Source organism: Devosia nitrariae (genome assembly GCF_030160115.1).
In the GTDB taxonomy this organism is placed as follows: Bacteria; Pseudomonadota; Alphaproteobacteria; order Rhizobiales; family Devosiaceae; genus Devosia; species Devosia nitrariae.
In genome coordinates this window covers 1-55,448 of the sequence record NZ_BSNS01000007.1, presented here as the reverse complement: position 1 = coordinate 55,448, position 55,448 = coordinate 1, and the positions used below count along the sequence as shown (strand labels likewise).

Annotated in this window: 56 protein-coding genes and 1 pseudogene (1 of these 57 running past the window's edge); 32 read left to right on the top strand and 25 right to left on the bottom strand. The window is 63.8% G+C overall.

Annotation, left to right across the window (positions count from 1 at the left end):
- From QQK18_RS05475 to QQK18_RS05455, 5 genes are all read left to right on the top strand, one after another.
- A protein-coding gene (locus QQK18_RS05475) for a carbohydrate ABC transporter permease (RefSeq protein ID WP_284339294.1) crosses the window boundary here: on the top strand, positions 1 to 867 show its 3' portion. 12 nt of this gene lie to the left of the window's left edge; only the last 867 of its 879 coding nucleotides appear in the window; its start codon lies off the left edge, out of view; it ends in the stop codon at positions 865 to 867.
- Positions 860 to 1,696, top strand: a complete 837-nt coding sequence (locus tag QQK18_RS05470) for a carbohydrate ABC transporter permease (protein WP_284339293.1) — start codon at positions 860 to 862, stop codon at positions 1,694 to 1,696. The genes QQK18_RS05475 and QQK18_RS05470 overlap by 8 nt, the downstream gene beginning before the upstream one ends.
- Before the next feature lie 4 nt (positions 1,697 to 1,700).
- Entirely contained in the window at positions 1,701 to 2,849 is a 1,149-nt protein-coding gene (locus tag QQK18_RS05465; RefSeq protein WP_284339292.1) for an ABC transporter ATP-binding protein, read from the top strand.
- 117 nt (positions 2,850 to 2,966) lie between these two features.
- On the top strand, positions 2,967 to 4,349 hold the full coding sequence (locus QQK18_RS05460; RefSeq protein WP_284339291.1) for a NosD domain-containing protein: 1,383 nt from the start codon (positions 2,967 to 2,969) through the stop codon (positions 4,347 to 4,349).
- A 54-nt stretch (positions 4,350 to 4,403) separates the two neighbouring features.
- Entirely contained in the window at positions 4,404 to 6,083 is a 1,680-nt protein-coding gene (locus tag QQK18_RS05455) for a glycoside hydrolase family 32 protein (RefSeq protein WP_284339290.1), read from the top strand.
- A gap of 163 nt (positions 6,084 to 6,246) precedes the next feature.
- Here the strand turns inward: QQK18_RS05455 and QQK18_RS05450 are convergent, their stop codons facing one another.
- From QQK18_RS05450 to QQK18_RS05430, 5 genes are read right to left on the bottom strand one after another with little or no spacing between them, the layout of a single operon-like run.
- A complete protein-coding gene (locus QQK18_RS05450) occupies positions 6,247 to 6,699 on the bottom strand; it encodes a cyclophilin-like fold protein (protein ID WP_284339289.1) in 453 nt (150 codons plus the stop codon).
- A 37-nt stretch (positions 6,700 to 6,736) separates the two neighbouring features.
- Positions 6,737 to 7,480, bottom strand: coding sequence for an SDR family oxidoreductase (locus QQK18_RS05445; protein WP_284339288.1), 744 nt, complete (start codon positions 7,478 to 7,480; stop codon positions 6,737 to 6,739).
- Positions 7,481 to 7,506: 26 nt separating this feature from the next.
- A complete protein-coding gene (locus QQK18_RS05440) occupies positions 7,507 to 7,902 on the bottom strand; it encodes a (R)-mandelonitrile lyase (protein WP_284339287.1) in 396 nt (131 codons plus the stop codon).
- 9 nt (positions 7,903 to 7,911) lie between these two features.
- On the bottom strand, positions 7,912 to 8,262 hold the full coding sequence (locus tag QQK18_RS05435) for a cyclophilin-like fold protein (protein ID WP_284339285.1): 351 nt from the start codon (positions 8,260 to 8,262) through the stop codon (positions 7,912 to 7,914).
- Positions 8,259 to 9,452, bottom strand: coding sequence for an MFS transporter (locus QQK18_RS05430; protein ID WP_284339284.1), 1,194 nt, complete (start codon positions 9,450 to 9,452; stop codon positions 8,259 to 8,261). The genes QQK18_RS05435 and QQK18_RS05430 overlap by 4 nt, the downstream gene beginning before the upstream one ends.
- Before the next feature lie 133 nt (positions 9,453 to 9,585).
- Here QQK18_RS05430 and QQK18_RS05425 point away from each other — a divergent pair, with 133 nt between their 5' ends.
- From QQK18_RS05425 to QQK18_RS05415, 3 genes are all read left to right on the top strand, one after another.
- Positions 9,586 to 10,473, top strand: a complete 888-nt coding sequence (locus QQK18_RS05425; RefSeq protein ID WP_284339283.1) for a LysR family transcriptional regulator — start codon at positions 9,586 to 9,588, stop codon at positions 10,471 to 10,473.
- A gap of 223 nt (positions 10,474 to 10,696) precedes the next feature.
- Positions 10,697 to 11,698, top strand: a complete 1,002-nt coding sequence (locus QQK18_RS05420) for a phosphotransferase family protein (protein WP_284339282.1) — start codon at positions 10,697 to 10,699, stop codon at positions 11,696 to 11,698.
- Positions 11,699 to 12,154: 456 nt separating this feature from the next.
- Positions 12,155 to 12,559, top strand: coding sequence for a VOC family protein (locus QQK18_RS05415; RefSeq protein ID WP_284339281.1), 405 nt, complete (start codon positions 12,155 to 12,157; stop codon positions 12,557 to 12,559).
- A 143-nt stretch (positions 12,560 to 12,702) separates the two neighbouring features.
- Here the strand turns inward: QQK18_RS05415 and QQK18_RS05410 are convergent, their stop codons facing one another.
- The 3 genes from QQK18_RS05410 to QQK18_RS05400 are packed head-to-tail and all read right to left on the bottom strand — an operon-like array spanning position 12,703 to position 16,654.
- Positions 12,703 to 13,755 (bottom strand): amidohydrolase family protein, encoded by a 1,053-nt coding sequence (locus QQK18_RS05410; RefSeq protein ID WP_284339280.1) that lies wholly within the window; start codon positions 13,753 to 13,755, stop codon positions 12,703 to 12,705.
- The gene (locus QQK18_RS05405) at positions 13,752 to 15,638 is read right to left on the bottom strand and encodes a TRAP transporter permease (RefSeq protein WP_284339279.1); all 1,887 of its coding nucleotides are present in this window, start codon (positions 15,636 to 15,638) and stop codon (positions 13,752 to 13,754) included. The genes QQK18_RS05410 and QQK18_RS05405 overlap by 4 nt, the downstream gene beginning before the upstream one ends.
- 26 nt (positions 15,639 to 15,664) lie before the next feature.
- Positions 15,665 to 16,654, bottom strand: a complete 990-nt coding sequence (locus QQK18_RS05400) for a TAXI family TRAP transporter solute-binding subunit (protein ID WP_284339278.1) — start codon at positions 16,652 to 16,654, stop codon at positions 15,665 to 15,667.
- Positions 16,655 to 16,779: 125 nt separating this feature from the next.
- Here QQK18_RS05400 and QQK18_RS05395 point away from each other — a divergent pair, with 125 nt between their 5' ends.
- Complete coding sequence (locus QQK18_RS05395; RefSeq protein ID WP_284339277.1) at positions 16,780 to 17,703, top strand: LysR family transcriptional regulator; 924 nt, start codon at positions 16,780 to 16,782, stop codon at positions 17,701 to 17,703.
- 314 nt (positions 17,704 to 18,017) lie between these two features.
- Here QQK18_RS05395 and QQK18_RS05390 read toward each other — a convergent pair whose 3' ends face one another.
- Positions 18,018 to 18,914, bottom strand: coding sequence for an AraC family transcriptional regulator (locus QQK18_RS05390; RefSeq protein WP_284339276.1), 897 nt, complete (start codon positions 18,912 to 18,914; stop codon positions 18,018 to 18,020).
- Between the two features lie 96 nt (positions 18,915 to 19,010).
- Here QQK18_RS05390 and QQK18_RS05385 point away from each other — a divergent pair, with 96 nt between their 5' ends.
- On the top strand, positions 19,011 to 19,760 hold the full coding sequence (locus QQK18_RS05385; protein ID WP_284339275.1) for an SDR family oxidoreductase: 750 nt from the start codon (positions 19,011 to 19,013) through the stop codon (positions 19,758 to 19,760).
- Between the two features lie 373 nt (positions 19,761 to 20,133).
- Here the strand turns inward: QQK18_RS05385 and QQK18_RS05380 are convergent, their stop codons facing one another.
- Both QQK18_RS05380 and QQK18_RS05375 read right to left on the bottom strand, forming a co-directional pair.
- The gene (locus QQK18_RS05380; protein ID WP_284339274.1) at positions 20,134 to 21,264 is read right to left on the bottom strand and encodes a GMC oxidoreductase; all 1,131 of its coding nucleotides are present in this window, start codon (positions 21,262 to 21,264) and stop codon (positions 20,134 to 20,136) included.
- A 415-nt stretch (positions 21,265 to 21,679) separates the two neighbouring features.
- Positions 21,680 to 22,225, bottom strand: a pseudogene (locus QQK18_RS05375) (gluconate 2-dehydrogenase subunit 3 family protein); the annotation flags it as partial.
- 288 nt (positions 22,226 to 22,513) lie between these two features.
- Here QQK18_RS05375 and mepA point away from each other — a divergent pair.
- The 3 genes from mepA (at position 22,514) to QQK18_RS05360 (ending at position 24,996) form a co-directional block, all read left to right on the top strand.
- On the top strand, positions 22,514 to 23,365 hold the full coding sequence (gene mepA / locus QQK18_RS05370) for a penicillin-insensitive murein endopeptidase (protein ID WP_284339273.1): 852 nt from the start codon (positions 22,514 to 22,516) through the stop codon (positions 23,363 to 23,365).
- Between the two features lie 108 nt (positions 23,366 to 23,473).
- Positions 23,474 to 24,433 (top strand): nucleoside hydrolase, encoded by a 960-nt coding sequence (locus QQK18_RS05365; RefSeq protein ID WP_284339272.1) that lies wholly within the window; start codon positions 23,474 to 23,476, stop codon positions 24,431 to 24,433.
- A gap of 122 nt (positions 24,434 to 24,555) precedes the next feature.
- A complete protein-coding gene (locus QQK18_RS05360; RefSeq protein WP_284339271.1) occupies positions 24,556 to 24,996 on the top strand; it encodes an NUDIX hydrolase in 441 nt (146 codons plus the stop codon).
- 137 nt (positions 24,997 to 25,133) lie between these two features.
- Here QQK18_RS05360 and QQK18_RS05355 read toward each other — a convergent pair whose 3' ends face one another.
- The gene (locus QQK18_RS05355; RefSeq protein ID WP_379994079.1) at positions 25,134 to 25,838 is read right to left on the bottom strand and encodes a DUF2270 domain-containing protein; all 705 of its coding nucleotides are present in this window, start codon (positions 25,836 to 25,838) and stop codon (positions 25,134 to 25,136) included.
- Between the two features lie 390 nt (positions 25,839 to 26,228).
- Here QQK18_RS05355 and QQK18_RS05350 point away from each other — a divergent pair, with 390 nt between their 5' ends.
- The 3 genes from QQK18_RS05350 (at position 26,229) to QQK18_RS05340 (ending at position 28,399) form a co-directional block, all read left to right on the top strand.
- The gene (locus QQK18_RS05350) at positions 26,229 to 26,858 is read left to right on the top strand and encodes an MBL fold metallo-hydrolase (protein WP_284339270.1); all 630 of its coding nucleotides are present in this window, start codon (positions 26,229 to 26,231) and stop codon (positions 26,856 to 26,858) included.
- Between the two features lie 135 nt (positions 26,859 to 26,993).
- A complete protein-coding gene (locus tag QQK18_RS05345) occupies positions 26,994 to 27,524 on the top strand; it encodes a dihydrofolate reductase family protein (RefSeq protein ID WP_284339269.1) in 531 nt (176 codons plus the stop codon).
- Between the two features lie 116 nt (positions 27,525 to 27,640).
- Entirely contained in the window at positions 27,641 to 28,399 is a 759-nt protein-coding gene (locus tag QQK18_RS05340) for a phosphodiester glycosidase family protein (protein WP_284339268.1), read from the top strand.
- Positions 28,400 to 28,470: 71 nt separating this feature from the next.
- On the opposite strand, the gene QQK18_RS05335 is transcribed toward QQK18_RS05340, so the two are convergent.
- Complete coding sequence (locus QQK18_RS05335; RefSeq protein ID WP_284339267.1) at positions 28,471 to 29,226, bottom strand: aminoacyl--tRNA ligase-related protein; 756 nt, start codon at positions 29,224 to 29,226, stop codon at positions 28,471 to 28,473.
- Positions 29,227 to 29,615: 389 nt separating this feature from the next.
- Here QQK18_RS05335 and QQK18_RS05330 point away from each other — a divergent pair, with 389 nt between their 5' ends.
- The 4 genes from QQK18_RS05330 to QQK18_RS05315 all read left to right on the top strand — a co-directional run bounded on the left by QQK18_RS05330 (position 29,616) and on the right by QQK18_RS05315 (position 32,453).
- Positions 29,616 to 30,023: a c-type cytochrome gene (locus QQK18_RS05330; RefSeq protein ID WP_284339266.1), complete on the top strand. Its 408-nt coding sequence runs from the start codon at positions 29,616 to 29,618 to the stop codon at positions 30,021 to 30,023.
- A 107-nt stretch (positions 30,024 to 30,130) separates the two neighbouring features.
- Positions 30,131 to 31,063, top strand: coding sequence for an aminoglycoside phosphotransferase family protein (locus QQK18_RS05325; RefSeq protein WP_284339265.1), 933 nt, complete (start codon positions 30,131 to 30,133; stop codon positions 31,061 to 31,063).
- A gap of 214 nt (positions 31,064 to 31,277) precedes the next feature.
- Entirely contained in the window at positions 31,278 to 32,009 is a 732-nt protein-coding gene (locus tag QQK18_RS05320) for a phosphotransferase enzyme family protein (RefSeq protein ID WP_284339264.1), read from the top strand.
- Positions 32,010 to 32,453 carry a hypothetical protein gene (locus QQK18_RS05315; protein ID WP_284339263.1) on the top strand — a complete coding sequence of 148 codons (444 nt, stop codon included), beginning with the start codon at positions 32,010 to 32,012 and terminating at the stop codon, positions 32,451 to 32,453. It abuts the gene before it with no gap.
- Positions 32,454 to 32,715: 262 nt separating this feature from the next.
- Here QQK18_RS05315 and QQK18_RS05310 read toward each other — a convergent pair whose 3' ends face one another.
- Complete coding sequence (locus QQK18_RS05310; RefSeq protein WP_284339262.1) at positions 32,716 to 33,738, bottom strand: Tle-like phospholipase domain-containing protein; 1,023 nt, start codon at positions 33,736 to 33,738, stop codon at positions 32,716 to 32,718.
- 104 nt (positions 33,739 to 33,842) lie between these two features.
- Here QQK18_RS05310 and QQK18_RS05305 point away from each other — a divergent pair, with 104 nt between their 5' ends.
- From QQK18_RS05305 to QQK18_RS05295, 3 genes are read left to right on the top strand one after another with little or no spacing between them, the layout of a single operon-like run.
- Positions 33,843 to 34,550, top strand: coding sequence for a hypothetical protein (locus QQK18_RS05305; RefSeq protein ID WP_284339261.1), 708 nt, complete (start codon positions 33,843 to 33,845; stop codon positions 34,548 to 34,550).
- 5 nt (positions 34,551 to 34,555) lie between these two features.
- Positions 34,556 to 35,602 (top strand): hypothetical protein, encoded by a 1,047-nt coding sequence (locus QQK18_RS05300; protein ID WP_284339260.1) that lies wholly within the window; start codon positions 34,556 to 34,558, stop codon positions 35,600 to 35,602.
- On the top strand, positions 35,599 to 36,744 hold the full coding sequence (locus QQK18_RS05295) for a hypothetical protein (protein WP_284339259.1): 1,146 nt from the start codon (positions 35,599 to 35,601) through the stop codon (positions 36,742 to 36,744). Before QQK18_RS05300 ends, QQK18_RS05295 begins: the two co-directional genes overlap by 4 nt.
- Here QQK18_RS05295 and QQK18_RS05290 read toward each other — a convergent pair whose 3' ends face one another.
- Together QQK18_RS05290 and QQK18_RS05285 are read right to left on the bottom strand one after the other, a co-directional pair.
- A complete protein-coding gene (locus QQK18_RS05290; protein ID WP_284339258.1) occupies positions 36,745 to 37,380 on the bottom strand; it encodes a hypothetical protein in 636 nt (211 codons plus the stop codon).
- Positions 37,381 to 37,622: 242 nt separating this feature from the next.
- A complete protein-coding gene (locus tag QQK18_RS05285) occupies positions 37,623 to 38,195 on the bottom strand; it encodes a TetR/AcrR family transcriptional regulator (RefSeq protein WP_284339257.1) in 573 nt (190 codons plus the stop codon).
- A 129-nt stretch (positions 38,196 to 38,324) separates the two neighbouring features.
- On the opposite strand from QQK18_RS05285, the gene QQK18_RS05280 reads away from it, so the two are divergent.
- The 3 genes from QQK18_RS05280 to QQK18_RS05270 are packed head-to-tail and all read left to right on the top strand — an operon-like array spanning position 38,325 to position 41,752.
- The gene (locus QQK18_RS05280) at positions 38,325 to 38,531 is read left to right on the top strand and encodes a hypothetical protein (RefSeq protein WP_284339256.1); all 207 of its coding nucleotides are present in this window, start codon (positions 38,325 to 38,327) and stop codon (positions 38,529 to 38,531) included.
- A gap of 24 nt (positions 38,532 to 38,555) precedes the next feature.
- Complete coding sequence (locus tag QQK18_RS05275; protein ID WP_284339255.1) at positions 38,556 to 39,296, top strand: ABC transporter ATP-binding protein; 741 nt, start codon at positions 38,556 to 38,558, stop codon at positions 39,294 to 39,296.
- Positions 39,293 to 41,752: an ABC transporter permease gene (locus tag QQK18_RS05270; RefSeq protein ID WP_284339254.1), complete on the top strand. Its 2,460-nt coding sequence runs from the start codon at positions 39,293 to 39,295 to the stop codon at positions 41,750 to 41,752. The genes QQK18_RS05275 and QQK18_RS05270 overlap by 4 nt, the downstream gene beginning before the upstream one ends.
- A 91-nt stretch (positions 41,753 to 41,843) precedes the next feature.
- Here the strand turns inward: QQK18_RS05270 and QQK18_RS05265 are convergent, their stop codons facing one another.
- The 7 genes from QQK18_RS05265 to QQK18_RS27650 form a co-directional block, all read right to left on the bottom strand.
- A complete protein-coding gene (locus QQK18_RS05265; RefSeq protein WP_284339253.1) occupies positions 41,844 to 43,154 on the bottom strand; it encodes a TRAP transporter large permease in 1,311 nt (436 codons plus the stop codon).
- Positions 43,151 to 43,678, bottom strand: a complete 528-nt coding sequence (locus QQK18_RS05260) for a TRAP transporter small permease (RefSeq protein WP_284339252.1) — start codon at positions 43,676 to 43,678, stop codon at positions 43,151 to 43,153. The genes QQK18_RS05265 and QQK18_RS05260 overlap by 4 nt, the downstream gene beginning before the upstream one ends.
- Positions 43,679 to 43,746: 68 nt before the next feature.
- Positions 43,747 to 44,754, bottom strand: coding sequence for a TRAP transporter substrate-binding protein (locus QQK18_RS05255; RefSeq protein WP_284339251.1), 1,008 nt, complete (start codon positions 44,752 to 44,754; stop codon positions 43,747 to 43,749).
- Between the two features lie 283 nt (positions 44,755 to 45,037).
- Entirely contained in the window at positions 45,038 to 45,673 is a 636-nt protein-coding gene (locus QQK18_RS05250) for a hypothetical protein (protein WP_284339250.1), read from the bottom strand.
- Positions 45,674 to 45,800: 127 nt separating this feature from the next.
- Positions 45,801 to 47,849, bottom strand: coding sequence for a hybrid sensor histidine kinase/response regulator (locus QQK18_RS05245; protein WP_284339249.1), 2,049 nt, complete (start codon positions 47,847 to 47,849; stop codon positions 45,801 to 45,803).
- Positions 47,846 to 49,345 carry an ATPase domain-containing protein gene (locus QQK18_RS05240; RefSeq protein WP_284339248.1) on the bottom strand — a complete coding sequence of 500 codons (1,500 nt, stop codon included), beginning with the start codon at positions 49,343 to 49,345 and terminating at the stop codon, positions 47,846 to 47,848. Before QQK18_RS05240 ends, QQK18_RS05245 begins: the two co-directional genes overlap by 4 nt.
- A gap of 217 nt (positions 49,346 to 49,562) precedes the next feature.
- Positions 49,563 to 49,766 carry a YMGG-like glycine zipper-containing protein gene (locus tag QQK18_RS27650; protein WP_488798413.1) on the bottom strand — a complete coding sequence of 68 codons (204 nt, stop codon included), beginning with the start codon at positions 49,764 to 49,766 and terminating at the stop codon, positions 49,563 to 49,565.
- Between the two features lie 209 nt (positions 49,767 to 49,975).
- Between QQK18_RS27650 and QQK18_RS05230 the strand changes: the two genes are divergently transcribed.
- The 3 genes from QQK18_RS05230 (at position 49,976) to QQK18_RS05220 (ending at position 52,314) form a co-directional block, all read left to right on the top strand.
- On the top strand, positions 49,976 to 50,107 hold the full coding sequence (locus tag QQK18_RS05230) for a hypothetical protein (RefSeq protein WP_284339246.1): 132 nt from the start codon (positions 49,976 to 49,978) through the stop codon (positions 50,105 to 50,107).
- Positions 50,108 to 50,434: 327 nt separating this feature from the next.
- Positions 50,435 to 50,989 carry an AAA family ATPase gene (locus QQK18_RS05225; protein ID WP_284339245.1) on the top strand — a complete coding sequence of 185 codons (555 nt, stop codon included), beginning with the start codon at positions 50,435 to 50,437 and terminating at the stop codon, positions 50,987 to 50,989.
- Positions 50,990 to 51,153: 164 nt separating this feature from the next.
- Positions 51,154 to 52,314, top strand: a complete 1,161-nt coding sequence (locus QQK18_RS05220) for a heparan-alpha-glucosaminide N-acetyltransferase domain-containing protein (protein WP_284339244.1) — start codon at positions 51,154 to 51,156, stop codon at positions 52,312 to 52,314.
- Positions 52,315 to 52,416: 102 nt separating this feature from the next.
- On the opposite strand, the gene QQK18_RS05215 is transcribed toward QQK18_RS05220, so the two are convergent.
- A complete protein-coding gene (locus QQK18_RS05215) occupies positions 52,417 to 53,316 on the bottom strand; it encodes a LysR family transcriptional regulator (RefSeq protein ID WP_284339243.1) in 900 nt (299 codons plus the stop codon).
- A 120-nt stretch (positions 53,317 to 53,436) separates the two neighbouring features.
- Between QQK18_RS05215 and QQK18_RS05210 the strand changes: the two genes are divergently transcribed.
- The 3 genes from QQK18_RS05210 (at position 53,437) to QQK18_RS05200 (ending at position 55,143) form a co-directional block, all read left to right on the top strand.
- Positions 53,437 to 53,988 (top strand): carboxymuconolactone decarboxylase family protein, encoded by a 552-nt coding sequence (locus QQK18_RS05210; protein ID WP_284339242.1) that lies wholly within the window; start codon positions 53,437 to 53,439, stop codon positions 53,986 to 53,988.
- Between the two features lie 73 nt (positions 53,989 to 54,061).
- A complete protein-coding gene (locus QQK18_RS05205; RefSeq protein ID WP_284339241.1) occupies positions 54,062 to 54,682 on the top strand; it encodes a pyridoxamine 5'-phosphate oxidase family protein in 621 nt (206 codons plus the stop codon).
- Positions 54,679 to 55,143 carry a nuclear transport factor 2 family protein gene (locus QQK18_RS05200; RefSeq protein WP_284339240.1) on the top strand — a complete coding sequence of 155 codons (465 nt, stop codon included), beginning with the start codon at positions 54,679 to 54,681 and terminating at the stop codon, positions 55,141 to 55,143. The genes QQK18_RS05205 and QQK18_RS05200 overlap by 4 nt, the downstream gene beginning before the upstream one ends.
- Positions 55,144 to 55,209: 66 nt before the next feature.
- On the opposite strand, the gene QQK18_RS05195 is transcribed toward QQK18_RS05200, so the two are convergent.
- The coding region (locus QQK18_RS05195; protein WP_284339239.1) for a GGDEF domain-containing protein at positions 55,210 to 55,448 on the bottom strand (239 nt) is incomplete at its 5' end.

The following is a 55,448-nucleotide window of genomic DNA, read 5'->3' as shown; positions in this document are numbered from 1 at the left end:
AGGTTCGTGCTTCTTATGCTGGCGCCTGCAGTGCTGTTTTTGGGATTTCTCGTCGCTTACCCGGTCGCGCTGCTCGTCTATAATTCATTCTTCGAGGTCGAGCTGATCAACCCTTCGGGGCGCATTTGGGTCGGGCTTGCCAACTATGTTGACGCACTGACCTCAAAGCGGATTTTAGAAACCGCCCAGCGGACGCTCCGCTATTCGGTGTTTGCCCTTTGCTTCGAGTTTATCTTTGGCTTCGGTGCAGCGCTTCTCTTCTCGGCGATCGCCGACCGGTCTCATTGGCACCGCACTATCTTTGCCCTGCCTCTGATGATCTCGCCAATCGTCGCGGGCCTGCTCTGGAGATTTCTCCTCGTCGGCGACATCGGGATCCTCAACTACGGATTGACCGCGCTCGGTATCATCCCGGACCCCAGGGGCATAAACTGGCTATCCGACACGGATATCGTGATCTATTCAGTGGCCTTCGCCGACATCTGGCTGACGACCTCGTTTGTCGCCCTTGTCAGCTATGCCGGGCTCACGAACATACCAAGAGACCTGCTTGAAGCAGCGCGGATCGATGGTGCCAATGCCATCAAGCGGTTCTGGCACGTCACCCTGCCGCTGATGCGCCCGGTCATCGCGGTCGTCGTGATCGTTCGAGGCATCGACGCACTCAAGACCTTTGACCTGATCTGGATCCAGACGCAGGGCGGACCCCGCCAAGCCAGCGAAGTGTTTTCCATGAACATCTACCAGCGGATGGTCCGATATGGGGACCTTGGCGAAGCTTCGGCATCGGCAACGCTGTTCCTGGTATTCATGATCGTTCTTGCCGGCCTCGCCTACTGGAAGATCTGGAGGACCGACAATGGCTGATCGTGCACCCCATGACTTCGGCAAGACCGTCATCAACGCTGCTGCTCTGCTCCTGGTGCTGTCGTATGCCCTGCCTTACGTCTACCTTGTCTCGACGTCGCTGAAGCCTGCAGCCGACGTCCAGCAGATCCCGCCGTCCTTCTTTCCCGATGGCGTATCGCTGGAGAATTTCGCAACCGTCATCGGTACGGCGGGGCTGCCGAACGCATTCCTCAATTCGGCAATCGTGGCGATCCTGACGACGCTACTCTCGCTGTTGATCGCGGTTCCGGCCGCCTATGTCTCGGCACTCTATCGCCGCCGGATCACCGTTCTCTTCCTCCTGTTCGCCCTTGTCACCCGCATGGTGCCGGCGGTGTCGCTCGGCGTGCCTCTGTTCCAGATCATGAAGACGCTGGGATTGCTGGACACCACAATCGGACTCGTCCTCGCCCATACGTCGACGGCGGTGCCTCTTGCCCTGTTGCTGATGTCGGCCTTCTTTGAAGGTGTGCCAAAGGAACTCGAGGAAGCGGCGCGCATGGACGGCTGCACCCGCTTCGGCGCCTTCCTGCACATCATCCTTCCCCTGATGCCCAGCGGCCTGGCGATCAGCGCGCTGTTCAGCTTCATTGCGAGTTGGAACGAGTTCCTGTTCGCGCTCCTGCTGACATCGCAGAACAGCAAGACGGCACCGATCGTCATTGCGGAGTTCAACTCGGTCTATGGCCTTGCCTGGGGGCCCATGACCGCCGCCGCTGTTCTCTATTCGCTCCCCGTCATCCTGGTCACCCTTCTCCTGCAAAAGCAGATCGTCGGCGGGCTGACCTTCGGCGCCGTGAAAGGCTAGTCCAATGGCAAGTATACAACTCGACAGGATCAACAAGGTCTATGGCGACCGTTATCCCGCCATCCACGATCTGAGTTTCGAAATCGAGGATGGGGAGTTCATGGTCTTTGTCGGACCGTCCGGCTGCGGAAAGTCGACGGCTCTTCGGATGGTGGCCGGCCTGGAAACCATCAGTTCGGGCGAGCTCAAGATTGGCGACAAGGTCGTCAACAACGTCGACCCGAAAGACCGGGATATCGCCATGGTGTTCCAGTCCTATGCGCTCTATCCGCACAAGACCGTGCGCGAAAACATCGCGTTTCCGCTTCGTATGGCGGGCGTACCGAAAGACGAAATCAACGAGCGCGTGAACGAGGCGGCGCGTATTCTCGAACTCACCAGGCACCTCGACCGCAAGCCCGCCAAGCTCTCCGGCGGGCAACGGCAGCGGGTTGCCATGGGTCGTGCAATCGTGCGCAGGCCTCAGGCCTTCCTGATGGATGAACCCCTTTCAAATCTCGACGCGAAACTGCGTGTCCAGATGCGCGCCGAGATCGTCAAGTTGCAGCGTTCGCTGGGCGTCACGACCATCTACGTCACGCACGATCAAGTCGAGGCAATGACGATGGGCGACAGGGTGACCGTGCTCAAAGCCGGGCGCCTGCAACAGATCGACACTCCCCAGAACCTCTATACTCGTCCCGCCAACGTCTTTGTCGCGGCCTTTATCGGCTCTCCGTCCATGAACCTCTACGAAGCCAGCCTCGACGGTGTCGATCTGCGGCTCGGAAGCCAGGTCATCACCCTTCCGGACGCCATTTTCGCATCGCGACCAAGCCTGCGGGCCTATTCCGGGCGAAAGCTGATCGTCGGCATACGCCCGGAAGACATCGACGATGCGGACGTCACCGACAAACGTGGATATGCCGAAATTGCGGCGCCGGTGACACTGGTGGAAGCGCTGGGCGCCGAAACCATGGTGCACCTCGCGGTAGACGCGCCCTGGGTGGACGCGGAAGACCCCGATGCGGTCGTCGAAGGCGGAGCACAGAGGACGGCGGTCGGCCGGTTCTCACCCCGCACCCAACTGCGTGCGGGTGACCGGGCGCGGCTGGCCGTCAGCGCCGAGAACCTCCACTTCTTCGACCCGAACACCCGCAACAGCATCTGGTGATGAGGTGAGCAGCCAAATGCCAGAAGCCGCAACCCGCCGCCAGGCCCTGGAAGCGAGCCGGACAGCCCCATCAATGGATCCGCGCGCCAGACACACATATCCGAGGATAAATCTGGAATGACCAGTGCAAATGCCTACGACGTCACCAAATGGCCGGTCGGCAATCCGCACGAGGACATCGGCGCGGTCATCAACAGCATCATCGCGGACGTCAAGATCAGGCAGGCGAGCCGCGATGTGAACGATGGCGGCAAGCCAGGTGCGGTGATCTATATTCCTCCGGGTGATTTCCGCCTCGTCACTCAGGTCCTCATCGACATCAGCTACCTTAAGATTGTCGGTTCCGGGCACGGCTTCACGTCCTCGAGCATCCGCTTCAACACCCCGGCGCAGGAGTTGGAGCAGTGGCACGAGGTCTGGCCGGGCGGCAGCCGCGTGCTTGTGGATTTGGCGCCCAGCGGCGCCGAGGACGATGCCTCCAAGGCTGCGTTTCTCGTTGAGCGCGCAGGAAATCCCCGCATCAGCTCGGTCGAGTTCGCAGACTTCTGCATTGACGGCTTGCATTTCACAGACGCCGCATCGAATGGCGATGCGGAGAATTCGTACCGGAACGGCAAGACGGGGATCCATCTCGCCAGCGCCAATGACTCATTCCGGATAAAGGGCATGGGCCTGATCTATCTCGAACACGGTATTGTCGCGTACCATTCGGACGCGCTGACGGTGGACGACAACTTCGTCGCGGAATGCGGAAACTGCATCGAATTGAGAGGCATGGGACAGGCCTCGCGGGTTTCAAACAACTTGGTTGGAGCGGGTTATGACGGCCATTCCATCTATGCCGAAAACTTCGGTGGGCTTCTGGTCTCCGGAAATAACGTCTTCCCCCGGGGGCGCAGCAGCATAGAATTTTCTGGCGTGGTCAGGTCGTCCATAACCGGAAATAGATTTCACTCTTTTTATCCGGGAATGCTCGTCTTCTCCGAACACTGTTCGGAGAACCTGATTTCTTCAAATCATTTTCTGCGCGATCGCGAGCCATGGGCTCCGATGACGAAATACGACAACGGCCTGGATGACCAATTCGGCCTGTTGCATCTCAATGGCGACAACAACTCGGTGATCGCCAACCACATCTCGGAGTCGATCGACACTCAGTTCCTGGAGCCCTCTTATGAAAAGCCCGTAATCATTCGGATCGTCTCTGGCCGGGGAAACTATGTCGCGAACAATCATATCGTCGCAACAACGGAGGCGTCGCAGACCAACGATGCGCCGAACAGCGCCTGTTTCTCGACGCAGGTCGAAGCGATCCTGTCCACGAGAAACCTGACGACCCTCGATGTCATCGCGGTCAAAGTCGAGCCAGGGTCCATCCAGAACACGATCCTGGATTCCGGCAGTGATGCGCAGGTCGTGATCGATCGAGCGGTGAATGCCTTTCGAGGCACACCGATGCCTGGGCAACAACTGGGGAGTGCTCAGCTTGAGCCCACTTGAGCATATGCGGTTTGCGCCACAGGCCCCGACTGACAGCGGCGCGAAGGGCTGAAATTGAAATCGTGCGTCAACCTTTCCGCCGGCTACCAGCTCGAATTCTGGGCGCAAGGGCCGGGGTTCGTCCGCATCACCCACGGTGAGGCCTTGCTCTGGCGGGTGCCAGCGTTTCCGGACTATCCGGACTTCTTCAGCTACCACCACCGCGAAGCCTGCATCGCCAGCATTGAATGGGACAGGTCCGAAGCCATCCTTTGGGCATATGGCTACGATCCCGCCACTGTTGCCGAGACAGGCATTACGGTCTGGGAGTTTGACGCTGACGGGCTTACGCTGCGTACAGGGCCGGAAATCGACACCTGGATGGGGTCCGACCCTGCACGGCCGGCAATGCACTTTTCGCCGATCCGCCAGTGGATGAACGACCCGAACGGACTCAGCAAGATCGGCGACACCTGGCACCTGTTCTACCAATTCCACCCGGCCAGCACGGAGTGGGGCCCAATGCATTGGGGACATGCGATCAGCAGGGACCTGTTCAACTGGACCCATCTGCCTGTTTTCCTGCACCCCGAGCAGAATTGCTGGCGCCTTGGGGCCACCGGTGGTGCCTTTTCGGGCAATGCCTTCGAGGACCGGGACGGCAGCCGGATGTATTTCTACACCGAGCGTTTGCCGGCCTATGATCTCTACAGGGGCTATCAGGAAATCCAGAAGCTGGCCCGTCCGGAACCGGGCTTGCTTCATGCCGCCAGCGCGGAAACGGTGCTCGAAAGGCGCCCCACCCAGGATGGCATCGAGCACGATTTCCGTGATCCTAAGGTCTGGTGGGATGAGACCGCTGGGGCCTACCGCATGGTGCTGGGGGCAGCGCTGCACGGGGATCCCGCAGTGCTGCTTCATGGTTCGGACGATCTCATGGATTGGACCTATCTCGGCCCAATTTATCGGGCGCCGGCGCACTACCGCGAACACGGCGCCCGCGCCGTTGAATGCCCCGATTTCTTCCCACTGGGTGGCAAGTGGGTCATGGTCATGGGATTTGTCGGCTATACCGAGCCCACGACCGGTCGCCATAACCTGCTGTTCGCCCTGGTCGGCGACTTCAAGGACGATAGGTTCGTGCCGGATACAGACGAGCTGCAAATCCTCGACTTTGGAACGGACTACTACGCCATGCAGAGTTTCGAAGCGGAGGGGCGCCAGATCGCCTTTGCCTGGCTCTTCAACTGGGAATACCGCAAGCCTGCCGGCTCGCCTTATTCCGGTGAAATGTCGCTGCCGCGTGAGCTCAGCCTCGGCAAGTCAGGGCGGCTCCTGATGCGGCCCGTTGCCGAACTTGATGATACCTGGCCCGCCTATCCCCTGGCCCGCGGGCAGGACGGAAGTTTTGTCTTGAGAGACGCGCCATCCGACCTCTGTCTGGTCGGGCCTCTCGAAGGCACCAGGATCGTCGCCACGCAGGGACGCGCGCTCTCCTTCGAAATTTCAGTGTCGGACGGCTGTCTTTCGGTCCAACTGCCACAGGATGATGGACAGATCTGCTACCAAGCGGCGTTCGCGTCAGCCACAGACCTGCGCGTCATCTACGACCGGGGGATCCTCGAGGTTTTCGGCGACAACGGTGCCATTTGCGGCACAAGGCGTAGCTATACGAATATCACCCCGAACAGAATTGAAGTCACGTCTGCCGCGCAAGTGATACTGTCTGAGCGGCGAGCGGTTCAGCGCACCTAAACCATACGTCGGCCGATGCCAACCAGCGGTGTTAGTGCCTGCCCATGACGCCACTCTCGCCAAAGCGGACTGAGATGCGGCTGGGGTCAGTGCGGCTGGACCGGGGTTCGGTAGCCTGATCGGCCGTCACCATCCTGATCGTCATTCGCGCCGCGATTCTCGGCTACTGAACGACTTCGACCGTGACTTCGCCCTCGAGCTGCTCCAGCTGGTCGAGATCTGCATCGTACGTTCCGAGATGGATGGTCAGGTCGGAATAGCCGATGCCGGAGGCGTTGTAATAGAAGCCGATATTCCCCCATGGAACGAAGTAGATGAGGTCTCCGTCCTTGGGATCGGAGCCCGGGGAGCCCTGAACATCGAGTTCTGGATCGAAGTAGCCGATCTTCTCGCGTCCAGCGTATTCCTCCAGGATCATGGTGAGCGGCAGCCGCGAGAGAAGGTCCCGGACCGTAGGGTTGTCCTCACCGATGGTCACGTCGACCGACGTCGAGGCTGAAGTGAAACGGACCACAGTCCCTACGACCTGGTCACCGGTTTGCGCGAAGGCGGCAAAAGCGCTGAACGAGGTCAGCAACCCGGCAAGGACGAGCGTGATCAGACGATGATTTCTCATTTCGGCATTCCTGATGTTGCAGCTTAAACGGCTGCGCCTACCAGGGCTGGCCGGTTGGGCCGACCGTGAACTCGTTGATGGTCGTGTCCTCGGGCGCATCGATGGCGAACGCCACCACATCTGCAATGCGCTCCGGAGAGATGCCGTGCTTTGCGTAAAGGCTCTGCATCCGCTCGGACGTGGCCTCGTCGCTGATCGTGTTGAGCAGTTCCGTATTGATCGCTGCCGGATAGATCGTCGCCGTGCGGATGTTGGTGCCTTCCATGCCTGCTTCCATGCGGAGCACTTCCATGAAGTCGCGCACGAACCACTTGGTACCGCCATAGACCGCACCGCCCGGATAGGCTTTGAGCCCGGCAACCGAAGAATTGGCGATCACCTGGCCACGCTTCTGGGCCGTGAATGTCGGGAGCACGGCAGCCACGCCGTTGAGCACACCCTTGACGTTGACGTCCACCATCTGGTGCCACTCGTCTGTCTTGAGCGCCGAAAGCATGGAATTGGGCATCAGCCCGGCATTGAGGAAAATCACGTCGACGCCACCGAAGCGGTCCTGCGCCAGCTTGACGATCGCATCGTTGTCGGCCTGCTTGGTAACGTCGAGCTCGGCATAAGCCGCCTGGCCGCCAGCGTCTTCGATCTCGCGGGCGATCTGCTCGAGTTTGTCGGTGCGCCGGGCCCCGAGCACCACCTTGGCGCCCTTGCCGGCAAGCAGTCGAGCGGTGGCCTCGCCAATGCCGGAAGAAGCACCGGTGACGATGACAACCTTGTCCTTGATCATTTGAATCTCTCTTTCATCGGGTACGTTCAGGCGCCGTATTGCTCGTCGGTGACGTGTTCCATCCAGTTCACGACCTTGCCGTCCTGGACCTCCTGCAGCGCGATATGGGTCATGGCGGTCGTTGGCGCGGCGCCATGCCAATGCCGTTCGCCCGGCTCAAACCAGACGACATCGCCTGGGCGCACCTCCTCGACCGGTCCGCCTTCGCGCTGCACGCGGCCGAGACCTGACGTCACGATCAGCGATTGCCCGAGCGGATGGGTGTGCCAGGCGGTACGTGCGCCCGGTTCAAAGGTGACATGGGCGCCCTGGACGCGATCAGGAGCTTCGGAGTTGAGAAGCGGGTCGATCCGCACCGCGCCGGTGAACCAGTCAGCCGGGCCTTTGGCGGAAGGACGCGACCCTACACGAATGATGTGCATGGCTCTCTCCTATTCTATGCGCTCAAGATGGACGGGATATCTTCCGGGTCTGCGCAGCATGTCGAAGCTGCCGTCGCATCGACCGAGGCGGATCAGCCCGGGATCGTAGCGGTACCCGTCGTAGTAGAAGACGAGGTTGCCCCACGGGGACCAATAGGCGATGTCACCGGGCCGCTCATCGCCGAATGGTCCTTTGCCCTCGGTGGTCAGCTTGCGCGGCAGATGCACGATCTTTTCGTTGGTGCTGTAGTCCTCGATCTCAAGGTCGAGCGGAAGCATGGCGTAGAAGTCGCGCGAGGACGGGTTGTCGTGGAGCGTCCCGGTGATGCTCTGTCCGTTGAATGTCATCCTGATTTTCAATTCGTCAGCTCCCGGCGCGTCGTCAGAAGGGCGAGAAGCGAGGCGACGCCAAGGAGTCCGGCCGCGAAGAGGAAGGTGCTCGACCAGCCGGCAGTGTCGAAGAGGAGGCCGCCGGTGAAAGCGCCGGCAGTGATGGCGCCCTGTATAAGTGCAACCTGCAACCCGCCGCCGGCCTCAAGCTCGCCGGGAATGACTCGGGTCATCCATGTGCCCCAGGCGACCGGAGTGGGCGCGGTGAACAGGCCCCAGAGGATGAGCAGCGCCGCCACACCCGGGCCCACATGCCCGAACAGCACCAGCGAAACCGCCAGGACGGCGAGAACCACCGGCAGGCCGATCAGCACGCTGTTGAGATGCGTGCGCGCCACGAAGCCGATAACCGCAGTCCCGGCAAGGCCCCCGAGCCCCAGTCCAAGCAAGGCAAGCGACAAGACGTTGACATCAAGACCGGTAACGCCTTCGAGGAACGGGCGGAGATAGGTTGTGAGCGCAAACTGCCCCATGAAGGCGAGCGTCGTTGCCGCCATCCCGAGCGCCACGACCGGTCGGCGAAACAGCCCGATCATCGCCCCGACCGAAACCTGCCGCTCTGGTGGCATTTTCGGCAAGACGGCAAGCTGCCACACAAAGCCGACAATGCCGGCCGGAACCACGATGAGGAACGCACCGCGCCAGCCGATCAGACCGCCGAGATAGCTGCCGAGCGGCGCCGCGATCACCGCGGCAAAGGCGGTTCCGCCTTGCAGCATCGCCAGGGCCTTCGGCAGGTCGGCGCTGGTGGTCAGGCGGGCGAGAATGGCGGTGGAGAGCGACCAGAAGCCGCCGATTGCGACGCCGAGCAGGGCACGGCCGACCATGAAGATGGCATAGTTCGGCGCCAGCGCGACGGTCAGACCGGAGATGACGATGAGGCCGCTATAGGAGAGAACCACGGTTCGGCGGTCGAAGTGCGACAACAGCGAATTGCCGAAAAGGCTAGTGACGATGGCGAAGAGGCCCGAAATCGCGATCGCCTGTCCGGCCTGACCTTCGGTGGTGCCGAGTTCCTGCGCAATGGGAGTCAGCAAGCTCACCGGCATGAATTCCGAGGCGATCAGCACGAAGGTCAGCAGCGACATGCAGATCACCGCGCCCCACGTCGTGCCGGAGCGATATCTCTCGACGTCGCCCGATGCGGTCAGGGCCGACATGGCTGGTTCTTCGTGTTGTTGCGGGTGGGGTCTTGCATGACCAGCAAGTTAGGCCAGGTCAGCTGCGAGGATTAGTAGGGGAAATCGGCATGGACTTATCGGCGTGTGATATAAGTCGCCTCGGAGGTGCTCCATGCGGCGCGAAGACCTGAACGACATGCTCTGGTTTCTGGCCGTGGCCGAGGAACGCAGCTTCACCAAAGCGGCGGCACGGCTCGGCACATCGCAATCCACGCTCAGCCACACGATCAAGCAGCTGGAGATGCGCCTCGGCCTCAGACTCCTCACGCGCACGACCCGGAGCGTGGCGCCCACGGAAGCCGGCGAGCGGCTCCTGCGGTCGCTGGCCCCGCATATCCGCGAACTCGAGGCCGATATCGATGCCCTGATGGCCATTCGGGACAAGCCTTCGGGGACCATCCGGATTTCGTTGTCCGACCATGCGCTTGAAAGCCTCGTCTGGCCGAAGCTCAAGCCGGTCCTGCGCAACTACCCGGACATCAGGGTTGAACTCTTCTCCGACAACGGGTTTCGGAACATCGTCGAGGATCGTTTCGACGCCGGCGTTCGTCTTGGTGAGAGCCTCGACAAGGACATGATCGCGGTGCCGATTGGTCCCGACTGGCGCCTCGTTGCCGTTGCCTCGCCCGAGTATTTCGCCAGCCATTCCGTCCCGCAGCACCCTCAGGAGTTGGTCGAGCACATCTGCATCAACCAGCGTCACCTGCGATCAGGTGGGCTTTATGTCTGGGAGTTCGAAAAGGACGGCCGTGACCTGCGGGTTCGTGTCGAGGGACAGCTCATCTTCAACTCCTCCTATGCAGAGGTGGATGCAGCCTTATCCGGGTACGGGATCGCCTATCTGCCTGAGAGCATCGTGCGGGATCACATTGATGCCGGGCGCCTCATCCAGGTGCTCGATGACTGGTCGCCGATGTTCTCCGGCTATTACCTGTACTACCCAAACAGGCGCCAGAACTCGCCAGCCTTCTCGGTCATTGTCGAAGCACTCCGTCGCTAGCCACCAGTCCGACGGCAGCTTTCGGGATCTGTCGAACTGGCCGCGAACGGCCGATATGGGGTCGGACGCCGACCGGCATTTCTGGGGTGGGAAGCGGAAGGGCCGCTTCTCATCGGCTGGCCAGAAAGCTACCCTTAGGTGTCGCAAAAGTTCTCACAATGCCACCGAGTTTTTGCGCACGACTTGTACGGCAGAAATTCCCCTTGTGTGCGAGGCTTGGTACGTGTGCGACCAATCAACACCGTTCGTTGACGACCCGGCTACCGATCCGGCACTGCTGAGGACGTTGGCGGCCGCTGGTCTGCCAGCAACCGGCCGCTTTCGTCCAAAGTCCGGCTGGGTCAGTCGCGCGTGGGTCGGCGACGAATACGTCGTACGACTGAACACCAACGAACAGTTCCGCGACGCCTATCGCCACGAAGCTAGAGTCGTCAACCTGCTCACCGGCAGCGAGGTCCCACACGCCCGGCACATCGCCCACGGCGACGGCCCTGACGGGCCGTGGTACGTCTCCGAACGCCTGCCCGGCACAAGCCTGTGCGACGCATGGCCGGTGGCGGACTCGCACACGCGCCAAGCAATCATCGAAAGCCTCGGTATTGCGTTGCGCGCACTTCACCGCGTTCCTGTCACGGCCGACCTGCTGCCACCTTGGCTGGCCGACGCCCTTGTCGGCAAGCCGTGGCCTGCGTACCACCCACCCGTCGTGAGTGCGACGCCCCAGCAGGTCGAGGCTGCCCGACAACGGCCTGGTCATGACTCGCGCCTGCTCGCGGACGTCGCCGATTGGATCCAAGAGCGGCTGACGTTGTTCGCCACCGACAAACCCGTCCTCGTCCATGGTGATCTACATGGATCCAACGTCATCGTCGACCAAGGACGCGTCACCGGCCTGATCGACTTCGCGGAGGCGTTGGCTCAGCCAGCGGATGCCGAGCTCGATACCATCCTACGCTGGTGCGCGAGAGCGCGAGAGTACCCACCCACACCCGACGAGCAAGGGCTCGACGAAACCACACTCACCGAGGTCCCCGGATGGCTGCACGGCGCGTATCCGGAGCTGTTCGAGCGCGAGCATCTACGTGAACGTTTGAACTTCTACGACATGCACATGGAGCTTGCGCTCTACGCACACCACCCCCAACCTCACATACGCGAAGCGGCGCAGGACCGCATCGCTCGCCTGCTCTCCGGCCATAACCATCTTGATGAAGTCATCTGGTAGGTCGTCGTCTTCGCGCCTGCACGGAACATCGTGACCTGCGCCCGAGTCCGGGCGCGTGAGCTGGCTCAAGCCCGTCGCGGCCAACACCGTCGTCGTACATATGCGGGACGGGCGGTCGATCCGAGCGTCCTCGTTGATGCGCACCGCACCGAGGCCGTGCTTGCGCACGCGTCGCTTCTGCACGCCGGTGTCGCGCATCGCCTGGCACAAGACAACAGCACGTACCTCTGCGTTGCGGAATCCGGCTCTACGGGATCAAGGCGCCGTTGAGCCGGCTTTTGCGGTATTCCGAAGCGGACGTTCAATCAACCGGCGAAAGCGGGGCGTTTGCGCCACAAGCAGTCGTTCAATACAACGCTCATGGATGGTGAACAGTCCCGCTCCCTTTGATTGCCCGTGACCGGGAGTGGACGCCGCAAGGATCTTGAAGTTTGGTGGCCGCGGGAGCGATGAACGATGTTGGACCACTTTGGCGTTAAGTGTCACAGACCGGAAGTTACGGTGCCGTTTTATGAGCAATGCCTTGCGCCGCTCGGCATCGTGGTGATCAAGCGCCAGCCGCAACTCCAGGCAGTGACCCTACAGCATCCAGACATGCCCATCCGCTTCTGGATCGGCGAGGGTGACCCTGAATGGAAGGCAAATGCCGGGATGTTGCGCCTTCACCTGGCGTTTCGAGCTGACAGCACAGTGGCGGTGGACGCCTTTTATGAAATCGGAATGAGATTGGGAGCCAAGGACAACGGACCGCCCGGCTTTCGGCGGCCCACCAGCTACGAGGCGTTCATGTTTGACCCCGAAGGGAACAACATCGAGGCTATCTGGCAAACTGAGCGCCCGTTCCCGAGCGGCTCCGTCTGACCCCACACCCTCACATCAAACGTGAGGTGGGAGAATCTCTGCTTCTGGGCCAGTTCAAGACCTGCGCCTTGTCGGATTGAGCGACCGCTATTTCCTCCGCGGACGCCAAAAGCTGCCTGTCCGTAAGCGGTCCCCTAGAGGGGCTACGCGGGCGGCAGCCGGAACACGCGCCTCGCATTGTCTTCGAAGAACTGCCTCAGCCCCGCTTCGTCGAGACCCATGGCTTCGAGGATACCCACCTCGTCGGGCACGAACTGCCATGGGTAGTCCATCGCATACATCATCCGGTCGGGCCCGATGACCTCGCGCACGAAGCGGACCGGCGGTCCCCAGCCGACGCCGGAATTGGTGTAGATGAAGTTCTCCCGCAGGTAGTCGCGGGCGCGGCGCTTGAGCGGCTTCACGTCGGGATACCGGCCGGTGACCGAGATATGCCCGTGCATGTAGTCGATGCGATAGAGCCAGTAGGGCAGGGCCTCGCCGCAATGGCCGAGGATGATCTGCAGCCTCGGGAAGCGGTCGAACAGCCCCGCCACCATGAGCCGCAAGGCGTGGAGTCCGGTCTCGCAGGCGAAGCCATAGACAGCGGCGTCGAGCCCGCGTTTTAGGAACGGTTCGATCATCTGCGGCGAGGGTGTGTTGGGATGCAGGTAGATCGGCACGTCGAGAGCCTCTGCCGCCTCGAAAATCTCCCAGTACTGCTCGTCGTCGAGATAGGTGCCGAGCGTGTGTGAGTTGAGGATGCCGCCCTTGAGGCCGAGCTTCTTCACGCCGCGCTCGAGCTCTTTCGCCGCCGCCGAGGGATCGAGCGGGCTGAAGGCTGCGAGTCCGGCGAACCGGCCGGGATGGCGTGCGATGCCCTCCGCGAGCTCGTCGTTGAAACGAACCGCCATGGCGCTCGCGTCCTTCGGATCGAAGATCTGGACGCCCGGCGAGGTCAGCGACACGATTTGCATGTCGATGCCGCTGTCGTCCATGTCCTTGAGGCGGATCTCGCCGAGGTCCTGGATGCGCCGGTTGTGGGCCTGCGCCTTTTCAGATGTGCCCGAGAAGAAACCCCACAGGCTGTGGAAGCCCGGTTCGCCAATCGCCTTGGTTTCGATTTCCTCGTGGTAGAGCCGGATCAGTTCGGCGGGCGCCCAGGCCTCTTCAGTGGCGATGCGCTTGTAGGGCGGGTTCGGGTTCTTGTCGTTCATGAGGATTTCACCTGGTCGGATAACGAGGAGGGAGATGTTCGGCCGGGCAGCCGCAGCAGGAAGAAGGCGGCAGGAACGGAGGCGATTGCAATGGCGATCGCGGGCGCGCCGGCGGGCGGGAATACGGCGGTGGTTGCACCAATCGCGAGTCCGAGGGCTGCGACGGCCGACCGCATGACGGGATTGCCGAAGGCTTTTCTGTTGGCGAGCACCTCGGCCAGCAGCAGCCCGGCAGTGAGGACGCTGAGGCAAGATACGCCGATTTCGAGCCACGTGCCGTCCATCAACAGCGCCGGGTTGAACGCGAAGACGAAGGGGATGAGATAGGCGACGATGGCGAGTTGAACGCCGGTCACGCCCGTGCGCCACATATCCGAACCAGCCAGGGAGGCCGCAGCGTAGGAGGCGATGGCGACGGGCGGGGTGAGCATCGAGAGCAGCCCAAAATAGAAGATGAACAGGTGTGCCGACATCTCGCCGATCCCAGCGCGCACTAGCGCCGGCGCCAGCAGGACGGAAACGACGACATAGACGCCCGTCGTCGGCATGCCGACGCCGAGGACGATGGCGATGGCGGCGGCGACGGCCAAGAGGGCCGGCGCGCCACCGGATTCCGCGACGTGGCCGAGCGTCAGCGTGAGCGCGAAGCCCAGTCCGGTCAGGTTAATGGTGCCGATGATGATGCCGGCGACCGCGCAGACCAGCAGGATCGGTATCAGTGTCTTGCCCGCGTCGAAGGCGATGTCGCCGAGGAGGGCGAAGCGCTTCGCCCCCCGGGGCGCGAAGACGAGGTGGCTTGCATAGGCGACGATCGCCGAATAGAGCGCGGCCTTGCCCGCCGAGTAGCCGAGCCCGAACAGGAAATACATGAGGACGCCGATGGGCAGGATCAGGGGCCAGACTTTGATGAGGCTCGGGCGGAGCCGCGGCAGGGTTTCGCGCGGCTCCCCGACTAGCCCGTGCGCGGCCGCGTAGCGGTCCACCTGCAAATAGAGCATGACGTAGTAGGCGGCCGCGGGCAGCAGGGCAGCGAGAACCACGCTGGCGTAGGAAACCTGCAGGAACTCGGCGATGACGAAGGCCGTCGCGCCCATCACCGGCGGCGCGATCTGCCCCCCGTTCGAGGAAACCGCCTCGATTGCTGCAGCGTAGCGTGCGGGAAAGCCCGAGCGCTTCATCATGGGGATGGTGACGACGCCGGTCGACATCACGTTTGCGACGGTCGAGCCCGACAGGGTGCCAAAGAGGGACGAGGCAAGGATGGCGACCTTTGCCGGCCCACCCCGGCGATGGCCCATCGCTGCCATCGCGAGATCGGTCAGTATGGCGCTGCCGCCGACCGCATTGAGGACGGCGCCGAAGACGATGAAGCCCAGGATCTGCGTGGCGCCGACATTGAGCACGAGGCCGGGAATGCCGTTGGTGTCGTTGTAGAGGTAAAGTGCATAGCGTGCCGGGGCGACTTCGGCGGCCGAGAACACGCCGGGCAGTGCCGACCCGAAAAGCCCGTAGGCGATGAACAGCCCAGCCAGAATGGCGAGCACCAGGCCGCAGTGCCGGCGGGTGCCCTCGATCACCCCCGCTATGGCGATGACCGCGGGCACCCACTTTTCAGGCCCGCGATTGGCGGCGTCGAGGAGCCAGGCTTCATAGTTCCAGCTCAGCCACAGCCATGCGACGAGGCAGAGGAGTCCGAAAGTCCAATCGAGCAGACGGGTGCGGGAGCTCAGCGGGGCAATGACGAGCCCCGCCAGCGTCGCGAGGCCGATCATCAGCGCGAGATACTGCTCGGTGAGCACAACGAGGCCCAGATGCCGTGGGGCGTCCAAGAGCCATAGTATTCCCGTTGCGGTGAGCATCACCGCCAGAACGCGCGCTGCCATTTCCCGTCCGCCGATTCAGGCGGGGCTCAGAGCCCCGCGTCCCGTGCCGCGTTCTCTTCCGTCCAGAGCCCCTTGGACGTGAAGAATTCGACTGCCGCCGGGTGGTAGGGCACCGTGTTCGACGGCAGCGCCAGCTTCTCCTGGCTGGCCGGACCGAGAGCGGGATAGTCGGCCTTCAACTGCGGCAGTCCGTCATGGAGCGCGGCAAGGATCGCGGTCGCGTCCTCGTCGCTCATGTCGGCACTCACCGAGAGGAACACGTCGAAGGCGGCGACCGTGACCGGTTCGGTGACCTCGGGCAGGCGCGGGCTGGGCTGGATCTCGGCCAGATAGAGGCCGGGCAGCTTCGCATCCGCGTTCTGTGAGGTCGCGTCCGGCCCCTCGACGCTGAGGTAGCGGATGCCGCCCGGGATCGTCGCCTGCGCCTGCTGGGTCAGCGGAATTTCGACGGCCACCAGGGTCGCATCGAGCGCGTTCTCGGTGAGCCCCTCCATGCCGGGCGCGAGGCCGGCCACGGTGACGCTTTCGACGTCGCTCGCAGAGAGCCCTGAGAGTTCCAGCATCAGTTTGGACACGTCGCTCATTGCTTTGAGCGCGCTGAGGTCGGTGACGACGCGCTTGCCCGCGAGTTCGGAAACCTCGGTGAGGCCGAGGTCGGCGCGCGCAACAAGTGCGACGTTGAGCGGCCACAGGCGCGCAAGCACCCTGAGATTGTCCATCGGCTCGCCGAATTCGCCGGCCCTGGCGCCCGCCAGATCCAGGCTGGAATTGAGCCCGAGCGTGACCTCGCCGGCACTGATCAGCGGCAGGTAGGCCGATGACCCGGTATAGGGCTGGACGGTCGCCGGTACGCCGAGCGCGTCCTGCAGGGTGGCCGCGATGCCACCCCCGATGGTGAAGTAGATCGTCCCCTGCGGGTTGGTGCCGATCGTGATGCGATCGACCGCGCTCGCCGCTCCGGCGGCAAGGGTGGCAATACCCGCGACGGCGAGAAGCTTCAGACTGCGCCAGTTCATCTCGTTCCTCCTCCTGTGCCGTCTGCGTGGTTTGGCCACGTCACGGCCTTTTGTGCGCGGCTATTGAACGGCAGTGCCATTGTGAATAGAAGTGAAAAATTCGAAAGCATTCATAAAGTTGCTTTATGGATATTGATGGCCGCCTGACCCTGAAGCAGCTGCGCGCGTTCGTTTCGGTCTACAAGCACCGCAAGCTCGTGACCGCCGCCGAGGAGCTGCGTGTCACGCAGTCGGCGATCAGCGTGTTGATCCGGCAGATCGAATCCACTCTCGGCATCAGACTCTTCGATCGCAACACGCGGTCACTCGAGCCGACCCTGGCGGCCACGGAAGTGTTCGGCATTGCCGAGCGCGTCCTGCAGGAAGTCGGGACGCTGGTGTTCAGCGCGAGGGAGATGACGGCGGGGGTGCGCGGCCGCGTACACCTGGCCGCGACGCCCTCGACGGCAGCAGCGTTGCTGGCGACGACCGTCGGCCGGTTCAGCCGCGAATACGAGCGGATCCGGTTGATCCTCGACGATTGCGCGCCGAACCAGTTTCTGTCCCTGATCCAGTCCGAGCAGGTGGAGTTCGGCGTCGGTACGCCGCCTCTGAACGAAGCGGGGTTCGAGTCCTCACCGCTGCTCGAGGACACCATGTATCTCGTTTGCGCAGACAGCCACGCGATGGCGCGCCAAGCGGCAGTATCGTGGAAGGACCTGCGTGGCGTACCCGTTATCGCCTTCCGGCCGGGCTATGGCGTGCGCCGCCTGATCGACGACACCGCGGCCAAGGCGGGCATCGAGCTCAACATCGTCCACGAGGCCGGCTTTCTCGACACCGCTGCCTGGATGGCTGCAAGCGGTCTTGGGGTGTGCCTGCTGCCGGGCGCCCTTGCCCGAAAGCACGCGCATCAGCCTGTCGCTATCGTGCCGTTGCGCAATCCGGTCGTCCGCCGCACCATTGCGCTGGTAACCAAGAAGGGCCGGTCACTGTCGCCCGCCTGCCGCATATTCGTCGACATGCTGCGGTCCGACCTGGCGGTCGGTCCGCCCTCCGACGCGGACTGACGGGGTTGGCGGCGACGAGCCGCCTTGGCTTCGGGATGAATGAGCTGCCGACGGCGGTGCGCTGGAGCAGAACCCGCCGGCAGAATGGGTATGCAGGGGACTGCGCTCACCTCGAAGCACGACTACTTGATCGCGAACCCCGAGTGACCGGGGCCAATGCCGGTGACACGACTGCCGTGCACCTCTCCAATTCAAAAAAGACTTCTGCTCGGAGCCCAATCCGCGCCTCGCCGCAAGCTTACGCGGGCGCTTCAAAGACGCTCCTGTCGAGATCGTGGAAGCGGCTGCATGGACCAGCGACACCGCTCTCCCTTTCATGCACCGCGGGCGTACTGCGCTGGCGGCGCTCCCATGCGCCGCGAGAACGCCGAGCTGAAGGCGCTCGTCGAACCATATCCGATCTTGGCTGCAATCTCCGCGATGCTGTGCTGGCGCGATCTAAGCATGTGCTTGGCTAGCGTCATCCTCCAGCTTTGCAGATATTCCATCGGCGCCATGCCGACCACCCGGTTGAACCGCGTGAAGAAGGCTGAGCGGGACAGCCCCGCCTCGCGCGCCAGTTCGCCGACGCTCCACGCGCGGTCCGGCACCGCATGCATGGCGCGCAGGGGACCGGTCAACCGGTCGTCCGCCAGGCCGCGCAGCAGGCCTGGCGTCGCGCTCGTCTGCGTCGAAGAACGCAGAGCTTCGATGAGCAGTACCTGCAGCAGATGTTCCAGAACCACATCGCGGGCCGGGCGATCTGCCAACGCCTCGTCCCGCACCAGCCGCGCCAGATCTCCAAGACGCTGCTCGCCCCGCACCACGGCCATGTCGGGAAGCAGCGGCACCAGCAGGTCCGCATCCGGAGCGCCGAAGCTGCAATACCCGATGAGTTGCTGCACCTCGACAGGGGCCTCCTCTGGCCCGATCCGCGCTGTTCCGTCCGGACGGATCAATGGCTGGCTTTCCAGCCCAGGTGGCGGTGCGGGATCGGCGCTCGACATGGAAAAACTCTGCACCGCCGGCACCAGCACGAAATCGCCTTGGCGCAGTTCCATCGGCGGTTTGCCGTCCACCTCGAGACGCGCCCGACCGGCAAGAAGCAGGCAGTAGTAGACCTGGTCCACGTCAGTCCGACGCACGCGCCAGGCGCCGGAAGCATCCACCAGCTTCGAAAAGGGCGTGCGCGGGCGCAACAGGGCGATCACTTCGGAGAGCGGATCTGACATTTCGGACTTTCGATAAACAACTATGGACATATGATTATAGAAAGTTCGCGCCGCAAGGTCGATATCCCGAGCCATCAAAGAAAAGGAGATACGACCATGAATACCGTGATGATTACCGGATGTTCTTCTGGCTTCGGGCTAGAGACCGCGCGCCATTTCATCGACCAGGGCTGGTCGGTCGTCGCCACGATGCGCAGCCCGCGCGAGGATCTCTTGCCCGCCTCCGATCGGCTGCACATCCTGCAACTCGACGTGACCGAGCGCGATGCGATCGGCCGCGCGGTCGAGGCGGCAGGTCCGATCGACGCCCTCGTAAACAATGCTGGCATCGGCTGGATGGGTCCGCTGGAGGGCACGCCGGAAGAGACGATCCGCGAAGTCTTCGAGACCAACACTTTCGGCACGATCGAGATGACCCGCGCCGTGCTGCCGCAGTTCCGGGCGCGCGGAGCGGGGACGATCGTCAATGTTTCCTCCAGCACAACGCTGAAGGCGCTGCCGCTGCTACCGATCTACACGGCCAGCAAGGCTGCGGTGAATGCCTTCACCGAATGCCTCGCGCTGGAGCTCGAGCCCTTCGGCATCCGCACGCGGCTGGTCCTGCCCGGCCAAGCCCCAGGGACCCGTTTCGGGGCCAACGCACGCGGCAAGATGACAGAGGCGGGGGGCATTCCCGAAGCCTATGACCCCATTGCCAAGCAGGTCTTTGCCGCCCACGCGGCAGCGGCGGACGCGAAGATCACCGAACCGGAGGACGTCGTTGCAGCCATTTGGCGGGCAGTGACCGAGCCGGACTGCCCCTTGCGCCAAGCCGCAGGCGCCGATGCAGTGGCTCTTGCCGCATGACGGCAGGAATGTCGGGGCTCCAACCTTCGGGTCAGACAGAGGCCCAGTGACACACTGCTGCAGCCGGGGGCTTCCCGCTTCGCCTGTAGATCCTGTCGGAATGGTGGGGTCTGCCCAGATGTCGGCAAAGGGATCAATCGAGCCCTTTGTCGTGTCCGACGCCAATTGACAGCAAGGGTCGTCAGATGAACGGAGTGATGCTGCTACTTCGTCCCGATAGCGAACGGCCTCCCTTCGGCCCACCTCAGACGTAACAGGGCGGCATGGCGCAGTCCGCTTCCGGCTCGAAGCGGAACGTCCGGGCCCCGGGGTTGCCGTTGCCGTCAGGCCGCTCACATATTGCGAGAACCGGGCTGCAACCGGAGCGCAGAATTCAGATGGTTTGTGAGATGGCCTGCGAGTTGCGGGCAGCCATGGCCATGATCGTCAGGACAGGGTTGTAGGCGCCGTTGGTGGGGTGAAGGCTTCCGTCGCAAACAAAGAGGTTTGCGTGGCCCCAGACGCGGCCATATTGGTCGGTGACCGAGGACGCCGGTTCCGTTCCCATCCGACAGGTTCCCGCCTGATGCTGTCCTGCAGATAGCCGCCTGACGATCGGGGAACGCCAGGTGTGCCTGGCTCCGGACGCTGCGAGCCAGTCAGCAGACCTGTGGCTGATGAACTCTGCCGTACGGATCGTCTCCACATGCACCTGGCCTGAAAGCCGCGCAACGCGCAGGTCGAAACGGTCGGTGAAGTCGGCCAGTCGCACACGGCAGCCTGGGTCCGGGATTTCATGGACCGGACCGGTAATCTTGGCCACACGACGGAAGTTGGCTCGCATGAAGTCCTTTGCGTCCGACCCCCATCGCCTGACGTCAGGCGGCAACGCCTGGTGAAAGAACACCGTCGGCAACATGACGAAGTCGTCGGCGATCATCGCGCCGCCGATGATCCCGTCATTTCCGTGGGTGAAGTCGGTCGTTGCGATGGAAACGCCGGGGCCGTCGGAAGGGTGGACGTCTTCATCGAAGAGGCCAAAGACGGCGGGATAATAGTGCCCCTGCAAATGGCGTCCGACCTGGTCGGAGTGATTGCCCAGCCCATCGGGATGGGCAGAGCTTGCCGACAGAAGCAGCAGTCGCGCCGTCTCGATGGCACCCGCGCAAACGACCACGGCTTTTGCCCGTGCGAAATGCTCACGCGGGCCCGTTTCGGCATCGGTCAGGTAGCGCGCTCCAATAACATGTCCGTTGTCGTCCTGTTCGATGACCGTGACGTGGGCGCCGGTGATCAGGGTCGTGCGTCCGGTGGCCAAGGCCCGCGGGATCATCGTGTTCTGCGTTCCGTTCTTGGCGTCGGTGGGGCAGGGGAACCCGACACAGGAGCCGCAATGACAGCAGGCATCGCGGCCGGCGCGCGGAACCGTGTTGACCAGAATGGGCGGGGTGAACGTCGTGAACTCGAGCGCTTGCGCCCCTCGCGCCAGCACCTTCGTGCGCAGGGACGGGGCCAGGGGCGGCATCGGGTAACCACGCGTCCGCGGGCCGCTGTTTGCGTCCCGCATCGCCGGCAACGCCGATTTCCCATTCCACCCAATCATAGAACGGGGCGAGGTCATCATAGCCGATGGGCCAATCCACCAGAGATGAGCCTTCGGGCACGCCATAGCGGCTGGCCATGCGGAAGTCGTCGGGGTGGAAGCGCCATGCAAGACCGCCAAACAGCGATGTGCCGCTGCCCACGCCCGAGGCGATGTTGTGGTAGTCCTGCTCATGCGGGCGCACGATGTGAGGCCGGCCCTCCGGGCCAACGCAAACGCGTGGATTCCCGGTGAGCTCCGGCCCGGTATTGTGCCCATATCTGGCGAGGCGGTGATTGCGCAGATGGTCGCGGTGGCCGTTGCTCAGATATGTCAGCTCGCGCCCTCGCTCGAGGAGCAGGACCGAATGGCCCGATTCCGCCAGGCGGCAGGCCATGACCCCGCCTGCCGCGCCGGCTCCGATGACGATGACGTCATGGTCCTCCGATCCGCCGGCGCCAAGCGCTCTTGGCGGATGGGGAGGAACGGACTGCGGGCCCGAAGGCCCGTCCGGCAGTCCATGTTCGTAGCCGACCATGCGCCAGGCTGCAGCGTCGATATTGCCGCCATTGGCCGGATCGGCATAGACGCCTTCCTGGGTCAGGATCACCAGATCCATGAACCAGTCCTGCTCCTGGATCGCGCCGAGAAGGCTGTTCTGCACCTCGGGAGCAAGGTCGTGGAAGGGGGCGCCGAGGGTCGCTGCCTCCTTGGCAAGAAGATCCAGCCCCGCCGCTATGGGGCCGGCCTTGCCTCTTGCATCTCCTTCGAGCTGGGCACGCAGATACTGGTCAGCTCCGAACCCGGTTGCGCCGGGATCCTGATCGGCCGGCACGATCCGGTCGATCACCGCCAACAGGACATCGCGCCGGGATGAGCCCCAGATTTCATCCGCGGTGGCCATGCGATGGACCTCTCTCAGGGTTTTGTTGTCGCGGGAAAAACCGGTGCCACTTTTTCGCATCCCGCTCTCGTGCAGTACTTTTTTGGTGGTCACATCGAAGAGACGAACCGATGCAGGCGGCAGGACGACGCCGACATGGCGCCCGGCCGAGGCCCGAAAATCCCTTCGATTACCACACCCATTGGCTGGCAGGCCAGCCGCGGCGACACCTGTTTGTGCTGCGGCCGAGCCGCACAGCGGCAACGTTCGCCGCTATAATTAGGTATGATTCGCTTGCCGGTGACCTCGATGCTTCTCCGCCTGCTGGGTTTGGCTTCCATTGTTTTCCTGCTGCTTACCTCGGCCGGGTTTGCGCAGCAGCCGGCCCGCGACTTTTTTGGCGCGGTGCACAATGCGACCGGCGGCCCCTCCGCACCGATTGGCGGTCATGCGAAGGGCTGCGTCGCGGGAGCGGTGCAGTTGCCGGCGAATGGGCCGGGATGGCAGGCCATGCGGTTGTCGCGCGACCGGCATTGGGGGACGCCCGAACTTGTCCGATACATCGAGGGACTGGCAGAGGCTGCGGTGCAGGATGGCTGGCCGGGGATTCTCGTCGGCGACATGGGTCAAGCACGCGGCGGGCCGATGAAGAGCGGACACGCCTCGCATCAGACCGGGCTCGATGTCGACATCTGGTTGCAGCCGATGCCCAATCATGTCCTCAGCGCTGAGGAGCGCGAAAACCTCTCAGCGGTTTCGGTGTTGAAGACGGGTACGCGCGACGTTGACCCCGCGCGCTTTGGCGAAGCGCAGCGCCTGCTCATCTACCGCGCGGCGCAACTGCCCGGGGTCGCGCGGATCTTCGTTGCGCCGGGCATCAAGAGGTCACTCTGCGCGATCAACTGGCGGGACCGCAGCTTCCTCCGGAAGGTCCGCCCCTGGTACGGCCACGACGATCACATCCATGTCAGGCTCGCGTGCCCGGCGGGCGTGGCCTCGTGTTCCGACCAGGCTCCGGTACCGCCCGGCGACGGCTGCGGCGAAGAGCTCGCCTACTGGTTCACCGACGCCCCCTATCGGCCGAGCACCACGCCACCATCCCCGCCGCTGACGCTGGCCGACCTGCCCGGGGCGTGCCGAACGGTACTGGAAGCGCCGTGACGGCTAGCCTGGCACGCTGCAGGCAGAAAGCTTTCCCGCTTCCATCGTGTCGACGGATCGGTATCGTCATCGGCCGTCAGGCCAGACCCTATTTGTCGAGGACAAGCGATGTTCCAGCCCAAACAGACCCGCCCGGAGTTCGCCATCAGCGAGACGGAGCGCCTTCGCCTGCTTGAACCTCCGGCCGGCAGGATCCGCGTGGTGCTCGACACGGATACCTATAACGAGATCGACGATCAGTTCGCCCTGGTGCAGATGCTGCTTTCGCCCCAGCGGCTGGCGGTCGAAGCCATCTACGCCGCGCCCTTCCACAACAGCCGCTCCGACGGGCCGGGGCACGGCATGGAACTGAGTTATCAGGAGATCCTGCGCCTCCTGGAACGGCTCGGGCGCTCGGCTGAAGGCTTCGTCCATCGTGGCGTCAATGCTTATGTCGGGCCGGAAAAGATCGCGCGAGAGGCACCGGCTGTCGATGATCTCATCGCGCGCGCCAAAGCGGGCAGCCCGAAAAATCCGCTCTATGTCATCGCCATAGGGGCGATCAGCAATGTCGCGTCTGCCCTCATCAAAGCGCCGGAGATCATCGACCGGATGGTCGTCGTCTGGCTCGGCGGCCATGCCCTTGAATGGCCCCACACCCGGGAATTCAACCTGATGCAGGACGTGGGTGGGGCACAGGTCCTGTTCGACAGCGGCGTGCCGCTCGTCCAGGTCCCCTGCATGGGCGTCGTTTCGCACCTCCACTCCACGGTTCCCGAAATCGAGCGCTATGTCGAGCCGCATGGCGCGATCGGGGAATTCCTGTCCATGCGCTTCAAGGAATATTCCGATGATCAAGAGGGATGGGCAAAGGAGATCTGGGACATGGCCGCGGTCGCCTTTCTGCTCGACCCCGACTGGGCACCGAGTGTCCTGGTCCCGACGCCAGTCCTCACCGACCAGATGACCTGGAGCGTCGACCGGGGCCGGCACGCGATGCGCTATGTTTCGCACGTGCACCGAAACCCGATCATGAAGGACTTCATAGCAAAGCTCAAAGCCCACGCCGGACAGGAGAGCCAGGTTTGAGCCTGGCGGTCTTCGTCGGCTTCTTCCTGCCCTCCCGATGGGCTATCAGGGCGGCAGGGCCATGTGCGCATCATTGATGCATCAGACCTGCTGGCTGATGGCTCTTGGGGTATCTAGTCGTCATGCAAAGCAGAAAACCTGTCGTCGGTGTCGTCGCCATTCTTTTCAAGAACGGGAAGATGCTCATGATCCGACGCTCGAAAGAACCTGACATGAATCGATGGAGTTTTCCCGGCGGCAAAGTGGAGTTCGGCGAGGGGATTGTGGCTGCTGTCCTGCGCGAGCTTTCGGAGGAAACCTCCATTGTCGCCAAGGTCGAGGCAATACTTCCCGCTGTAGAAGCTATCGACGAGAATCAAACCGGCGCGATCAAACACCATTTCGTCATTGTCCCCGTCCTGTGCAACTGGGTCTCTGGAGAGCCGGTGGCTGGCGATGATGCGAACGATGCAGGCTGGTTCTCTCCCGCCGAAGCCAGCAAACTGGAACTGGCAACGGGGTTCGACATCCCTGCCATGGTTCGAAGTGCGATATCTGCCGTTCCACAACGCAATTGCGCTTGACGTAGGCGATCCGCCGGCCGCTGCTGTTGCAGATCAGGTTGCCATCCGATTTCACCGGCAGATAGCGGTCTGCTTCCAGTCTGGACGACCGCCATCGACCTGTTAATCGTAGGTGCGCTCGTTGAGGAACTGTGGGCTCAGACATGCACGTCGCCATGCAGCATTTCGCCGGCGCGGCGGCGGGGGCGCAGGGTGAAATAGGCGAGCCACAGGTAGAAGACGACAATCGTCAGCACCACGACCCAGCCGGCGACCGGGCCGAGGGCCGCGTTGGCGAGGAGGCGGTAGAGCGGCTGCAGGCGCGAATCCGTCGGGCTTTCGGCCTGCAGCTTGACCGAGGTGAGCTTGACCACCCAGGCCAGCAGCAGGATGAGATACATCCAGATGTAGTTCCGGCGCAGTCGTCGCGTTAGTGCGCTGGAAAGCGAGATGAGGAACCTGGGCGCCAGCAGGTCCGCGGCGAGCGCCCGGGTCCAGGCCAGGTCGGGCTTTTGCGACGGCACCAGCACCTGCGCGAAATATTGCCGCTCCATGAGGCGCACCCGCGCCCGATAGACATCGAAGAACCTGTAACGCCGCGCTTCGACCAGCAGCAGCAACGAGACAAGGAGCATCGCGAACAGCAGCACGCCGTGATGCGAGTCCGGGGTCGACAGCGATACCGAAAGCAGCGCCGCCACCACGGTGATCGCCCAGTTGCTGGTGCGGTCGATGCGGTCACGCCAACTGGCCATGCGGCCAATCTCGGCCCTGTAATAGTGGATCAGCGCGTTGGTACGCTCGGCGGGGCTGGCCGGAAGCGTGAGTTGGTGAGGCTCGGGTGCACCCAGCATGTCGGTCATCCAGGCTCTCCTGATAGACCATAACCCTCTTGCCGACCGCGCCGTTCCAGCCGCTATTCGTGGCCGGCTTCAGCGCCCGGCTGGATCAGGGCGCCTGCGCTGCGGACCAGAGCTGGTCCCGTTCCGATTGGGTGCAATGCGCCACATTCAGGCCATCCAGCGCGTCCGTCACCAGGTCCCAGTAGCCCGCCGTCCGTTCGCGCACCCCAAAAGCCGATTGCCGGTTAGATCAGTTGACTCAGCTTACAACCGGTTGCATAATGCAATCGGAAAGGCGGATGCGCCGCGTGACCATATGGCGTTTGAGCCAAGCTCCGCGCTCTTCCGCCACTTCATCGGAGACATGCGCGGCCCGGCAGGCAGCGTGTAAATGTTGACGGAGATGAAAAGATGAGCGCCTCCGGGTCAATCACCATCACGCCGATCCTCGTTGCCGACCTGCATGTCGAGGGGGAGGTGATGCCGGTCTACGTGCACGTCATCGACCATCCCGATGCGCGTATATTGGTCGACACCGGCATGACGGAGCTGCACCCGGCGGTGGTCGCCGCTTTCAATCCCCGCCTCTATCCACTGAGCGAGCAGGACCTCGACCTCGCCGGCATCGACATCGTCGTCAACACGCATCTGCACGCCGACCATTGCGGCGGCAACCACCTCTTCGCCGGCAAGCCGATCTACGTCCAGCGTCGCGAGCTCGACGACGCCCACAGCGACGAGAAAGAGTACCCCATTCGCGAGTGGGTCGATGCGCCCGGGGTGCGGTATGTGCCGGTCGACGGCGAACTCGAGCTGCTTGCCGGGCTGCGGCTCGTCCCGGCGCCGGGCCACACAGCCGGCATGCAGGTCGTCGTCGTCGAGACCGGCGGGCGCCCGGTCGTCGTTGGCGGCGACGTGGCGGTCTGGTTTGGCGAGCTTGACGAGCCGCACACCGAAGGTCAGTTGCGGGTGCGCGCGCTCGACCCCGAGCTGGTCTGGCTCGCGCACGAGCACGAACCGTGGCGGCCCGGCACCTTATAGGGCATCGCGCCGTCGCTCTCTGGCTGGCGCTCTCTGGATGGACGGGGCAAGCACATATCAAATCTGACTGCGCTCTAGCGCAGACCATGTGGGAATGCGCCTCGGTCGCGTGGCGCTTGGGAGGAGAATGAGAGTATGGCCAAGCTCGTGTTCGGAATGAACCAGTCCCTGGACGGCTATGTCGATCATATGGCGTTTGAGCCCGGCCCGACGCTCTTCCGCCACTTCATCGAGGAGGCTCAGGGGCAGGCGGGGAGTGTCTACGGTCGCCAGATGTATGAGATCATGCGGTACTGGGACGACGAGCATCCTGAATGGACTGCAGAGGAGCAAGCCTTCGCGGCGGCGTGGCGGAACCAGCCGAAATGGGTCGTCTCGCGCACGTTGACGTCGGTCGGCCCCAACGCCACGCTTGTCGAGGATGATCTCGAGGGCGCGATGCGCAAGCTGAAGGCCGAGCGCGACGGGGAGATCGAAGTTGCCGGCCCGGACCTGGCGCAAAGCCTCACCGAACTTGGCCTGATCGATGAGTATCGGATCTACCTGCATTCCGTCGTGCTTGGTCAGGGCAAGCCATATTTCGCCGGACCCCGGCCGCCGCTCCGCCTTGTGGCTCATGATCGGATTGGCGAGGATGTGATCAGGTTGACCTACGTTCCCGCTTGATCTCGTGGTCCGCCGGATGGGATCGCCGCTGCAGCTTACTCTTCCGCAGCCTTTCCCGTAATCGTCACATTCGCTGTCTACCTGCGACATGCGCAGCAACGAGGGAGGCAACGGTGATGGGTGTGGCGATGCGTGTGATGGTTCTGTTGCTTATGTTGTTGGTGTCGCAGGCGCAGGCGCAGCATTGTACGCCTGAGCGCTTTGAGGGCAACGGCTACATCGTCTGCACGGTGGATCCTGCAATCGGGAATCTGCGGCTCTTCTGGAAGCCGCAGGATGGGGGACCCTATCGGCACTTCGGACACCTGAGCGATGCAGTGGCAGCTGAGGGGCACAGGCTCGCCTTTGCCATGAACGCCGGCATGTACCTACGCGACTTCACACCCATGGGTCTTTATATCGAAGATGGCGACGAACTGCGCCCGCTCAACACGACTTCCGTCGAAGCAGCGCCGGGGCAGGTGCCCAATTTCTACAAGAAACCCAACGGGGTCTTCTTTATCGGCGAGGCGGGAGCAGGGGTGTTGACCACCGAGGCGTTCGATGCGCAGCGGCCACCGGCCCGGTACGCCACACAATCGGGCCCGATGCTGGTGATCGATGGCGAAGTGCATCCGGTGTTCATCCCCGGTTCCTCCGACCGCACGCGTAGGAGCGGCGTTGGCGTATGTGAAGGCGACCTCGTCCGCCTGGCCATCAGCGATGGCAACGTCAATTTCCACGACTTCGCCCGGCTGTTCAGAGACCATTTGCAATGCCCGGACGCGCTGTTCCTCGATGGAGGGCGCGGCACGGGCATCTACGATCCGGCGCTGGGCCGGCGAGATTTCTCCTGGCACGGAGGCTTTGGGCCAATGCTCGGCCTGGTGGAGTAGAAAGCTACCACGCAGCCAACGGGGCCTGAGAAGCGGGAGGCCGCAGGGGGATGGTCCCCCTGCGGCCGGGTTCACACGGTCTCGCGCGCGTCGGCGATCGACCAGTTGTAGACGCAGCGGTCGAGGCCGATGGCGATCTCGAGCACCTTGACCGCCATCTCGCGCGTGCCGGACTTGCCGGGGACCGGGACCGTCGTCGGGAAATCGGTGCGGCGGGAGATGGAGGCGACCTCCATCCATTTGTCGCCGTTGTCGACCTCGACGTCCATGGTGACTTCGGAATAGGCGGGCAGCCGGTCCGAGGGAACGATGCGGGTGGGCAGCCGGGTCACCGCCGCCAGCATGCGCCGCACCGGCTCCAGCATGGCGGTGTGGTAGTCGTTGGCCGTGTCGGCGGCGTAGGCGCACTGGAATTCCATCTGCCAGAACTCCTTCAACCGCACATGCCTGGTCGCCTGGTCCTGCTCGCGGCGGAACGACTTGCCAGCCTGCCATACGCAGAGCGGCAGCCGCACCTTGGCGTGCGCGGTGAGCAGGTGGGTCATATAGACATAGGTCGAGGGGGTGGTTTCGGGCCTCAGCACCAGCTCGTGGTCGTGATTCGACAAGCGCTGCTGCACGAAGATGTCGTCGGGTCCGTAGGCCTCGGAAATGAGGCTGCGCGGGGTCAGCAGGGGCGCCTCGACGCGGCGAATGTCCCAGGCAGGATTGAGGCCTTTGAGGGCCGCCGAGACTTCAGCGGAAAGGTGGATGACGGCGCTGTCGCGCAGGCGGATTTCGCGCTCGGTCCAGTGGACGAGCCCGTTGGCATCGTAAAGGGAAAGCATGTCGCTCTCTTTTGAAGTATGGGGATGTGGCTTTAAGCTTTACGTCTCCGGTCGGGCGGAGACGGCGCGTGCCGAGCCCCGCGTCTAGCCGAAGACGCCCATACCTCGACGACCGAAACCACCGAGAGTGGCCGGGATGGGGAGAGCAGCAATGTTCGCAGGTCTGAACATGGCGGGATCGTAGGCGGGGGCTTGGCGTTTGGCAAGGCGGCGCCGGGGTGATGCGTTGTCAGCGGTCAACTCGGCCATGGCCTTTAGATCGTGAGTGATCGCGGGCGTCGCATGGCAGGGCCCGATTGTCGGTGGTGCTGGGTTGCTCTATGCTGCTCGGCTGACCCGACGATCCGGGAACTGATTTCGGTCGCGAGGCCAGTCAGGGAGGTCGTGAGATGCTTCGGATTGTGATTGCAATTGGCACCCTCATAGTGAGCGCCGGAGGGGCGCTGGCCCAGGGCGACGTGGTGCTGGGGGAACAGAATTTTGCCGACAGATGCGCCATGTGCCATTCGATAGGTGCAGAAGCCCCCAAGAATGGCCCCGATCTTAACAACGTGATCGGTCGGCCCGCGGCTTCGCTCGAAGGATTCAAGTACTCGGACGCAATGGTTGAGGCGGGGCAGGCCGGAGTGGTCTGGGACATCGAGACGCTTACCAACTTTATCGCCAAGCCGCGCAGCGTAGTGAATGGTTCGAACATGGCCTTTACGGGGTATAGCGACCCCAATGATGTCGCCGCCGTCATCGCCTATCTCGCGACGTTTTCCGACGCCGCAGGCCCAATAGGGCCGACCGACTAAACGCTGACTCTCAAGAAGAGCGAGCCCTGCGGGTCCGCCCTTTGCGGACGTTTGCCAAAGCGGCTACGGTTCCATATGGACCGCCTAAGTGTTCGTTTCATCGATCGATGACCGGGAAAGTCGTTATCCCCGTGGAGGTGCGGCAACGAGCCGCCGCAGCGGGCGACGTCGGCCGTCGCTGGCTGGACGCATTGCCAGACCTTGTGGTGGGTCTCGAGCGCGATTGGGGCATCACCGTGGGCGATCCGTTCCACGGGGGGTCAGCCGGGCTGGTCGCGCGCGCGACCAACGCCGCAGGCGAGGCGGTCGTGCTCAAGCTCGGTTCGCCGGCCCACGACAACTTCGCCAGCGAGGTCGCCGTCTTGCGTATCGCCGCCGGCCGTGGCTACGCCAACCTCCTCAACTACGACGCGCCGCGTCGCGCGATGCTGCTGGAACGACTTGGCCCGATTCTGCACGAACTGGGTCTGCCCATTGCACGCCGGATCGAGATAATCTGCGAGACGTTGCGCCAGGCTTGGCCGCCGGCGCCAGATCCGGCCGGTTTGCAGTCAGCAGCGCAGAAGGCCCGCCATCTCGCCGGTTTGATCGCCAAGTGGCAGCAGCAGCTCGGCGAACCCTGCTCCGGCCGGGTGGTCGCGCAGGCTATGGCCTTCGCCACAGACCGCGAGAGCGCCTTTGATCCTGCACGGGCCGTCATTCTCCATGGCGACGCTCATGACCACAACGCCCTGCAGACACTCGATGGCGCCGGCTTCAAGTTCGTCGATCCGGATCCACTGTTCGGCGAGCGCGCCTACGACATAGCCATCTCCATGCGGAGCTGGACCGATGAGCTGCTGGCCGGTGATCCGGTGCGCCTTGGACTTGACCGTTGCAAGCAGTTGGCCGACCTGACGGGCGAGGCACCTGGTGCAATCTGGCAATGGGGCTTTCTCGAACGAGTCTCGTCGGGCCTCTTCTTGCTGGTTCTTGGCCGTTTCGATGAAGGTCGGAGAATGCTGGCGGTAGCCGAGACCTGGGCAGCCGTCGGCGCGTAGGCCATCGAACGTCCTCGCTGGGCGCCCCACGGCGCGAAACGTCCGCTTCCCCTATCCGCTTGGCTGCTTCGCGCCCTTTCATTGCCGCTGCAGTCGACGCTGCGGTGCACCAAAACCTGACATTGCCAGCAGGACGGGGGACCTGGTCTGCGTTGTTGAGGGCGTGCGTTCGCGTTAAGTTGAGCAGTAACCGCTCTGGTCGAGGATGTCGCCGATGGGATGGGAAGCACTCGGGCAGTGGGGTGAAGACGTCGCTCGTATCGAACCGCTCGCTGGAGGAGTTGCCAACGACGTGTGGAGCGTACGCGTCGACGGGCGCCTCGCGGTCGCTCGTCTCGGTACCAGGAGTGACGATGATCTCGCGTGGGAGACCAGGCTCCTCCAATACCTCGACCGTGAAGGCCTGACCGTGCCAGTGCCGATCCCGACAACGGACGGCAGGCTGTTCGCGGACGGTCTGGTGGTCATGACATACGTAGAGGGCGGACCGCCCGAGACGGAGGCCGACTGGCGCCGCGTGGCCGACACGCTCCGCCGGTTGCATCGGTTGACGCAGGGCTGGCCGCAGCGCCCGGGCTGGCGATCGTCGACCGACCTCCTCAACGCCGAGACCGGAACGAAGATCGACCTTACCGCGATGCCGCCTGAGGGCGTAGCGCGATGTCGCGCAGCCTGGGCGCGGCTCGTCGGACGTCAGCAGTGTGTCGTCCACGGCGATCCCAATCCCCGCAACGTGCGAGTGACCGCAGATCGGGTCGCGCTGATCGACTGGGACGAGTCGCACGTCGACGTCCCCGACCTCGACCTGGCGCTGCCCCACAACGCCGCCGGTCTCGAAGGCGCCGCGCAAGATATCGCCGCGCAAGCGTCGGCTGCCTGGGAAGCCGCCGTCTGCTGGAAGGACGAGTACGCGATCAAGCGGCTTGCCGAAGTTCGAGCGGTCTAGATGAAACCGCACCCACTGTTCAAGAACCGGTCAATTCCGGCGACCCGTACCTTAGGGGAATTCACGCTAAAGGCCCTGTCAATCAATGACCTGGAAAGAGATTTCAGCGCCGTCGTGGACAGCGCGGCTGATATCAAAGCAGCCAATCCTGGCTCGAGTTGGCCAGAGGGTCTGACCAAAGAAAAGAACCTCATCGATCTGGCTTGGCATCAGCGAGAATTCGAGGCCCGCCGAAGCTTTGCCTGGGTGATCGAAGACATCGTCGGTGAGTATTTAGGGTGCCTCTATATATATCCCTCGATTGCCGGAGAGAAATCGGCTGACGTGGTTTGGTGGTGGCGCACGGGTGCAGTGGTTTCCGATGAATCGTTCCGGAAACAATTGCTGGAATGGATTGCAGGCGGTGAATGGCCGCGCCTGATTTACAATTTGCAGGACGATTGAGTTTTCGGCTGGCTTCGGGCCAGTCGGGACTTCAGCCTCCAAGGCATGGTCCAGTTTTGACCGGGGCGGACACTTCGCCGCTCTCGATGTGCCGGATTTGCTGGTCGACGACCTTCGCGATTTCTTCCGCGCGCTTCGATAGGAGCGGAGTCACTGCGCTTCTCGCCTCCTTTTTACAAGGGGCGACAATCCAAGGCGGCGAACTGGCGTTGCTGGACCATATGATGGAACCTTCGGCGGTCTCGGCTTTGGGTCGATTGAGCTAGGTGACCCCCTTTTCACCTTTCGCTCGATCCGCGCTCAAGGACGGTCGTGCCCCTGCTTGCGCCCCGGGGGTCGGGCGCTGCGAGGGGGGCCGGCGTAGCGCGGTGAGGCGCGTGCGACAGGTAAACCAGAATTGGGCGCCCCGGCGAACTATGCGGCGGACCGGTGTCAGGCTGAGGATGAAGCGCAGGACCTCCAATCGCTCTTCGACCGGAATTCGCAACCAGACGCGCAGGACCTTTCCGACCGCCTGCAAAATCAGGCGCTCATGCGCTGCGATCACCGCGGCTCGCAGGTCATCGCCGATTATCGTGGCCGAGCGCATGATGGCATAAGGTCTGTCGGCGTGATCATAAGCCTGGGCGAGTGCACAAACGCCGTCCACGGACAGGAACTGGCGGATGCCGTGGCAGGCCTGCAGTGAGGGCAAAGGCGTCCTCTCGCACACCAGCAGGCGCGTGATCCCGCCCAACTGCTGGCCGACGCGCGCTATGACATCGTCGGGGTGTGCATAGGCGGTTATTTTCAAGCGCCCGACGATCGCGGGGTCGATGGAACCGTACATCTGGGTCAGCCCGTAAACGCCACCAAGCCCGTTGAAGGTGACGAGCATCAGCTGCCCGCGGCTCGCGGGCCAATCGCGCGCCAGGTCGTAGGCCAGGTACTGCGCCAGACCGCCGCCAAGCGAATGCCCGGTGATGATCACGCTCCGCCAGCGCTTATCGCGAGCATAGGCGAGCAGGCGGACCCGGTTCGGCTCGTATTGACAGGTGGCCAGATTGGCCCCGGAGGCGAGGTCCAGCGGCTCATCCGACCCGCGGAAGGCGAGAACGAGAACCTCGTCGCGTACGAACCCGGCAGCATGGAACCCCGTGCCGCAGTGATCGTCGGTGAGAACCCTGTCGAGCGCAAAGTCGGGCAAGTCGCTCAACGGCTCATCGGAAGCCGGATGCGCGTAGACGGCGGCCGATGCAAGGGCCGCTACTTCATGTTGCGCCAAGACCTCCTGGTCGTCAGGCACGGGCCGCCCTCCTAGCAACCGCAACAACAACAAGAGTAACGCCCTTATTTGCCCGTCTGCAATATCCGCGCTAGGGTGACTTGCTGACACTGGAGCCATGGACGATGCGAACGGCGGCTTTGCTGGCAATGGTTGTGGGCCTCTGCTGCGATGTCGCAGTCGCGCAGGAACAGCCCGTGCCTATCCATCCGGTAGATCCGGAGCCGGAGAACTTTAAGGAGTCGTTCGACGAATCGCGCGCGGTCTCGGGCTCGGCGCTTGTCGGCCTGCGCCTTGGGGATGCGCAAGGACAGGTGGTTCCGGACGACATCGTGTTGCTGCGGCCGTCGGGTGGCGGCACAATCTGCGTGCACGCGATGACGCAGGATGGTCGCTTCTCTGCCAGCAACCCGTATGTCGTGCCCGAAGACGCGAGCCCGGGCAGATACCTTCAGCTCGAGCCCATTACCAGGGAGCATCGCGTCCGGTTGGCTTCCTATCCCGCAGACCAGTTCGCCGTGCGCGCGTTCGTACCCGTTGGCGAGGGCTGCAGCCCGGCGGGAGCCACGCATGTTCCGGCCGTCGCGACGGGCGGTGACCTCAAAGTGCTCTATGTATTCGTCAATTCCAAGACCCAATCAGTGCGGGCGAGCCTTGGTCAGGAGGCCCCGGTCGATTGCGAGCCGGCCGGCACTTCGGCGTTCATCGCGTACGATCAGAAGTGCAGGATTACATTTGAGGCGAAAGGGACGGCTGTTCTGGACCTCGAACTCGACGACGGGTTCGGCAGCGAGCACTACCAGTACTCCGTTGTTCTGCCGGCCGGTCCCTGAGCGCCATGGAGTGGCGGTCCCGGTTCCGGCAGAAGCTGACGAGCCGCGGCGGTTGGGTGGTCAGCATCACGCTGGTCCTCGCCTCGCTCACCCTCGTCACCATAGGGATGCTGATGCTGCACAGTCCGCCGCCGCTCGTCGTTATCGAGCTCGAGACAGAAACGCTCCTGCAGAGCGTGCGCAGGCCTGATACATCCAGCATCGCCATGACGGGTGCACGCCTGAGGCTGCGGGGCGACGCGGAGCTGCCCGCGCAATGCAGCGTTCTTCTTTCGAAGAAGGGGTTCTTTTCGGGTATCGTGCGGCCGGAGCAGCAGGCGCTGGTGCGCTATCGCTGGAATCCGGAACGCATACTCATCACCATCGCGGCGCGCGGCAAGGAAACGGTTCTGATCGGCGCCGACGAGGGCCGTTGCGCGATACCGGCGCAGGACGACCTGAACATCGATCTGCCCAAGCCCGGGGGCATCGACCCGACATCGCGCCTGCCGATTGCCGGACCGGCGGCGGCGGGCGGCGAGTTCGGCGTGCCCGTCCTGCCCGGGCGAGACCGCGTCCGCGACATGACGTTCCTTCGCTCCGGCACGGTCAAAGTGTTCGGCAGATCCGACTGGCCGTTCGGGCAGGGAGAGCTTTATGCAGTCGAACCCGAGGGGTTCATCATTCCAGCCGGAAGCCGTCTCGCCTCGAGCGGCAACATCAGCCTGCCCGGCGACGAGGCCGGAGCATCGTGGTATGGGGTCGCTGAATATTCAGACCATGGCTTCAAGGTCTCGGCCACCGCCGAAACCTCGCGGCTGCTGCTCTTTCGGCCGGGTGCGACCGGTCCGGAGGAAACCTTCGCCGTAGGGCTCCTGGCGCGCATAATCTCGGATCCCAATGTCGCCTTCATTTCCATAGCGTTTGTGGTCGTCTCCGTGGTCGGTCAGGTCATCGGTGGCTGGGTCGGCACGTGGAGAGAGCAGTCGCTCGAGGTGCGCGGGCCATCACCCCGGCCACAACCACCAGCGACTCGCAGACCTGTCCGCAAAGCGCGCAGGCAGGACAAATGACCGCGCGCCGGCTCCTCCGTCTTCTCCTCTTGGCGGCGCTCACACTCGCCGTCGCCGTGCAGCCGGCATTGGGCGAGCGTGTGTTCGTACGGGCTGCGAGCGGCGAGGAGGGACATGCCTGGCTCTTCGGCTCGCAACGGCAGGACGCGCAATCGTGCTGGCTGGCGTTCCCGCGCCACGTGGCCGCAGATACGTTCAGCGGCGCATTGGCCGCGTTCACATTCGAGACGGTGAACGGGAACGGCGGCGAGAGCGGTACACCCATAGCCGTTGGCGCCCACCCCGAGGCTCTGGCGGCGATGGGCGAAATAGAAGACATGGCCTTCGCGCCAGTGGTCGCCGGACCACGACCGGGTGCATGCCTGTCACGTCTCGGTCCGCCCCCCTTCGCCTATCCAACCATGATGAGATCGGCTTCCAAGCTGACGATGTTCAGCCTCTTACCCAATAGTTTCGGCATCTTCGAAGTCGCGGTCTCTCGCGCACGCGCGGACGCTGCGGGAGGCGGCCTTCTGATGCTGCGGCCGGTGAACGCAGACGATGCCCGGGCCTACCTCGTCAAGGGGCTGAGCGGTGCCGTGGCCGAACTGGAGCGGCCGGAAGGCATGGTTCCCGTTGCCATGGTCATCGAGGTGGGAGGTGAGCCCCTGATGGCTCGCGCCGTCCGGTTCGACCTCATTCGGGCCGCGTTCGAGGTCATCGAGGCTCGGGGACTGGAGGACCAGCGAGAGGCGCGGGCGGCGGCGACCGGCGTGCCGTATGAGATCCTCGATGTCGAAGGTGTGACGCTTGCGGCAGGAACAGGTCCGGTCTCGCTCGTCGACGGCCAGGACTGCTGGACTGCGGCCCCCGCGGGCGGCCAGCGTGCGGTGAGGGTGACAGTTGCGCTCACGGATAGCCAGGATGCTACGCGGGGCCTCAGCATGGTGCAGTCTGCCGACTGCGGGACGGCGGGCGCGCGCGTGATCATCGAGCAACGTCCAAACGCGTCTTCCGGCTGGACTGTCGCCAGGGATTGCCAGACCGTTTCGAGTGCTGGCGAAGCACCCGCATGCGCCTTGGACCTGCGCGCTCCCCGCCACATCCGCATCAGTATCGAAGCCGGCGGAGCCATCGGGCTCAGTCAACTGCGGCTTTACTGATCAGAGCAGGGGAGCCCGCACGGTGAACGGCTCCACGTTCGCGCACTGGAATGTGCCTTCCAGCATCGGGCCGGAGACGAGGCCGAGGTTGAGACGGCAATCAGTGACAGGGAGCCGGGCCGAGCCCACCCAGGTCACCCGATCGCCGATGACCGAAGCCTTGCCCGTGTAGTTCCTGTGTGGTGCGGTCATCTGTGCGAGGGGCAACCATTCCGACGCTCCCGACGTGATGTCCGCATCGGAAATGACGAACACCAGGCCGGTGCGCATGATGTTCCACATCTGCGTCACATGCCACCGGCCGATCTCGTTCAACTCGTCTTTGTCATTGCCGGCCTTGTCCAGGGCCTCGGCAAGAGCGGCGGGAATCTCCACTTCAAACAGCAGCTGATCCGTCGAGGCGATGGCGGCGCGCAGACCGAGATTGCGAATGTCCGCATTGTCGCTTTCCAGCGACTGACGCACGCAGACCCGCATGATCGCCATATCCCCGGATGCAATGGCCGCCTCGACATAGGCGGCGCGCAGATCAGCGTCGGGATCGCTGCATTGCTCGCGCCATGTCTTGAGTTCGCTGGCTCGCTCGACGGCCGTCTGCGCAAGTCCTGGTGCGATCATAAGCATGAACAGGATCATGCCGGTAAGTATGCGCATGGTCGTCCCCCCAAAAGCTTGCTGGCATACGAGTAGTAACCCCGGACATTACGCCGCCATTGTCCTTGAGAGACAGCCTAGCTGTTTTGCGCCTCGTGTCGCAATATGCTGCAGTTACATTCAATCAAATCACGCGCCCAGCTTCTTGTCGTTGCGGGACCTGTCGCTCCGCTGGGAGGCGATTGCGGGAACCGTGCCGGAACCCGGAATCCCCAATCGACCTGTCAGCGGAGAGGGCGAAGCCCGGCGATGGTGACGTTGACGAGCCGGCGCACCGCGGCCTTGGAGGGCAGGTTCCTTGCAGCGGCGAGCGCGTGACGGCAGTAAGTTGCCAGCTCGTCCGGAGCGATGTCGCCGCGCACCTCGCCGGTCTTTATGCCTTCTATGAGCAGATCCCGGATCATGGCGTGCATTCGCTGGTGCGCGTGAGCCATGTGCTCGCCCCGATGCAGGAAGGCCGCGATTTCACCGTCGGCGTGCCTCGGGATCTCGTGAAGGTGGAGCGCATAGGCCTCCAGCACGGCTTCCAGCCGGGTAGTCCCCGCGTGTTCCCGAACCCCGGCAAGATGATCGAGGTGTCGGTTGATCTGCCGCTCATGCCAGGCCAGCAGGATCGCCTCCATGTCCGGGAAGTATTTGTAGAGCGTCGCCCGCCCGATGCCGGTCCTTTCGGCAATCTGCGACATCGTCACCGATAGCAGGCCGTGCTCGGCAACGAGTGCCGCGGTTGCGTCGAGCGTCGTCTCGCGCACTGCGGCGCGATGGGTATCGATGGTTTCGTTCCAGAGCTTCGGCATAGCCGGAAGATAGCCGCACGCTCTGGCTGTGTCGAGTACACTGCGACGGTTGCTATACACGGTGGTTTGACAGAGACATTGTGTATCGATAACGTCGACTTCGTGAGTTGGTGTACAAACGAGGACGCGGTGACCACGAACAGAACCTACAAACGCGCGATCGTCGCGATCATCGTCGTCGCAGCGGCAGGGGCGGCCCTCTTCTTCGCCTTCAGCGAACTGTCCCGGTTCCTGCCGACGCACGTGATCCCGGATCACAGTCCCTCTTCCGGCATCCCGGCCACTCCCGCCACCGCGACCGACGTCGCGCCCACCCATACGACACCGGTTCATTGAACCATGCCTCAGCACGAGAAACCCATGAACGATCTCCCGGCAAGGGCGCCCGTCGTCGAATTGCGCGGCGTCGCCAAGATCTACGACGTGCCGGCGGGCAGGTTCACCGCTCTCGATGGGGTCAATCTCGAAATCGCCTCCGGCGAGTTCGTCGCAGTCGTCGGCAAATCGGGTAGCGGCAAGACGACGTTGCTGAATCTCCTCGCTGGAATCGACCGTCCGACCAAGGGTGAGGTGATCGTCGCCGGCACGAGCATGGGTGCGCTCTCCGAATCCAGGCTTGCCGAGTGGCGGGGCCGGAATGTGGGCCTGGTCTTTCAGTTCTTCCAGCTGTTGCCGACGCTGACGGTTGTCGAGAACGTGGCGCTGCCGATGGACTTTGCAGAGCGTATCCCGCGCGCCAAGCGCCGGCATCGTGCTCTCGAGCTTCTCGAGCGAGTGGGTATCAGGGATCAGGCGGACAAATTGCCGAACATGCTGTCGGGTGGGCAGCAGCAGCGGGCGGCTGTCGCGCGGGCGCTGGCCAACGACCCTCCGGTGCTGCTGGCCGACGAGCCGACGGGAAACCTCGATTCGATCAATCGCGCCGCGGTCCTCGAGCTCTTTGCGGACCTCAATGCCGATGGGCGCACCATCGTCATGGTGACGCACGAACACGATGCCCGGGCGTTCGCGACGCGCGAGGTGACGATGGTCGATGGCCATATCGACGCGATGCCCCAGGCGGAGGCCGGCGATCCCGGGACGCCGGACGAACGGCTATGACGGGACTGTTGCTCATCAAGCTGCTGCGCGACCTGCGCACCATCTGGGGACGCATCGCGATGATGGTCCTTGCGATTGGCCTCAGCCTCGTTGTCTTCAGCGCCATGCTCTACGCCCGCTCGATCGTCGAGTCTCAGGAGACCATCGGCTACGCCAGTACCAACCCCGCGTCCGCCAGGCTCCTGCTCGATCCAGCCGTGCCGCTCGATCAGATGGAGGTTGTTCGCGCGCTGGCGCAAGCCGAACCGGCAGTCATCGATGCAACCATGCGTTCGGTGTTCTCGCTCGAGATCGCGGACGATGCCGCTGGGTCGGCGCCGACCCAGCTCAAGTTCTTTGTCGCCGCGCCCGACGATCCGATGCGGATCGCCAGGTTCGACGTCGAACAGGGCAGCTGGCCGCCGCCGCCGGATGGGCTGCTGATGGAGCGGTCGGCGCTCGCGTTCCTGAGGCTGAAGGTTGGCGAGCAGGTCAAGCTCGCTGGTGCCGATGGCGGGCCGGTGACGCTCACGATCACCGGAGTGGTCCATGATCCCAGCCTTGCGCCAGCCTACACGTCGCAGGCGGGTTACGGCTTCATCTCGACCGATACCCTGCCACTCCTCGGCATGCAGCCATCGCTCGATCAGTTGGTGATGACAATCGCCGACCAGCCGGGCCAGGTGGAACCCAGCCACGATCGCGACAGCATCGTGCGGTCGGCCCTCAATGTCGTCGATCGGCTGAAAGCCTTGCCGGGCCTCGCCGTCGAGGAGGTCGCGGTTCCACCGCCCTACGAACATCCGCACCACCCCCAGTCGAGCCAGCTGCTCGCGGCGCTGGTGTCGTTCGGTGCGCTGTCACTGGTATTGAGCGCAATTCTCAGCGCCACCATGTTCGACGGTCTTCTCGCCCAGCAGATACCGCAGATCGGAATCCTGAAGGCAGTCGGCGCAAGCTCGGGCCGCATCCTGCAGCTCTATCTGCTGCTGATCCTCCTGGTGTCGGGGGTCGCCACCGCGCTCGCTTTCGTCCCGGGGATCCTGCTTGGCGAGGCGCAGGCTCGGAGGATCCTCAGCGGCGCACTCAATATCGACATCACCAGTCTTGCGGTTCCGTGGTGGACCTATGGCAGTGTGATAGGCCTCGGCGTCGGCCTGCCGCTGCTGTTCGCACTCGCACCGCTGGTGCGGGCGAGCCGCAGGACCGTGCGCGAGGCGCTCGACGATCGTGGCGTCGATCGCCAGGGCGTCAGGACGGGCAGCTTCTATGCCTGGCTCGGCAAGCTCCACGGCATGGAACGGGCGCTCCTGATGGCGTTCCGCAATCTGTTCCGGCGGCGGGCGCGGCTCCTGCTCTCGGTCGGCCTCCTGGCGACCGCAGGAGCAATCTTTGTTGCCGCGCTCAACACCATGGCCGGTGTTCAGGCGATCCCAAACGCGCTTGTCGATGCGCATCGCTGGGACGTCGAACTGAAGCTCGCAACACCAGGCTCGGCTCCCGACCTGCTCGAGGCCGTATCAGGGGTGCCCGGCGTTGTCACGAGCGAGGCCTGGACGACTGTTACCACCGGTGTCCAGTACGCCGGGCAGGTCAACGTCACCCGCACCTATCCCGATCAGGGGCACGGCTCAGTCAGCTTGACGGCACTCCCCCTCGGTACGTCGCTGTTCGATCCTCCGCCCGTCCTCGAAGGGCGGTGGCTGCGTGCGGACGACATCGACGCGATCGTCCTGCCGCAGACCCTGAGGAAAACCCTCCCCGGCATCGGGGTGGGCGACGCGATCGAGCTGCCGATCGCGGACGTGCTCACCACCTGGCGCGTCGTCGGCATCGTCAACGAGCGATCGAGCGCGACGTGCCCCTGCGTATCTATCGCCAATTTCGAGCAAGCCACCGGGCGCTCGCGCACGGCTAATCTCCTACGTATCGCAACTGATCGTCACGATCTCGAAAGCCGTGTCGCGATCGGTGCGGCAGCGGCGCAAGCGCTTGCCAACGCCGGAATCGAGGTCCAATCGGTTCGACCGTTCGACACAATGATTGCCACCACCGAGGAGCACCTCGGCACGCTGGTGGGGCTAGTCTTGCTCTTCGCATCGGTCATCGGCGCCGTGGGCCTCATCGGGCTTGGTTCGATGATGAGCACAAACGTCGTCGAACGCACGCGCGAGTTCGGGGTGATGAGCGCAATCGGTGCACCCGCCTTCACCGTATTCCGGCTCGTGGCCTTCGAAGGCCTCTTCACCGCCGCTCTCAGCTGCGTGGCCGCCGCTCTTCCCGCTCTTTTGCTCACCATGCTCATGGGCGCGGGCCTCGGTAACCTCTTCATGGGCGCGCCCGTACCCTTGGTGATCTCGCCGTCCGCAATCTTCGTCTGGATCGTCATTGTCATGCTAGGAGCGGGGCTCGCCACACTCCTTCCCGCCTTTCGCGCAACGCGGCTGACGGTGCGCGAAGCCTTGGCGTATCTTTAGGAACCGCCACGCTGGAAGACCTGGTCTTGCCGCCAACGCGCACAATGGCATGCCGTTCGCTGACGGACCGACCATTTCGTTGTGGAAGCGACTATCGAAGCGCATCGGGTAGCCAGGTCGCGATCTGCGGGAACAACAGGACGAGAAGCAGCGCTGCGATGTTGGCGATCAGGAAGGGAGTTATCCCTCTGAAGATGGTGCTCAAAGGTATGTCGGGACGCAGGCCCTTGATGACGAAGACGTTGATGCCGATGGGCGGGGTGATCATGCCGATCTCGATGACCATCACGTTGACGATGCCCCACCAGACAAGGTCGTAGCCGAGTTCTGCGACAATGGGCACGACAAAGGGCAGCGTCAGGACCATTCCGGCGAGCGCGTCGAAGACGCAGCCCAGCACAATATACATCATCACCAGCGCGAAAATCACCGCCAGCGGTGGCAGGCCCTGTCCCTGAATCCAGCCGGAGATCTCGGAGGGCATGTGCGACAGCGTCAGAAAATAGCCGAATATATTGGCCCCGATTACGATCATATAGAGCATGGCGATGGAGCCGGCCGACTCGTAAAGGGTTGCGAAGAACGTCGCACCGGTCATCGAGCGCCGCATCAGGGCGAAGAGCAGAGTCAGCACCAGTCCCACTCCGGCCCCCTCGTTGACCGTGAAGAAGCCGGAATAGATGCCGCCCATGACGATGACGATGATGAGGATCGGGCCGATGCCGTGTCTGGTTTCCCGCAACCGCTCGGGAAAACTGCGGCGCGGCTCGTTCCCGGCCGCATCGGGGTCGAGAAGCAACTGAATTCTGATGGCTGCAATGAAGAACACCACCGAGAGCAAGCCAGGTATGATGGCGGCAAGGAACAGGTCGATCACGAACTGCTCGACCTGGACCGCGTAAATGACCATGATGATCGAGGGTGGGATCAGCGAGCCGAGCGTTCCCCCGGCGGCCAGCGTTCCGGCGCACAGTGAGAGGCTGTAGCGGCGCTTCTCCATCTCGGGAAGCGCGATCCTGGCCATGGTGGCGGCGGTGGCGATGGATGACCCTGCGATCGCACCGAACCCGGCGCAGCCGAGGACCGTCGCCATGGCGAGGCCGCCCCTGAAGTGCCCGATCCAGGCGTTGGCGACCCGATAGATATCGGCGGATAGGCCGGCCACCCCCGCGAAACCGCCCATGAGCAGAAACAACATCACCACGGCGAAATCGCGGTTGGTGAGCATGTTCACGGTTTCGGTTCCGAACAGCGACAGCATGCTGGCGAGGCTGCCGGTGAGGATGAAATAGCCGGCCGCACCGACGACCGTCATGGCGATGCCCACCGGAACCTGCAGCAGGATGGCGAGCACCAGGCAGACAAGCCCGGCAACGCCTGTCTCAATCGGGCCCAAGCTCACAACACCGTCGCCGAGGGGTCGCGAACGCGCGCGACGTCCTCGACCGGTGTCGGGGAGACGAAGCGGGCGATGTAGTCGATGACCTGTGCCAGTTGCACCGGCACGCAGATTGTGAAGAGTGTCGTCGCCGCTGCCCATACCGGCCAGACAGGGACCCTGAGTATCCAGGTGGTCTGGCCGCTGTTGGCGACATCGATCGTGTATACTGCCAGCTGCCAGGCAATGACCGTGAAGACTGCAAGCATGAGCAGGTGCCCCAGGAGGTCGAGGCCCTCCCGCAGACGCCAGTGCAACATGCCGGCAAAGCGGACGGCGATATGCTGCCGATTGGCCAGCGAGGCCGGAAAGCATGCAGCAGCGGCTACGACGATGATCAGGTCGGTGGCGTCGCTGAAGCCGCTGATCGGACGGCCGAACAGTTCCCGGCCCGCTATGTCAGCGATCGCCAGTATCGACAGCACCAGCAGTGCAGCAAGACCGAGAATGGCCAACCAGCGCGAAGAGCTACGAATACCTTGCAGCAAGTTGAGGGGCCTCGTACATCGAGAACGGATGAGCGGACACCGCCGCTCAGGTGGCAGCCGTCCCTGGGTCACCGGGTGGCGCGAACGGCGTCGCGGGCGGCAATCATTTCCTCATAGAGGTCGACGCCTTCTCTCGCCGTTCTGAACGGCTCGACAAGCGGCGCCAGCGTCTCCTCCATGGCGGCGACATCGGCCTCGGAGAACTCCACCAATTCGTGCTCGGGATCCTCTTGCAGCGATGCCAGGGACTGCTCGTTCTGCTTGTCGAGGTTCTCGGCCAGCACGCGCGTAAACCACTCGCCGCTGAACTCATCGAACGCCGCCTTGGCCTCCGGCGGCAGGCTGTCGTACTTCGCCTGGTTCATCGGGAACATCACCGCGACGTTCCCCAACGGCACATTGATGACGTGGTACTTGGCAGTATCGGCGATGCGGAAGTTGTAGACGTTGCCGAGATCCATGGGGCTGCCGTCGACGACGCCGCGGGAGATGTTCTCAGCGATCTGCGGGGCCGGAATACCGCCCACCGCGACGGCGCCCAGCGCCTCTGCCATCGCGCCCTGCACCGGGCCGCCGACGCGAAGCTTCAGTCCGGAGATATCGGCGGGAGAACGCACCGGATCGCTGGTGTGCAGATAATAAGGGCCGACCTCGGCGATGCCGACCAATTCAAGATTGTCGAAGCCCGAAAGCAGCTCCGCCTCATACATTTCCAGCGCCGTCAGGCTTGCCTCGACAGTGGAGTCGAAGACGAAGGGGAGCTCGAAGATTTCGAGTTCAGGAAAGCGTCCGGGCGTATAGGCCGCAACCACTTCGGCAATGTCGACCACGCCATCCTCGACCAGCTTGAGCTGCGCAATCGGATTGGGGCCGAGGGTGCCGCCAGGATAATGCTCGATCCTGATCGTCCCCCCCGCGGCCTCTTCCACCGCCTTGATGAAAGCGGGAATCGTTTCCTGATTGTTAATGCTGGTGGGCGCAAAGGCGCTGGCAAACTTGATCACCACCGGCGACTGCGCGACCGCCGATCCGCTCGCCATCCCGACCGCGGCCAGAGCGGTCATGAGCAATTTCATCGCATTCATCCCACTATTCCAATTCCTGTTTCGCCGGGGCTGTCGATTGGAAGTAGACTAGACCCCGAAATGGCGGGCGGGAATAGCCATTGCCAAGCAAGCTGGGGTGGCTGCCGGCCGTTCCGGGCGGCTCCGCCTTCCTCCTTCCACCGCCTTGGCGGTGGTCACGTCGCGTATGCCACGCCATCTTTCATCGCATCCGCTCCGGCCGGCGTCCGGTGGTGCTAACTACAGAATGCGGGGCGTGTCACCACGCCCCGGCATCGAGTCGCACGAACTGGCATCAATTGGCGGCGAAGCAATAGAAGTAGCCGTTGCCGCCGGTACCGATCAGATCGTCCTGGCTGCAGCCGCGCGAAGGATGCGCGGCATTCCACGAGGTGCCGGTGGCCAGATCTTCCGGCCCCATGCGATCGGAGTGACCGACCATGGCGCTGCCTTCGCCGTTGCTGGTCCAGTCGCTGCAGGTCATGTCAGCGGCAAGCGTGCCGTCCTCATTGGTGCCGGTGAGGATGTCGTGCTGGTTCGGCTCGTCGCCCCGGCCCTTGACGATCTCGCCGGTCTCGGTCAGCGCGGTCTCCTTGGTGATGTTGTTGGCGTCGCTATGGAGCGAGGCAACATCCTCGGCGATCACATCGCCGTTGGCGTTGGTCCAGGGACCGGCGCCGATGCGATCGCGTGCGTCGACGCCCTCGGCGCTGAGATAGGCCATCCAGGTCTGGCCGGTGGCGCCGGCGGCTTCGGCGAGCATCTGGCAGTGGGCGTCGGCGCCCTCGAGGCCACCCAGATTGGCGCCGTCGCCGAGACCAGCGCTGGTGACGAAGAAACTCATGGCACTCCCGGCCTCCTGGGCGATAGCGGCGGGAATTCCGGACATGACGAGGGCCGCCGTGGCGGCACCAACAAGCAGTGGTTTCATGAAACCCTCCCTTTCGGCCCCGAATGGGCCTGATTGGGTAATGCGCCAGAGCGCATGAATATTCCCTGCTCGCGAAATCGTGAGCGGCTGGCCGGGGAATGCCTGTCCGCCGGCCGGTGCACGCAGGTCAGGCCGCGCGACTCAGGGCGAGGTTGATCTGGTCGGCCAGCTGCCGCTCGTCATAGGGTTTGCCCAGCCGCGCGACGTCGAGCCTGGCGTCGTCCGGCAGTTCGGCGTAGCCGGTGGCGAGGATGACCGGCAGGTGGGGGCGCAGGGCCCGAGCGGCCTGGATCAGCTCCACGCCGGACATCCTGGGCATGGAGAAATCGGTGAGCAGCAGGTCGATGGGCTCGTCGCTGCCGATGATCTCGAGCGCCCGCGCGCCCGAGCTCGCCTCGATGGCCGTATGACCAAGGTCCTCGACCATGGCAACGGTACTCATGGCGATCAGGGGGTCATCATCGACGACGAGGATCCGGGACTGTGCTGCCGGCGCGGCGGTCGGCGCGGTATCGCGCATGGTGGCTGCTTCTGCCATGTTGTCATCCGCGGCACAGGGCAGCAGGATGCGCGCGCACGTTCCCTCGCCGGGGGCGCTGGTCAGTTGCAGGGCACCCCCCAGTTGCAGCACCAGACCGTGGATCATCGAAAGCCCCAGGCCCGTGCCCTTGCCGACGCCTTTGGTCGAAAAGAACGGCTCGACGGCGCGGCGCAGCGTTTGCGCATCCATGCCTTTGCCGGTATCGGTGACGACGATCTCGACATAGCTGCCTGGCGCGAGATCGGGCGGCTCGCTGCCGAGGGCAGCTTCACCGACCTCGATGGTGATCGTGCCACCCTCCGGCATCGCGTCGCGAGCGTTGACGACAAGGTTGAGCAGCGCCAGCTCGATCTGGTTGACGTCTACTTCCGCAGGGGCCGGCGACGGAGAGGGGTTCACCACGACCTCGATGCCGGCACCGACCGACTGGCGCATCAGTGGCGTCAGGTCCGAGATCAGCGCCACCAGATCATGGCGTTTGACCTCGAGCTCCTGGCGACGTGCGAACGCCAGCAGCCGCTGGGTGAGCGAAGAGCCTCGCCGGGCGCCTTCGAGAGCGCTATCGATCAGGCGGACAGCGCGCTCGTCATTGCCGACATGGCGACGCAGCACCTCGAGATTGCCCAGGATAGCCATCAGCAGGTTGTTGAAGTCGTGCGCAACACCGCCGGTCAACTGGCCGATGGCTTCGACCTTCTGCGACTGCACGAGCTGCTCCTCGGTCTTCTCGCGCTGTTCGATCTCGCGGATGGCGCGGGCATGCGCCTCCTCTAGGGCGGCGGTACGGGCCGCGACGCGCTGCTCGAGGCTCTGGTTGACCGCCACGAGCTGCTGCTCGGACGTCTTGCGTACCGTGATGTCGGAGGTGACGCCGACGATCTTGGAGGGACGCCCTTCGGCGTCGAGCAGCCGGCGGCCGTGCATCTCGGCCCAATGCTGCGAGCCGTCCGGCCAGACAATGCGACACTCGACCCGGTAGTCGGCCCCCGATTGCCCGGTGTGCTCAAGGGCCGCCAGCACCGGCTCGCGATCCTCGGGGTGAATGCTGGCGAGAAGCTCGGAATAGCCGAACACGGCGTCGCCCGCACGTCCAAAGGCGCTCCTCGTCGTTGCCGACGTTTCGAGCTGCATGGTCAAGAGGTCGAGTTCCCAAGTGCCGAGGTTTCCCGCAAGCAAGGCCGTGTCGAGCCGCTCGCGGCTTTCGGCAAGCTCGGCCAGGCGGGCGCGCGCCTCATACTGCCGCTTGCGGGCGCCGACGGCCGCCTTGACGATGCTGGCGAAGGTCGTCGGGTGAAACGGACGCTCGAGAAAGGTGACGTTGCCGAGCAGTTCCAGCAGCCGCGCGGCGTGCGGGTTCCGCTCCGGTCCGCCGCCGGCGTGGGTGAGGATGACGATAGGCAGGTCCGACCAGGCGGGCTGCGCGCGCAGCCAGCGATCGAAATCGGTGAGGTCTGCGGTGGCCAGCTCTTCCTGGGTGACCAGCGCCATGCTGGTGTCGTCCGAGAGCCCCGCTACCAGCGCTCGCAGGTCGGGCACCGATCTGCCTTCAATGCCGGAGGTGGTGAGCAGCCCTGCTGCGACGGCCGCATCGCGGCCCCTCGGAGCCAGGATCAGCGCATGCGCAGTCTGGCTCACGGCCCGCCTTTATCCTCAGGTCCGATCCTGCCCGTGCCGCCGACGAATGTGGGCACGCCCCGCAGGACGCCGTGAAAGTCGTCGAGGGGCTTGCCGACGACGAGACCCTTCGCTCCCATCCAGAATTCGCGAATGGTTTTCTCGTGCGAGCTGGTGCGCTTCTTGATGACGGAAATCGCTCGCCGCACCTTGCCCACCGCCTCGAAATATCGAAGCAGGATGACCGTGTCGGCGAGATATGTCACGTCCACCGGTGATTTCATGTCCCCGACCAATCCGTGCTGCGCTACTGTCAGGAACGTTGCTGCGCCCTGGCGGTTCAAATATTGCAGCAATTCGTGAATATGCAGGACCAGCGCGTTCTCCTCGGGCATGGCCGCCTGATATCCGTTAAGGCTGTCGATGAGCACCGCCTTGGCGCCGATGCGATCGACCGCTGTGCGCACGCGATGCGAGAACTCCCCGGGGGAGAGCTCGGCGGCGTCGACCTGCTCGATGTGCAGGGCCCCCGCCTCGACCATTGCGGGCAGATCGAAGCCGAGCGGCTTCATGCGGTCAAATAGCAGCCCGAGCTCCTCGTCGAAGATGAAGGCCGCCGCCTTCCCGCCGCTGGAGATCGCGGCATCGATGAACTGGATGGCGACGGTGCTTTTGCCCGCGCCGGCAGGCCCGATGATGAGAGAATTGGAACCCGCCTCGATACCGCCGCCAAGCAGAGCGTCGAGCTCGGGTGAACCGCTCGAGAGCCGCGACCGGTCGAACCTGGTCCGGTGCTCTGCCGAAACCAGGCGCGGGTAGACTTCTATGCCGCCGGTGCTGATGGTGAAATCGTGGTAGCCCCCGCGAAACTTCTGCGCGCGGTACTTGAGGACCTTGAGCCGGCGTCGCTCGGCCCCGTATTCGGGCGTAATCTCCTCGAGATGGATGACGCCGTGGGCGACGCTGTGCACGGTCTTGTCGGCAGCGTCCGAGGTCAGGTCGTCCAGCAGCAGCACCGTTGCCCCGTTGCGGGCGAAATAGTGCTTGAGAGCAAGTATCTGGCGGCGATAGCGCAGCGAGCTCTGCGCCAGGAGCCTGATTTCGGAGAGGCTGTCGAGCACCACGCGCTGCGGCTTGACCGCCTCGACCTCGTCGAAAATGGCTTTGGTCGCCTCGCCCAGTTCCAGGTCGGACGAGTAGAGCAGCGTCTGCGTCTGGTCGGAACTCAGCAGTGCTTCGGGTGGGACCAGCTCGAAGACCTTGATCAACGGGCTAAGTTTCCAGCCATGAGAGGCAGCGCCAATGCGCAGTTCGTTCTCGGTCTCCGACAGGGTGATGTAGAGGCCGGTTTCCCCCGTCTTTTGGCCTTCGAGCAGGAATTGAAGGGCGATGGTGGTCTTTCCCGTACCGGGCGATCCCTCCAGCAGGAACAGGTGCCCTTGTGTCAGCCCGCCTGCCGTGATGTCGTCGAGGCCGGCGATGCCGAATCTTGCTTTCGGGCGGGCGGGCACGGTCATGGAGTTCCCCTGTAGGCGAAATGGCTTAGCAATACCGGGCGAGCCCCGCGGATCGCGTGCCCCGGTTTCGATCAATTCACATCACGCTCCAGCGAGCCAACGTTCCTTCCTGGTTGTCGGCTGCGGACACTTCTTGTCATTCACCGCCCTTGAAACGCCAGGCGGGGGCGGCTCCAAAGACCCGCCCCATGCAGCAAATGACGAAATCGCCGGTCGATCAGTAGTTCGCAACCGCCACGCCAGCGGCGCCGCCGCCCGCTGCACCGACGATTGCGCCCGGATAGCCGGCAACCGCGCCGCCCACAGCTGCACCGGCTGCGCCGCCAACGGCTGCGCCCGTCATAGACCGCTGTGTCGTTGTGCAAGCCGCTAGCGACAACGCGGCGATCACCACGAGTACAACAGGGGTAAGTTTCCTCATTTTGGGTCATTTTCTCCGTGGTAGGATGCAGAAGGAATAAACAAATCCCCCGACTGGTTCCACAGACGCATCAACCGGATGCCCGGCCGCAGGACGGCGATCGCCTCCCGCCGTGCCAACTGCCGAATTGTCTAACCTATCGCGCCCGCGCCATGCGATGATGATCCGCACCGCGGCGACCATGCCCGGTCGATTTCAGGACAAGTCAGATGGCCAAAGGTCAGATGCGGGGAAACCGCGAAGCAAAGAAACCCAAGCAGGACAAGCCCAAGACGATAGCGGCTGCCGCATCGACGAAAGGCGCGGTGACGCTCGGGGAGCACAAGAAGCCAAAGCACTAGGGTATGTAGCTATTCAGGTGATGCCGGTCTGCAAATGACCGTATTCGCTTGCGCAGCCCTTCGGGTCTGTGCTTCCGGCCTTCGCCGGCCGAAGCATTCTCGAGCGTTAGCGCTCCAGGAAGGGCTACGGCCGGCATAGGCCGGTACTCACGTAGCCTAAGCTACGCTGCGCTCCGGTTCTCGAAAACAGCCATTTTCGCCTCGGCCTGACCCGAATCCCAACACACCCTGGAGCGCAATGCGATTGACGGAATCAAGTCATTGGGCTGCTTCGCCTTGCCGCCGACCCTCGAGCGCAATAAGCCGTTTCCGAACAGGTGAGGGGCCGTGCGCATAGCGGTGACGGGCACACATGGCAGCGGCAAGACCACGCTGATCGACGACTTCGTATCCTCCCATGCCGACTATGAGAGCGTGCCCGAGCCTTATTGGTTGCTCGCGCAGAACGGCATGCCGTTCTCGGACGGACCGACCGTTGCCGACCTCGAGGAACAGCTCAGGCAAAGCTGCAAGCTGATCCTCGATGAGACTCGCGGGCGAAATGTCATCTTCGATCGCTCCCCGCTGGATTTCCTCGCCTATCTCGACGTCGTCAGCGCCGGAGAGGGCTTCGAGTGGTTGCCGGACGGGCGGCTTCTCAGCCGGATCGGCAGGGCCCTCGCGTCGCTCGATCTGGTGGTCTTCGTGCCTCTCACCCAGCCGGACGAGATCGCCGTCGCGATCGAATACCCGCAATTGCGCAGCCGCGTCGACACGCGGTTGAAGGCCATGTTGCGAGACGATGACCTTGGGCTGCTCGAACGCGGACCGCGTGTTGTGCAGGTTTCCGGCTCGCGCGAAGAGCGCGTCTTGCGGGTTGCTGCCGTGCCTGGCGGGGTGTGACTCTGGTTGCGGCCTTGCGGCCGGTCGTTCGTCGCCCCCCACGGTTGAGGTCAAACTCTGCATCCTTAGCCCGGCTCAGGGGTTGATTCGACAAGATCCATGTCCGCGATGGTTCGAACGATCTTGCCAACGAACCTGCGGACGATCTTGCGAACGGACCCGCCATGACGGACCAGCAGGCCATCGCCGAGCAGCCCGCAGTCATCCGCCGCTCCCGGCGCATGGACGGCATCGATGCGGCCCGGGCCCTCGCCCTGATCGGCATGCTGGCGGTGCATTTCGGCCCGCAGCTGGGCTCCGGCCCCGGCGGCTTCCTGTTGTGGTTCCCGCATGGGCGCGCCTCGATCCTTTTTGCGGTGGTTGCCGGCATCGGCATGGCGTTTTTGACTGCCGATCCGCAGCGGCGCCTGCGCGGCCGCCTGCGGCTCCTGTGCTACGGCCTGGTGCTGCTGCCGGCGGGATTGATCCTCGAGCCGCTGGACCATCCCGTGGCGGTGATCCTCCACCACTATGCAGCGTTCTTTGCTCTCGGGGCGTGCGTCGCAGGCCTGAAAGGGCGCACATTGCTGACCCTTGCGCTGGCGATGACCCTCATCGGACCCGCGATCTTCTTTGCCGGACGCCTTTCCCTGCCTGAGCTCTTCGACCGCAGCACCGTCAGCATTCATGACGATCCGGTGACGATCCTCACGGGACTGCTGTTTTCGGGACCTTATCCGCTCATCACCTGGTCCGCCGCGCTGCTGTTCGGCTTCTGGCTGGGGCGCGGGAATCTGCGCGCGCGCCGTACCGCCCTGTGGCTGGTTGTGGGAGGCGTCGCGGTCGCGGTGGCGGCGATCCTCCTTTCCTTTGCGCTTTTCGACATCCTCGGCCGACCGACATCGAAGGGCGACTGGCGGTTCCTGTTCACGGTCGCCGCGCACAGCCAGATGCCGCTCTGGCTGATCCAGGCAACGGCCCTGGCGGCCGCCGCTGTCGGGCTCTCCCTTGTCGCGGCGCGGTGGCTGCCGTTGGCGACCGCGGGGTTTGCCGCGCTCGGGCGCCTGACGCTGACGGTTTATGTCGCCCATATCCTGGCGATGATCATCTGGCCGGATGTGCTGATCCATGAGGACGTTGCGAGTGGGCTCTGGTCGACGGGGCTGTTCACTGCCCTCGCCATGCTCATTGCCGTGCTCTGGCAACCGCTTGGCCGCGGGCCGATCGAACGGTTGATGCACGGGTTCTGGGAATGGGTGGAGGATCTCCTGCCGGAGAGGCACGAGCAGGCGGGCGCCGCGGCCGAACGGCCAACGCGACACGAGCATCTCCGGCCCGCGAGTTGACGGTGTTGTGCAGGTTGCGCGCGTGCTCGGGCTGAGATGACGCGGACGCGAGCCAGGTCGCGCGGCCGACCGGATGCCTCCTGCAGACCGTGACGCAACGCCTCAGCCTGCCTCGAGCCTTGCCTTCAGCCGCGGTCGGGCGAAGTCGGCGAAAGTACGCAGTTTCAACGGCAGGATGGGTTGCGCCGTGTGCACGAGCTGGACAGGGAGCGGCTCGGGCTGAAATTCCTGCAGCACCACGACCAGGCTGCCATCGGCGATCGCGTCGGCGACCTGATAGGAGAGAATGCGGGCAATACCAGCTCCGGCAAGGGCGGCATCGATCGCGCCATAGGCGGTGTTGACGGCAAATCGCGGGCCAAAGGGCACGGCAATGGGCTCGCTGCCTTTGCGGAAGGTCCAGCTATCGGTCGCATAGAGCCGCTCGAAGGCGATGCAGTCGTGGCCGCCCAGCTCCTCGAGGGTGCTCGGGATGCCGCGTTCGGCAAGGTAGGCGGGGCTCGCGCAGGTGATCCAGCGCACCGCACCTAACTTTGTCGCAACCAGGCTGCTGTCGGGCAGCTGTCCGATGCGCACGCCAAGATCGATGTGGTTTTCGACCAGATCGACGAAGTGGTCGGCCAGGTTCAGGCGCACGTTGATGTCGGGATAGGTCCTGAGAAAGTCGAGCACGACGGGCTCGACATGCAGCCTGCCGAATTCCACCGGCGCGGTGATCAGCAGATCGCCACGCGGCGCACGGTATTCGCCCGTCGCGGCCCGCTCGGCTTCATCCAGTTCGTCGAGAATGCGCCTTGAGGTTCCAACGAACGCGCGGCCTGCATCGGTCAGCAACAGTTTGCGGCTGGTGCGCACGACCAGTTGGGCGCGCAGGTGCGCCTCGAGATCCGACACCCGGCGGCTAACCGTGGGCAGCGGCACGCCGAGCGAACGCGATGCCGCCGACAGGCTCCCGCCATCGACAGCCGCAACGAGCGTGCGCATGGCTTCCAACCGGTCCATTTCAACATTCCACAAAACGGAAGGGTGCATTCCTATTGCGAGGGATACTGCAATTTTGCGCAACATACTACGTCCTTGGCACCGGCCGATCCCCGGTCGCCACTCAAGAAGGATTTGCCCATGTCCCGTATCCCGCAGCCCTCGACAATCGCCGACGCGCCCGAAAACTCGCGACCACTGCTCGAGGCCGTGGCCAAGCAGCTTGGCTCTGTTCCGAACCTGTTCCGTTTGGTAGCAACCAGCCCGCAGGCGCTCGAAGGGTATCTCAGCCTCTCCGGCGCGCTGGGCAAAGGGGACCTGCCTGCTGCCACTCGCGAACGGATCGCGCTCGCCGTCGCCGAGGTGAACGGCTGCGACTATTGCCTTTCGGCGCACAGCTACCTTGGCAAGAACCTCGCCAAGCTGGATGACGCCGAACTCGCCGCCAATCGCGATGGCGCATCCAACGATCCCAAGGCCGATGCGGCCGTCCGCTTTGCCGCCAAGGTGGCGCGGGATCGGGGGCATATCACTGACGCCGATTTCGCCGCGGTGCGCCTGGCCGGCTACAGCGACGCACAGATCATCGAGATCGTCCAGCACGTCGCGCTCAACACCTGGACGAACTCCTTCAACACAGTGTTCCAGACCGAAGTCGACTTCCCGCTCGTCACCGCCCGCAAGGCCGCGTGATCGCCCGGATGCGGACACCGGCTTTCCCGCGACCGGTGTCCGCCTCTCCCGCTGCCGATGAGAGAAAGCCTCGATGACCCCCGCAAGCGACATCGCCTTCACCCCGACAGTCAAGGTCCTGCAGGAGCAACGCGGGTCACGCGCCGGCTATGCCAGGATGGAGGAGCGGGGCGGCTTTCGCACCGTTATCTCCGAGGATCTGGCGCAGTTCCTTGCGACGGTCGACACTGCATACCTGGCGACCGCCAATGCCGCAGGGCAGCCCTATGCCCAGCATCGGGGCGGGCCCAGGGGGTTCATCCGCATGGTCGGGGCGCACACGCTCGCCTTTGCCGATTTCACCGGCAACAAGCAGTTCATTTCAACGGGGAACCTGGCTGAAAACGACAAGGCGTTTCTCTTCCTGATGGACTATGCCCACCGTCGCCGCATCAAGATCTGGGGCCGCGCACGGGTCGTAACCGACGATGCGGCGCTGATCGAAAGCCTGATGCCCGGGGACTATCGAGCGCGGGCAGAGCAGGCGATCCTGTTCGACGTGGCGGCATGGGACATCAACTGCCCCCAGCACATTCCGCAAAAGATCGACGCCAAGGACGTCGCCGAAGCGGTGGCCCGGCTGGAAGGTCGGATCGCCGATCTCGAAACAGAAAATGCTGCCCTGAAGGCGACGATCGAAAGGAACCGTGCATGAGCCGCCCGCCACTGCCGCCCTTCACCGATGGCAGCGCCGCAGAGAAGACGCGCCTCGCCGAGGACGCCTGGAACAGCCGCGATCCCGCACGCGTTGCCCTCGCTTACACGCCGGACAGTCGATGGCGAAATCGCGCCGAGTTCCTCACCGGACGCGAAGCTATCCAAGCGTTCCTTACCCGCAAATGGTCACGTGAACTCGACTATCGGCTGGTCAAGGACGTCTGGGCCCATGCCGGCAACCGCATCGCGGTCCGCTTCGCCTATGAATACCACGATGACAGCGGCAACTGGTTCCGCGCCTATGGCAACGAGAACTGGCAGTTCGATGCCGAGGGGCTCATGGAGCGGCGCATTGCCAGCATCAATGAGCATCCCATCGCTGAGGCCGACCGCAAGTTCCATTGGCCCGCGGGACGGCGTCCCGACGACCATCCCGGGCTGACGGCACTGGGGCTCTGATCTCGCGCATGGAAGGCGTGGGCGGTTCGCGCTGAAACCCGAAAGCCGCCTATCGGCTGAGTTCGATCACTCACCCACGACGATGCGACTGCGGCCGGTGTTCTTGGCGGCGTAACAGGCGGCGTCGGCGCTCACCAGTGCGGTATCGGCATCCATCCCAGGTGAAAGGCTGACGATGCCGATGCTGGCGCTGACGACGTGCGGCCGGCCGGCGAGCTGGATTGGAATGGCGCAGATGTCGGACGCGATGGCCTCGCCTACGCGTTTTGCATCAGCGAGGTCGCAGCCACGCAGGAGTACGGCAA

Bases quoted from the DNA above. Each gene is read 5' to 3' on its own strand.
- QQK18_RS05345 (WP_284339269.1), top strand. From the start codon at position 26,994: ATGGCCAAGCTCGTGTTCGGAATGAACCAGTCCCTGGACGGCTATGTC.
- QQK18_RS05405 (WP_284339279.1), bottom strand. From the start codon at position 15,638: ATGGCAGCGCGCGTTCTGGCGGTGATGCTCACCGCAACGGGAATACTA.
- QQK18_RS05325 (WP_284339265.1), top strand. From the start codon at position 30,131: ATGACCGGGAAAGTCGTTATCCCCGTGGAGGTGCGGCAACGAGCCGCC.
- QQK18_RS05300 (WP_284339260.1), top strand. From the start codon at position 34,556: ATGGAGTGGCGGTCCCGGTTCCGGCAGAAGCTGACGAGCCGCGGCGGT.
- QQK18_RS05365 (WP_284339272.1), top strand. From the start codon at position 23,474: ATGTTCCAGCCCAAACAGACCCGCCCGGAGTTCGCCATCAGCGAGACG.
- QQK18_RS05400 (WP_284339278.1), bottom strand. From the start codon at position 16,654: ATGAACTGGCGCAGTCTGAAGCTTCTCGCCGTCGCGGGTATTGCCACC.
- QQK18_RS05380 (WP_284339274.1), bottom strand. From the start codon at position 21,264: ATGCCGCCCCTGGCCCCGTCCCTGCGCACGAAGGTGCTGGCGCGAGGG.
- QQK18_RS05335 (WP_284339267.1), bottom strand. From the start codon at position 29,226: ATGCTTTCCCTTTACGATGCCAACGGGCTCGTCCACTGGACCGAGCGC.
- QQK18_RS05390 (WP_284339276.1), bottom strand. From the start codon at position 18,914: ATGTCAGATCCGCTCTCCGAAGTGATCGCCCTGTTGCGCCCGCGCACG.
- QQK18_RS05270 (WP_284339254.1), top strand. From the start codon at position 39,293: ATGACGGGACTGTTGCTCATCAAGCTGCTGCGCGACCTGCGCACCATC.
- QQK18_RS05240 (WP_284339248.1), bottom strand. From the start codon at position 49,345: ATGACCGTGCCCGCCCGCCCGAAAGCAAGATTCGGCATCGCCGGCCTC.
- QQK18_RS05290 (WP_284339258.1), bottom strand. From the start codon at position 37,380: ATGATCCTGTTCATGCTTATGATCGCACCAGGACTTGCGCAGACGGCC.
- QQK18_RS05215 (WP_284339243.1), bottom strand. From the start codon at position 53,316: ATGGACCGGTTGGAAGCCATGCGCACGCTCGTTGCGGCTGTCGATGGC.
- QQK18_RS05255 (WP_284339251.1), bottom strand. From the start codon at position 44,754: ATGAAATTGCTCATGACCGCTCTGGCCGCGGTCGGGATGGCGAGCGGA.
- QQK18_RS05460 (WP_284339291.1), top strand. From the start codon at position 2,967: ATGACCAGTGCAAATGCCTACGACGTCACCAAATGGCCGGTCGGCAAT.
- QQK18_RS05320 (WP_284339264.1), top strand. From the start codon at position 31,278: ATGGGATGGGAAGCACTCGGGCAGTGGGGTGAAGACGTCGCTCGTATC.
- QQK18_RS27650 (WP_488798413.1), bottom strand. From the start codon at position 49,766: ATGAGGAAACTTACCCCTGTTGTACTCGTGGTGATCGCCGCGTTGTCG.
- QQK18_RS05360 (WP_284339271.1), top strand. From the start codon at position 24,556: ATGCAAAGCAGAAAACCTGTCGTCGGTGTCGTCGCCATTCTTTTCAAG.
- QQK18_RS05425 (WP_284339283.1), top strand. From the start codon at position 9,586: ATGCGGCGCGAAGACCTGAACGACATGCTCTGGTTTCTGGCCGTGGCC.
- QQK18_RS05295 (WP_284339259.1), top strand. From the start codon at position 35,599: ATGACCGCGCGCCGGCTCCTCCGTCTTCTCCTCTTGGCGGCGCTCACA.
- mepA (WP_284339273.1), top strand. From the start codon at position 22,514: ATGCTTCTCCGCCTGCTGGGTTTGGCTTCCATTGTTTTCCTGCTGCTT.
- QQK18_RS05440 (WP_284339287.1), bottom strand. From the start codon at position 7,902: ATGCACATCATTCGTGTAGGGTCGCGTCCTTCCGCCAAAGGCCCGGCT.
- QQK18_RS05305 (WP_284339261.1), top strand. From the start codon at position 33,843: ATGCGAACGGCGGCTTTGCTGGCAATGGTTGTGGGCCTCTGCTGCGAT.
- QQK18_RS05210 (WP_284339242.1), top strand. From the start codon at position 53,437: ATGTCCCGTATCCCGCAGCCCTCGACAATCGCCGACGCGCCCGAAAAC.
- QQK18_RS05285 (WP_284339257.1), bottom strand. From the start codon at position 38,195: ATGCCGAAGCTCTGGAACGAAACCATCGATACCCATCGCGCCGCAGTG.
- QQK18_RS05410 (WP_284339280.1), bottom strand. From the start codon at position 13,755: ATGAACGACAAGAACCCGAACCCGCCCTACAAGCGCATCGCCACTGAA.
- QQK18_RS05465 (WP_284339292.1), top strand. From the start codon at position 1,701: ATGGCAAGTATACAACTCGACAGGATCAACAAGGTCTATGGCGACCGT.
- QQK18_RS05250 (WP_284339250.1), bottom strand. From the start codon at position 45,673: ATGAAACCACTGCTTGTTGGTGCCGCCACGGCGGCCCTCGTCATGTCC.
- QQK18_RS05415 (WP_284339281.1), top strand. From the start codon at position 12,155: ATGTTGGACCACTTTGGCGTTAAGTGTCACAGACCGGAAGTTACGGTG.
- QQK18_RS05470 (WP_284339293.1), top strand. From the start codon at position 860: ATGGCTGATCGTGCACCCCATGACTTCGGCAAGACCGTCATCAACGCT.
- QQK18_RS05395 (WP_284339277.1), top strand. From the start codon at position 16,780: ATGGATATTGATGGCCGCCTGACCCTGAAGCAGCTGCGCGCGTTCGTT.
- QQK18_RS05315 (WP_284339263.1), top strand. From the start codon at position 32,010: ATGAAACCGCACCCACTGTTCAAGAACCGGTCAATTCCGGCGACCCGT.
- QQK18_RS05205 (WP_284339241.1), top strand. From the start codon at position 54,062: ATGACCCCCGCAAGCGACATCGCCTTCACCCCGACAGTCAAGGTCCTG.
- QQK18_RS05350 (WP_284339270.1), top strand. From the start codon at position 26,229: ATGAGCGCCTCCGGGTCAATCACCATCACGCCGATCCTCGTTGCCGAC.
- QQK18_RS05220 (WP_284339244.1), top strand. From the start codon at position 51,154: ATGACGGACCAGCAGGCCATCGCCGAGCAGCCCGCAGTCATCCGCCGC.
- QQK18_RS05230 (WP_284339246.1), top strand. From the start codon at position 49,976: ATGGCCAAAGGTCAGATGCGGGGAAACCGCGAAGCAAAGAAACCCAAG.
- QQK18_RS05200 (WP_284339240.1), top strand. From the start codon at position 54,679: ATGAGCCGCCCGCCACTGCCGCCCTTCACCGATGGCAGCGCCGCAGAG.
- QQK18_RS05330 (WP_284339266.1), top strand. From the start codon at position 29,616: ATGCTTCGGATTGTGATTGCAATTGGCACCCTCATAGTGAGCGCCGGA.
- QQK18_RS05450 (WP_284339289.1), bottom strand. From the start codon at position 6,699: ATGAGAAATCATCGTCTGATCACGCTCGTCCTTGCCGGGTTGCTGACC.
- QQK18_RS05340 (WP_284339268.1), top strand. From the start codon at position 27,641: ATGGGTGTGGCGATGCGTGTGATGGTTCTGTTGCTTATGTTGTTGGTG.
- QQK18_RS05275 (WP_284339255.1), top strand. From the start codon at position 38,556: ATGAACGATCTCCCGGCAAGGGCGCCCGTCGTCGAATTGCGCGGCGTC.
- QQK18_RS05430 (WP_284339284.1), bottom strand. From the start codon at position 9,452: ATGTCGGCCCTGACCGCATCGGGCGACGTCGAGAGATATCGCTCCGGC.
- QQK18_RS05385 (WP_284339275.1), top strand. From the start codon at position 19,011: ATGAATACCGTGATGATTACCGGATGTTCTTCTGGCTTCGGGCTAGAG.
- QQK18_RS05445 (WP_284339288.1), bottom strand. From the start codon at position 7,480: ATGATCAAGGACAAGGTTGTCATCGTCACCGGTGCTTCTTCCGGCATT.
- QQK18_RS05355 (WP_379994079.1), bottom strand. From the start codon at position 25,838: ATGACCGACATGCTGGGTGCACCCGAGCCTCACCAACTCACGCTTCCG.